Origin of the sequence: Bacteroides muris (ex Fokt et al. 2023) (genome assembly GCF_024704895.1) — a bacterium.
Classification (GTDB): Bacteria; Bacteroidota; Bacteroidia; order Bacteroidales; family Bacteroidaceae; genus Bacteroides; species Bacteroides muris.
In genome coordinates, this window is sequence record NZ_JAMZEE010000032.1 from 1 (window position 1) to 47,744 (window position 47,744).

Here is a 47,744-nt window from a genome sequence, read left to right on the forward strand (position 1 = left end):
GTAAAGGAGAAGTATGAGTTGGGTAACAATATACAGTCTCAGATACTTGCCTTCGCTTTTGGTCTGTCAGCTCAGATAGAACGTGATTTGATAAGCCAGCGGACGAGAGAAGGTCTTGCCAGGCGTGTTGCCGAAGGACAGAAATTAGGGCGGCATAAGGGTGGAAAGAATTCGCATTACAAGCTGACAGGTAAAGAAGCTCTTATTCGTACCATGCTCGATTACGGATATTCCAAGGCTGCAATCTGTCGTAAATTGAAATGCAATCCTAAAACATTGGATGACCATTTAAAAAGGATGCAATAAGTAATCGGATTTCAAATATAAATTCCTATATTTGCTTGTAGAAATGCATATAAATACCAAGAGCTTAGTGGCGACTTATGTTGTCATCGAGCTCTTTTTTTATGTCCTTTTTCGAGGCGGTAGATGCTGGTAGCTTTGTCAGTGGAATATTGTGGAACGATGTCATGTTTGATGACGGTTTACTTCTTTGGGTAATTGTTCGACAAAAAAGTGGTTGGTAGTATTAATAATTATATGGTATTTGAAAATGGATAGATTATTGACATTAGACCAAATTCGTGTGATATGCGTGTCGTTATTTAGTTCGACATTAGCATATCTGACACCTACCCAAGGCTTCCTTATAGCTTTGGCGGTGATGTTTGCCTTTAATATCTGGTGCGGTATGCGTGCCGATGGCGTGAGTATTATTCGGTGCAAGAATTTCAAGTGGAGTAAGTTTAAGAATGCATTGGCAGAATTGCTCTTGTACCTGGTTATTATTGAGGTAGTGTTCGTCTTCATGGATTCAATAGGTGACGGTGAAAGTGCTCTCATTGTTATAAAGACTATTACATATGTTTTCTCATACGTGTATTTGCAAAACGCATTCAAGAACCTGATTACAGCATACCCGAAGAATAAGGCTTTCCGGATAATCTACCATTTGATAAGGTTTGAGTTCAAGCGTGCGATGCCCTCGCACGTCCAGGAAGTGATTGGAAGAATTGAAAATGAAATTGATAAGGAGGAAGAAAAATGAAAGTATTGATTGACAACGGACATGGTAGTAATACTCCTGGTAAGCGTTCTCCGGACGGCCGGTTAAGGGAGTATGCCTATACCCGTGAGATAGCTGAACGGCTGGTAATGGAGTTAAGGAAGAATGGCATTGATGCTGAGCGTATCGTCAAGGAAGAGATAGATGTTCCACTGGCAGAGAGATGCCGTAGAGCGAACGAGTATAAGGCTTCTGAGGCTATACTTGTTTCTATCCACTGCAATGCTGCCGGTAATGGAAGTGATTGGATGTCTGCCCGTGGTTGGGAAGCGTGGACTTCTGTTGGCAAAACAAAAGCGGATAAGTTGGCGACTTGTCTGTACGAGAATGCCGAATACTGTCTGCCGGGAATGAAGATACGCAAGGACATGACGGATGGAGACCAGGATAAAGAAAGTGGGTTCTACATACTGAAGCATACCAAATGTCCGGCTGTACTTACAGAAAATCTGTTTCAGGACAATAAAAAGGATGTGGAGTTCTTGTTGTCCGAAGAAGGTAAACTGGCAATTGTGAATATGCACGTATGGGGTATTATGAAATATCTGGGACTATGAAAAAGTTACCGTGGATATTAATTGTATTGCTGGTGATTGCTTGTGTGGCAGCTTGGTTTCGTTCGCATGAGCCTCCGGCAGAAGTTCGTGTAGAGACGAAGATTAAGACGGTTGTCAAGGTAGATACGATGCTTATCTCTGCGCCGATGACTGTGTTCTGGCGTTTCGTGCCGGATGATACGACACGGATAGGTGATACCTTGCTTCATCGTAAGCAAGTGATATATAGAGACAGCTCGTATCGGGCTGTGGTGAGCGGATATGTAGACCCTCGGCTGGATAGTATGGTGGTGTATCCGAAGACGGTTTATCAGACAGTGACGAATGATATATACCATCCGGTGGTTGTTAAGTCGAAGAAAAAGCGGTGGGGATTTGGTTTGCAGGCAGGGTATGGCTATCCGGGTGGTTTTTATGTCGGTGGTGGGGTGAGTTATAATTTGTTTATGTGGTAGGGAAACTATACCTTTGTTGCTGTAGTAGTTTTACTTATCATTTTTTGATAAGTGGCCCCGGCTTCCGTCGGGGCTTTTCATATTTATAAAAGAAACGGTATTTGCTTGTTTCAATGAAAACGGAATTGATAGAGAATATAGGTTTTACAAAGGAGGAATACAATGCCAGGACTTTGGGTGAGGATGTTGCCTCCTTTGATGAATTCATAAATGCGATAGTCGCATTTGTGGAAGAAAGTGGCGGCAGTCTGGAGGATGCCGTTGATATGGCGAACGACGCGTATTTTCAATTATAAATGATTATATAAAGTAGCTATGGCAGAAGAAAGTAAATATGCTTACGACGAGGAATCCGTCAAGGCAATAATCGATTGGGCACAAACAGCCCAATTGCCCAAGGAGGTGACATTAAGTGAGGCAGAACATATTTTTGATACCTCCATGTATGTTAATGCGAATATCTGCGATATTAAGCAGCATTACCCGGATGCATTCTATAACCCGGCTATTGACCGGTTATATAGGTTGAAGGAGCATATGGAAGATAATATGTAGGACTGTAGGAGTGTAGGAGACCAATATTAGCCTCCTACATTATTTATTATCTACATATCGGGAAAATCCTCTTGTATCAAGGAGCTTTTTACCCCGAATCTTTTTTGCAAGTATCTCTCTGTAGTAGTAATTGATTTATGCCTGAAGTGCTTTTGGATTTCCCATGTATTAACTCCTGCATTGACCAGTTTTACTCCACCGGTATGTTTGAAGCTGTAAAGCTTGTATCTTTTGCTTAATCCCAGTTTATCCCTGATTCTGTCAAATCTATATCTGAAGGTGTTTTTTCCAAGCTTGTATTTTCCTGGCTGGCCGTCTCGAGAGAAAAGATACCAGTCTTCCGGATAGTTGCCTATCTTCAGCAGGTCATCAAGAGCTTCATAAAGCTGCCTTGGCATGTTGACTGTTTCTGTCAGTCCGTTCTTGCTGATATCTTGACGGATGGTAATGGATGCTGTCTCCAGATTGATGTCACGTATCTGCAGATACAAGCATTCTTTCGGACGGATTGCACAATAGTATTCAAGCTGACATAATAGCAGGAGTTGCGGGTCGTGCTCTCTCATATAGTCAATCAATATATTTCGGATCTTGTCTGGAATTGGGCTTGCCGCTTCGTCTCTTTTCTCACCAAGATTAGGTATATTGGTGACTGGATTGGCTACAACAAGCTTTTTGTGTAGTAAGTAATCGAAAAAAGTATGCAATAACTGCTTGTATTTCAATACTGTCCTGCGACTGACATGTCCAGTTTCGACTATGTGATAAAAAAACTTGTGTATATGTTCTTCTGATATTACACGCACGTTCTTGTTTGCCAAGCACCCTGCTTCCACCCATTCACAGAAGATCCTCAGTTTGGAACAGTAAGTCTGATAGGAGGAATGCGCAAGTTCGGCTTTTTTCAGTTGGAGGAATTCTGAAATGTGCACTCTGATACTGACGGCACCCCTGCTGTCATTGCCCCATCTGTTGACCATGGCTTGATACATGAGCTCGTCTTGATAGGTAACATGGTTTTCAGCGAACGGATCCTCTCCACTGTTGAGTTTGTTTTTGATTGTAGAAATCACTTTCTCGGCATGGGCACGCCTGGCACTTTCCGTTGCCAGTTCCACAAAGCCTTCATAATGCCGGAACCGCTTCATCTCCCCGGTTTGTGGATCCCTCAAGGAATATTCCACATACCATTTTTTTGTTAGATCTCCGCCACAATCCTTTAGCTTGGGCAGGATAAATACTGATTTCTTTCTTGCCATTTTTGCTGTTTTTTGAATTAAGGGTGATGATTTACTAACTCAATAGACAGTTAAATAGACAGTTATTCTTGTTGGACGCTTCCATATACAAAAATAAGTTGTTGAAAATCAACAACTTATTTATTTAAGTCGGGGTAGCGGGATTCGAACCCACGACCCCCTGCTCCCAAAGCAGGTGCGCTAACCGGACTGCGCTACACCCCGAATGCTTTACTTCTGAAAAGCGAGTGCAAAGGTAAAAACAATTCTGATACCAACCAAACATTTAGGCAAGTTTTATGCAATTAAAATTACATTTTCAGATAGAAATCTTTCGTTAAAGCTACATATTCAGGAGTAAACTCATTGTGATTCATCTCAATACAGAGTTTCTCTTCTCTATACTTTTTTGCTTCAAAACCAAAGTTCAGCAATACCCGTCTGCACGGTTTTTCGGGTTTGGTGAAGACTTGCACACGATGCAATGGAAACAACTTATGGTTCCAAGCTGTATCCACAACCGTTTTTTCAGCTTCCGCCGGAATAATAATGCTTACGACTCCTTGCTCTTTAAGCAGAGATGCCGAACGACGGAACAGCAGGTCGTAATTCAAATTGCCCGCATGCCGTGCTGTGCACCTTTGTTCATCAGGACATTTTAGGGCATCTATAAAATAGGGAGGGTTGGAAACGATGAGGTCAAATCTGTTTTCAGGCTGATAATCTCGGAAATCACGACATACGACTTCTACCCTATCAGTCCACGGAGAGCGTGATACATTTTCGGCAGCTTGTCCGGCTGCCGTTGCATCTATCTCGATTGCGGTAATCCGGGCATGCGGATTTCTTTGCGCTAACTGTAAGGCTATTAATCCGGTACCAGTCCCCACATCCAGTATGCGCTCAGCTCCATCTGCCGGTGCCCATGCTCCGAGGAGTACGCCATCCGTGCCTACCTTCATGGCGCATTTGTCATGAAATATGGTAAATTGTTTGAACTTGAAAGATGATTTCGTCATGTTTATCTTCTTTAATTGGGATCAAAAATAATCAAAGCCTGCATATTTGTCACAAAATTGGCACTGTTTTTGTCTTTTTAAAGGATGAGAACGTCTATTTATGAAGAAATAGCTTAACTTTGCGGGCGCTTTATTGGCCTGCCAATATGACATAAACTAAAAAGAAAGAAATGAAAAAAAGAAATTACCTGAGTGATGTCGAAGATAGAAACGGAAACGCTTTCTCTGTAATTGCTGATTTTGAGGGGAATGAGGAACAATTGATGGACATTGAGGTAGAAGAGGTCTTACCAATATTGCCTCTTCGAAATATGGTATTGTTCCCTGGGGTGTTTATGCCGGTATCTGTAGGAAGAACATCTTCCCTTAAATTGGTGCGTGAAGCAGAAAAGAAAAAATCTTATATAGCTGTTGTATGCCAAAAGGTGGCTGAAACAGAAACACCTATGCTTGATGATTTGCATACTATCGGTACGGTTGCCAAGATAGTACGCGTGCTTGAAATGCCAGACCAGACGACTACTGTCATCCTGCAAGGCTCCAAACGTATGGAACTGAAGGAGATTACGGATACGACTCCTTATCTGAGGGGACGGATAGCTACGCTGAATGAAGAACTTCCGGACAAGAATGATAAGGAGTTTCATGCATTGGTAGAGGCATGCAAGGACTTGACCGTACGCTACATCAAGTCCTCCGATATGTTTCCTCAAGATTCGGCATTTGCCATCAAGAACATCACCAATCCCATGTTTTTGGTAGACTTTATCTGTACGAACCTCCCGCTCAAGAAAGACGAAAAGATAGAATTGCTCCGTATCGACTCTTTGCGGGCGCGTACCTATCGCCTGCTCGAGATTCTGAATCGTGAAGTTCAGCTTGCCGAAATCAAAGAGTCTATCCAGATGCGTGCACGCGAGGATATAGACCAACAACAGCGTGAGTATTTCCTGCAGCAGCAGATTAAAACCATTCAAGACGAACTGGGTGGTGGCGGTCAGGAGCAGGAGATAGAGGAAATGCGCAAGAAAGCGGAGACAGTCAAATGGAATGAAGAGGTGAAGGCCTCTTTCTTAAAAGAGGTGGACAAGTTAGAACGCACCCATCCCCAGTCTCCCGACTACAGCGTGCAGCTGAATTATCTGCAGACGATGCTTAGCTTGCCATGGGGTATTTATACAGCTGATAATCTGAGTCTTGCCAATGCGGAAAAGACACTGAATAAAGACCATTATGGTTTGGAGAAAGTGAAAGAACGCATTCTGGAACACCTGGCCGTATTGAAGTTGAAGGGCGATATGAAATCTCCCATCATCTGCCTATATGGCCCTCCGGGTGTAGGAAAAACCTCTTTGGGTCGTTCCATTGCTGCTGCTTTGAAGCGTAAGTACATCCGTATGTCGTTGGGTGGCGTGCATGATGAAGCCGAGATTCGCGGTCATCGCAAAACTTATATCGGTGCCATGCCAGGACAGATTATCAAAAATCTGATAAAGGCAGGCTCCTCCAATCCGGTATTTATCCTGGACGAAATAGACAAGGTGAGTGCCGACCGCCAGGGAGACCCCTCCTCTGCCCTCCTCGAAGTCCTTGACCCAGAACAGAATACTACATTCCATGATAACTTTTTGGACGTGGACTATGATTTGTCCAAAGTGATGTTCGTCGCTACTGCCAACAATCTGAATACCATCCCCGGACCGTTGTTGGACCGTATGGAGCTGATTGAAGTAAGCGGCTATATCACGGAAGAAAAGATTGAGATTGCCCGCCGTCATCTGGTTCCGAAGGAACTGGAGGCAAACGGTATGAAAAAGAATGATATCAAGATTCCGAAGAACACGCTGGAAGCCATTATAGAGAATTATACTCGTGAGAGCGGTGTGCGCGAACTGGAAAAGAAAATCGGAAAGATACTCCGTAAATCTGCACGCCAATATGCTACGGACGGTTATTTTGCGAAGACCGAAATCAAACCGGGAGACTTGTATGAATTTCTGGGGGCACCCGAATATACCCGTGATAAGTATCAGGGTAATGAGTACGCAGGAGTAGTGACCGGTCTGGCGTGGACTGCCGTAGGTGGTGAAATACTTTTCGTGGAAACTAGCCTGAGCCGTGGTAAGGGCGGACGTTTGACATTGACCGGCAATTTGGGTGATGTAATGAAAGAGTCGGCCATGCTGGCATTGGAATATATCAAGGCGCATGCCTCCCTGCTGAATCTTGACGAAGAGATTTTTGATAACTGGAACATCCATGTCCATGTGCCCGAAGGCGCCATTCCAAAGGACGGTCCGTCTGCCGGTATCACGATGGCGACTTCCCTCGCTTCTGCCCTCACCCAGAAAAAGGTAAAGGCCAATCTTGCTATGACGGGAGAGATAACCCTTCGCGGTAAGGTACTTCCGGTAGGAGGCATCAAGGAGAAGATACTGGCAGCCAAGCGTGCAGGCATCAAGGAGATTATCTTGAGCGACGAAAACCGCAAGAATATAGAAGAGATACAGGATATATATCTGAAAGGACTGACTTTCCATTATGTGAAAGATATTAAGGAAGTGTTTGCCATTGCGCTGACTGATGAAAAAGTAGCCGATGCCATCGACTTGTCCGTAAAGAAAGAAAAGACTGAAAAGAAAGAGGAATGACATTCGAGTTACAATATACAGACAGCAAGACCAATGCACGTGCCGGACTGATTACTACTGGCCACGGGCAGATTGAGACACCTATCTTTATGCCGGTAGGTACAGTGGGAACAGTGAAAGGCGTGCATCTGCCTGAACTGAAAGGGGACATAAAGGCGCAGATAATATTGGGTAATACCTATCATCTTTATCTGCGTCCGGGACTGGAAGTGATAGAGAAAGCCGGTGGACTGCATAAGTTCAACGGCTTTGACCGTCCTATGTTGACAGACAGTGGCGGCTTCCAGGTATTTTCGTTGTCCGGTATCCGCAAGTTGCGTGAAGAAGGTGCGGAATTCCGTTCGCACATCGACGGTAGCAAGCACATCTTTACCCCGGAGAAAGTGATGGATATAGAACGTACTATCGGTGCAGACATCATGATGGCCTTTGACGAATGTCCTCCGGGGGATTCGGACTACGAATATGCCAAAAAATCACTGGGATTGACGCATCGCTGGCTAGACCGCTGTATCAAGCGTTTCAACGAAACAGAACCGAAGTACGGTTATCAGCAATCCTTATTTCCCATTGTGCAGGGTTGCGTTTATCGCGACCTCCGTGAGCAGTCGGCAGAGTTTGTTGCCTCCAAAGGTGCTGACGGCAATGCCATTGGTGGTCTGGCTGTGGGCGAGCCTGTAGACAAGATGTACGAGATGATTGAGTTGGTGAACGGGATTCTTCCCAAGGACAAACCTCGCTATCTAATGGGAGTCGGGACTCCGGTAAACATCCTGGAAGGCATTGAACGCGGTGTCGACATGTTCGACTGTGTGATGCCTACTCGAAACGGACGCAACGGCATGTTATTTACCAAAGACGGCATCATGAACATGCGCAACAAAAAATGGGAAATGGATTTCTCTCCCATTGAAGCAGACGGTGCCTCCTATGTAGATACCATGTACAGCAAGGCGTACTTGCGCCATCTGTTCCATGCACAGGAGTTGCTTGCCATGCAGATAGCATCCATCCACAACTTGGCCTTCTACCTATGGCTGGCGGGCGAAGCACGCAAGCATATCATTGCAGGCGACTTTGCTACCTGGAAACCAATGATGGTGAAACGCGTATCGACAAGATTATGAGAAGAAAGAACTGGAGGATATGGAAGAATGTAAAGCTGCTGAGAGGTAAATTCCTGAAGCGGCTGGACTGGTACATCATAAAGAAGTTCCTGGGTACATATGTCTTTGCCATTGCATTGATTATCTCCATTGCTGTGGTGTTCGACTTCAACGATAAGATGGACCGTTTTATGTCTCATGAAGCACCGTGGAACGCGATTGTCTTTGATTATTACTTGAACTTCATCCCCTACTTTGCCAATCTGTTCAGTCCGCTGTTTGTGTTTATTGCCGTAATCTTCTTTACTTCCAAACTGGCGGAGAACTCAGAAATCATCGCCATGTTCTCTACGGGAATGAGTTTCAAGCGTATGCTGCGTCCTTACATGGTGTCTGCAGCAATCATTGCGGTAGTGACATTCTGCCTCGGGTCCTATGTCATTCCCAAAGGCAGTGTGACACGTATTAATTTTGAGGACAAGTACTACAAACCCCGCAAGGCGAATACGGCACGGAATATCCAGCTGGAAGTGGATTCGGGAGTAATTGCCTATATCGAACGTTTTGAAGACTACAGCAAGACCGGCTATCGTTTTTCTTTGGACAAGTTCAACGACAAGCAACTGGTCTCCCACCTGACGGCCCGTTCCATTACTTACGACACGACGGCCGTACATAAGTGGAAAATCAAGGATTATATGATTCGCCAGATGGATGGCATGAAAGAGAGTATCATAAAAGGAGACCGCATAGATACCACTCTGTTCATGGAGCCTGCCGACTTCCTGATTATGAAGAACCAGCAGGAAATGTTGACCAGCCCTCAGCTGAGCGAGTACATCAGCAGGCAGCGGCAACGTGGCTTTGCCAATATTAAGGAATTTGAGATAGAGTATCACAAACGCATTGCCATGTCGTTTGCCTCCTTTATCCTGACCTTGATCGGAGTGTCTTTGTCTTCCAAGAAAACGAAAGGCGGAATGGGATTGCATTTGGGCATCGGTCTGGCATTGAGTTTCTCTTATATTCTGTTTCAGACCATTGCTTCCACATTTGCCGTGAACGGCAATATGCCTCCGGTCATCGCAGTGTGGATACCGAACGTAATGTATGCCTTCATTGCATTCTATCTATATAGGAAAGCACCGAAATAAGTATTCCAAACCTCTGCTTTAGCCTGCTCAAGTTAAGGTTTAGCATACTAAAGTAGAGGTTTAGGATGCTTGCCTTCGGAAAGCCATAAAAATAAGAATCCCCTCCCACTCTTGCGTTGTGCAAGTGCGGGAGGGGCTTTTTGTTGTATTCATTTCCTCTTTTGTTCTGTTCCCCTTTTTGCCGGAAAGAGATGCCGGGTTTCGGGGAACAACCCTCACTTTCATCTTACAGGTTCTTTAAGTCGCTGTCGTATGCACCGAGCATCGACAAGCTTAATTCAAGTAAGCGGAAAGTTCTGCAGCAGAGATGTTTTTGGCAATAATTACACCATTATCATCCAGTAAATAGTTAGTAAATCCGCGGCCCAAGCGATACTTCTTGAAGAGGCCGGAATATTCGCCTTTAGTTTCCACGAAACAAGTGGGCGTAACTATTTGGTCCTTACGGATGGTTTCCTCAAAGATTGACTGATACTCATCGAATGAAACTGAAACCATCTTCACATTCTTGTGGGTAGTAGAGCGAAGCGCATTGCTCAAACTTGCGTTCTGCATCCGGGATTGCGCGTCGTAACTTGCCCAAAAGCTGAGCAACACATACTTTCCTTTCAAATCGGAAAGGTCGGTTTGGGATTGCTCTGCCGACATGGATTGGATTTTAAAATCCGGGGCCATGTCACCCACATTCAAACCTCCGGTAGGTTTGTCTTTTTCTACAAAAGAAGTCAAGGAACTTATTAGTAATACAACAAAAATCCATTTTGCATATTTCATGCGGCACGGTTTTGGTTAATACTATCCGGGACTGTCCTTCAACAGTGATTTCTTCCCGGAACATCGTCTTCTCAAAGCTTGAAATGGGAAGGAACCCATTGATATTCAAAACTTTTAATTCTGAAATCGGTTGCAAAGGTAAGTAATTCTTAAACAAACTTCCAAATAAACAAGCATTTTTCTCACTTTTTAGGGGTACATTTTTATGTTATTTAGCATAAATAGCGGGAATTTTCCTTACTTTTGTAGCCTATTATTCTATCAAAAAGATGACTTATGCAACCATTGAACACTGAACTTATCCTGATACGTATTACGGGTGAAGACCGTCCAGGACTGACAGCTTCCGTGACAGAAATTCTGGCTAAATATGACGCTACCATTCTGGATATCGGCCAGGCAGACATTCACAATACCCTTTCATTGGGCATTTTGTGCAAGACGGAAGAACAACACTCTGGGTTTATTATGAAAGAACTGCTTTTCAAGGCTTCCTCCTTGGGAGTGACTGTCCGTTTCTACCCCATTACTGCCAAAGAGTACGAGAATTGGGTGAATATGCAGGGAAAGAACCGCTATATTCTTACTTTATTGGGGCGTAAGTTGTCTGCCCGTCAAATATCCTCCGTTACCCGTATTCTTGCAGAGCAAGGCATGAATATCGATGCCATCAAGCGCCTTACAGGACGTATCCCGCTGGACGAGTGCGAATCACATACGCGTGCCTGCATCGAGTTTTCCGTTCGCGGCACTCCGAAAGACCGTATTGCCATGCAAGAGCAGTTGATGAAACTGGCAACAGAGCTGGAAATGGATTTCTCTTTCCAGTTGGACAACATGTACCGCCGAATGCGCCGCCTCATTTGCTTCGATATGGACTCTACGCTGATTGAAACCGAAGTGATTGACGAACTGGCCATACGTGCAGGTGTGGGTGACCAGGTAAAGGCTATTACCGAACGTGCCATGCGTGGTGAGATAGATTTCATTGAGAGTTTTCGCGAACGAGTGGCTTTGTTGAAAGGATTGGATGAATCTGTGATGCAGGAGATTGCAGAGAACCTTCCCATTACGGAAGGTGTGGATCGCCTGATGTATGTTTTGAAAAAATACGGCTATAAGATAGCTATTCTTTCTGGAGGTTTTACCTACTTCGGGCAATACCTCCAGAAGAAGTACAGTATAGACTATGTGTATGCCAACGAGCTGGAAATAGAAGATGGTAAACTGACCGGTCGCTATCTCGGTGATGTAGTAGACGGTAAGCGTAAGGCGGAATTACTGCGTTTGATAGCCCAGGTGGAGAAAGTGGATATTGCACAGACTATTGCTGTGGGCGACGGTGCCAACGACCTGCCCATGCTGGGAATTGCCGGCCTTGGAATTGCTTTCCATGCAAAGCCCAAAGTAGTTGCCAATGCCAAGCAATCCATCAACACCATCGGCTTAGATGGTGTACTTTACTTTCTGGGATTCAAGGATTCATACATTGATATTCCCCGTTGAAGGCAGATGTTTGAAATAAATTTGCAGGCCCTTTAGACAATTATTGTCCCAAGGGCTCATTTTTTCACTGTAAGAATCTATTTTATAAGTCTTTTTCCTATCTTTGTACTCAAATTTAAAAGAGATACATGAAGTTTTCAGAACTACATTTGAATGGCAATGTGCTAGAGGCACTGGATGCCATGCGCTTTGAAGAGTGCACCCCTATACAAGAAAAATCAATACCCGTCATACTCGAAGGTCGAGATTTAATAGCAGTGGCACAAACCGGAACAGGAAAAACGGCTGCATATTTGTTGCCTATATTGAACAAGCTTTCAGAGGGTGGACATCCAGCCGATGCCATCAACTGCATTGTCATGGCTCCTACCCGTGAATTGGCACAACAGATAGACCAACAGATGGAAGGTTTTTCTTATTTCATGCCGGTTTCCAGCGTGGCCGTGTATGGTGGTAATGACGGAATACTGTTTGAGCAGCAGAAAAAAGGGTTGACACTGGGTGCTGATGTCGTTATTGCTACCCCGGGGCGTTTGATAGCCCATCTTAGCCTTGGCTATGTAGACCTTTCCCGTGTCTCTTATTTTATTCTGGACGAAGCAGACCGGATGCTGGACATGGGATTTTATGACGATATTATGCAGATTGTCAAATTCCTCCCTAAAGAGCGGCAGACAATCATGTTCTCTGCCACCATGCCTGCTAAGATACAACAGTTGGCTGGTAACATTCTGAACAACCCTGCCGAAGTGAAACTGGCAGTTTCTAAGCCGGCGGAAAAGATTGTGCAGGCTGCATACATTTGCTATGAGAACCAGAAACTGGGGATTATCCGCAGTCTGTTTGCAGAGGGGACGCCGGAACGTGTTATCATCTTTGCTTCTTCCAAACTGAAGGTGAAGGAAATGACCAAAGCCTTGAAGCAGATGAAACTGAACGTTGGGGAAATGCATTCCGATTTGGAGCAGGCACAGCGCGAAGAAGTAATGTACGAGTTCAAGGCAGGACGTATCAATATCCTGGTAGCTACGGATATTGTTGCGAGAGGTATTGATATCGATGACATCCGTCTGGTGATAAACTATGACGTTCCCCACGACAGTGAAGATTATGTACACCGTATCGGACGTACGGCGCGTGCCAACAATGATGGCGTAGCCATCACCTTCGTTTCCGAGAAGGAGCAAAGTAATTTTAAGAATATTGAAAAGTTTCTGGATAGGGATATCTATAAGATACCGATTCCCGAAGAGCTGGGTGAAGCACCCGAATACAAGCCGAGAGCATCTGGTGGAAGGAAACGAGGTAGCCATGATAGCGGACGTAAGCCAGAAGGAAACAGGAACAGTCGCAATAGTAATAAAGGTGGCAAGCCTAGAAATAAGCGCCCGCAGAACAGCGGCGAGAAGAAATAGAAAAAGCGGATTTATTCTGCTTTTTCTATATTCATAGTATTGTCAAAACCAATAATCATATTTACCAGATTGTATACAGAACTTTCGGGTATGCCGAGAGTTGCCTGGTAATGGTACCCTCTGTCATCCACACCCATGAAATTCATATCGGCAAGAATGGTCTGATTCAGCACCTCGGCAGGGAATATATCCGTAAACATCTTTTTGGTGATATCCTGGCCGTAAAGTATTTTCTTCCCTTCGTATACACAGATATGGATTACATTATCATAATACACATTGTCCACGTTGATACCATTCTCGGAATAAGAAGTCTTGAAAACCTTCATTTTTGAGGGATTGATATACACATATCCCCTATATCTTACATTCTTGTATGTCACAATGCTGTCTTTCTTTATTACTTCCGGAGTAGTAGAGATAACCTCTACTTCGTGGCTGGTGAAAGCCAATGAATCTTCCTCATTTTCTGATTTATGCAGTTTGATTACTTCGCCGGCCAGCGAGCGGAACCAAAAGCTATATTCCGTTTGCCGGTCTATCTTATAGGCCACCGGTTCATTGCTGTATATGTAGATTGTATCGTGAACTACCTTGAAAGGTACGGGAATGCTTTGCGAATTGGCATAATATACAGTATCTCCCTCAATGCGAATTAACGGCATCTCTGTTTCATCGTTCACCCAAATGCCTTGCAACAGCTGTTTTGCAGTGAGGTCTTCCTTTACGAAAACCTCCCCTTTTTGTTTGTTGCTGCATGATGCCAATGAGACAACAAATACAATGAGAATCGCACTTCCTTTTATCGTCATAGCGTCTCTGTTTCTTTCTTTTGTTTTTTCTGCAACTTCATTTTCCGATACAATGATAGGTGAAACCTTGTTCTTCCATATCTTTCTTATCGTAAATATTACGTCCGTCCAATATCAGCGGTCGCTTCATGGTCTTTTTGATGACTGCCCATGAAGGCAAGCGGAATTCTTTCCACTCAGTCACCAGCATCAATGCATCTGCATCCAATGCAGCATCGTACATATCTGTTGCATAATAAATGCTCTCACCTATACGGCATCGGCATTCGTTCATGGCAGCCGGGTCGTAGACACGTACTTTGCAACCTGCTTTCAACAGCTTGTCAATCAATACCAAGGCCGGGGCTTCGCGCATGTCGTCTGTTTCGGGTTTAAAGGCCAATCCCCAAATGGCGATAGTCTTTCCATTCAAATCATCATTGAAATGCTTCTGCAGCTTTTCGAATAAGACACTTTTCTGTTTGTCGTTCACTTCTTCTACAGCATGGAGTACACGCATTTTGTAACCGTTCAGTTCGGCCGTCTTAATCAATGCCTTGACGTCTTTAGGGAAGCACGAGCCACCGTAACCTATTCCCGGATAGAGGAATTTGCGTCCGATGCGGGTATCCGAGCCAATGCCATTGCGCACCATGTTTACATCTGCCCCCACCAATTCGCACAAATTGGCAATATCGTTCATGAAGCTGATACGGGTGGCAAGCATGGAGTTAGCTGCATACTTTGTCATTTCTGCAGAAGGGATGTCCATAAAGATGACGCGGAAATTATTCAGCAGGAACGGTTTGTAGAGTTTGCTCATAACTTTCTTCGCACGGTCGGACTTCACTCCCACCACTACACGGTCGGGACTCATGAAATCGTTGATGGCATTACCTTCTTTCAGAAATTCGGGATTCGAAGCGACATCAAATTCAACATTCACCCCTCTCTTATCAAGCTCTTCTTGAATAATAGCTTGCACTTTCTCGGCGGTACCTACGGGAACGGTACTTTTGGTTACCACCAACACGTATTTCTGCATATTGCGTCCGATGGTGCGGGCAACTTCCAGCACATAACTCAAGTCGGCACTGCCATCTTCATCGGGTGGTGTGCCTACGGCACTGAACACCACTTCCACCTCATTCAGGCAGCTCTCCAGAGACGTGGTGAATCGCAGGCGCCCTGCTTTCACATTCCTGCTAATCATTTCTTCCAGTCCATTTTCATAGATAGGGATAATGCCCTTTTTCAGTGACTCAATCTTTTCACTGTTCGTGTCTACGCAAATAACATTGACACCAATTTCCGCAAAGCAGGTTCCGGTTACCAAACCGACGTATCCTGTACCGACAATGGCTATTTTCATATTTTATTCATAATAGACCGCATCTTTAAACGATACGGCATGTCCGTCTTTATCTGACAATAGAAGCTGTTCCGCAGCAACGGGCCATTCAATGCCGATGCTTTCATCGTCAAAACGGATGGATGCCTCGGATTGCGGTGCATATACGTTGTCTACCTTGTAAGTAAAGACAGCTTCATCACTCAGCACCAGAAAACCGTGGGCAAAGCCACGCGGAATGAAGAACTGTCTCTTATTCTCCTCACTCAGTTCCACACTGACGTGCTTTCCGAAAGTGGGAGAAGATTTTCTTAAATCGACAGCCACATCCAGTACCTTTCCTTTTATGACACGTACCAGTTTAGCCTGGCTGCAATCACCCTTTTGGTAATGCAGACCACGTAATACCCCGAAAGAGGACTTGGACTCATTATCTTGAATGAAGTGAACATCTCCGACATGTGCACGGAACTCTTCTTCCTTAAATGCTTCCATAAAATATCCGCGGGCATCGTGGAATACTTTCGGCTCAATCAGCCATACACCATCAATCTCTGTTTGTATATAGTTCATTTTCTTAAAATGTTTTATGTACTTTCAGTTGGAATCCGAAATTGTCTCCATATATCTCCCCCATATCCAATGCAAGGGATGCGTTGAAGCACCAGCCTTTCCATTTGCGGGGAGTATAGTAAAACGATGCAAAAGTAGAAAAATTTTCTAATATATCAGGTATCGGACGGTGAGGAGTTCCCCAAGTTCTGCTGTGGGACAATTTTGCTATGTATCTCCACTCACTGCCGATGTCACCGCTCCATCCCAGATGCAAGGCCTTAACGCGATTGTATTTGAAACTCATATTGCCATCCTTATTATAGATAGGCGATGCTATCAACGGATTGGCTATCGCCATACCCCAATGTACCCACCCTGGGTAGTAACCGTTGTTGTAATAGTTGTCGGCGCCTCCGGTCTTATTTACTACGGAATTCTGCAAACCGTGCAGAGGACCGCTCATGTTGGTCGTTTGGAGATATTCGATAACGATTCCATTGATAGCCTGGGTATGGTTGGATTTATATTCCACCCCCCATAAGCCATCCCATCCGTTGAGTTTGGCCATAGCGGAAAAGTCGTCGAAGTGATTGTCCAGATAGGCGCTGATGGAGAAATCTTCCTTAGGACGATAAGTCATTTTGACATATTCGCTGCCCAGAAAATTGCCTTGGAAAGCCAGATGTTCACCTACCGGTCCGTCTTCACGCCCGTGGCCGGGGAAGAATACGCGTATGTAATCCTTCCATCCGTTGCCCAAGTCCCCCGGTTCGGCTCCTCCAATCTTATATCCTCCGAATTGGGTGTCGAGAGTCATTCCGAGTTCCAACTGCCATTTTCCTTCGGGTATGCCGATACGCAGAAACCCTTCTTTATGATGATATTTGATGTTCTTGGTATACCAGTATTTCTCTCCGACTTGTTCCCGTTGGTATTTATTGTCTGTAAACCACCCGTACGAGATTTCTCCTTTCAGGCCTAAACGGGGCAGCAACTGTACATACTCGGGTATACCTATCTGTACCTGTGGAATGGGACGTGCATTGCCCGACCAGGTCATGCCGCCACTGCTCAGTTCTTGATTCAGTAATGGGGAATTCCGTTCTTTACTGCCGACAAAGAATCCGAACCATTTATAGCGGATGTCTACATAAGCCTGTTGTACAATGAAGGAAGTAGTGAATCCCGCTACCGCTGCCACATCTAGTGCTTCCTCAAATCTCCATTTTCCAAGTTCGCGTTTATGGGATATACCCCCACGCATGTAAGTGTTGTTGTCAAGCGAAGTGAGTCCTTGCTGGTTGCTGACCTGCCAAAGAGGGGTATTTGCACCAGTATGCAGAGTTACTCCATATTCCAAGAATGAAGACAATTGCTGTGCCAGCATCGTGCTCTTTCCTACAGACAAGAAAACCATCAGACAGAAGATAATACGCATAATAGTTTTAGTTAAATATTTAGGTTTGTATACTCTTACAAGGGCAATTATCCTTCTATTCTTGGCGAGCATAGTAAAACTATACAAAAGTAGAAATTTTTCTGGTAAAAAACCTCTTTCCTTATCGAAATACCTCTTGAAAATGCATTTTCAAGAGGCAGTGTTTATAATTTTTTAGTAAGAAAAAAAGCTCTGAAACTGGCGTATATCCGATATTTCCGCTACTTTTGTAGCATGATTGAATTAGCACAACATATAGAAATATTGTTATTGGAGAACGATTGTGTCATTGTTCCCGGCTTGGGAGGATTTGTAGCCCATTATACGTCGGCAATGAGAGTAGCGGAAGAAAATATTTTTCTGCCTCCTACCCGTATCATCGGCTTTAATCCTCAATTGAAGATGAATGACGGATTACTTGTACAATCTTACATGGCTGTCTATGATACCGACTTTTCCGATGCTACGCGGATTGTAGAAAAAAAAGTGTCGTATATAGTCACTGCTCTTCATGAAGAAGGCAAGGTGGATTTGCCCAACATTGGCGAATTGCGTTACTCCATTCACGGCACTTATGACTTTGCTCCCTATGACCACAAGATAACTACTCCCTACTTATATGGGCTGGATAGTTTTGAAATACAGGAACTGGCAGAACTGAAGAAACCGTACATGGAAAAGACCGTCCGTTATTCTGTTCCAGTTGTGCCGGAAGACAAAAAGCGAAAGTTTGAGATTAAATTTAACCGTTCCTATTTGCTGAATGCAGTTGCCATGGTTGCAGTGGTCGCCTTGTTTTTCTTTTTGTCTACACCGATAGAGAATACAGAAGTGATTGAAGGAAATTATGCGCAACTACTTCCGAATGAACTTTTCGAGATGATAGAAAAGGAATCACTTGCCATTAATCCGATTGTTGTCAGCCAGAAGGCCGACATTCCGAAAGCGTCGGCTCAAACACACACGAGGCTGCAGGCAAAGAAAGAGGTAGTTCCGGTTATTCTCCAACCTAAGCAACAGACGGCAGAAGTGTCCTCTGCATCTGCAACAACAAAAAGTGAAGTTCAAAAGACAACTATAGAGAGTGTAGCTCCGTTACTTGTCTCCGCAAAGAAATACCATGTCATCATTGCCAGTGTAGGTACAGAGAAGGATGCCGAAGCAATGGCAAAGCAACTGATTGAAAAAGGTTATCCTCATGCAAAAGCAATCGTTGGCAATGGTAAAATGCGTGTCAGCATTAAGTCTTGCGATACAGAAACAGAAGCATATCAGGAGTTGAACAGAGTTCGCCAGAATAAAACGTATAAGAACGCTTGGGTATTAAAGAAGTAGAAAGTAATCTACCCTTGCCTTATTTTTTAATTCTTTAATTTTTTAACTATCATGAAGCGTATCCGTTGTCCTAAATGTGAGAATTACCTAACATTCGATGAAACCAAGTATACCGAAGGCCAATCGCTGGTCTTTGTATGCGACCAGTGTAAGAAGCAGTTCAGTATCCGTTTAGGCAAATCAAAGATGAAAGCCCCTCAAAAAGAAGAACGTCCGGATGAAGCAGAGTTTAAAGAAGCCTTTGGCAGCATCACGGTCATTGAGAATGTGTTTGGTTTTAAGCAGGTGCTTCCATTGCAGGAAGGTGACAATATCATAGGCCGGCGTTGCGTGGGGAATGTTATAGAAGTACCGATTGAGACTTCGGATATGAGTATGGATCGGCGTCACTGTATCATTAATGTAAAGAACAATAAGCAGGGAGCGTTGATTTATACCTTACGCGATGCTCCCAGCCTGACGGGAACTTTCCTTAATAATGAAATTTTGGGTGACAAAGACCGCATTCGCATTGACGATGGAGCCATCGTAACCATTGGCGCCACTACTTTTATATTGCGGGCAGCAGAGCAGGAAAATCTTTAGACGAAAAAGAAAACTGTGGCTTAATATTTTCCATCAACTGTGGCATAAACAAGCAGACCGTACAAAAACTCCTTTTGTACGGTCTGCTTGTTTATGCCACAGGAATGAAAGAATACCTTTTATAGTATTCCTGCATACCTCTTTCTTGGATGGATTTTAAGAAGCAAGACTAACACAGCAGTATGAATACAAAGATTCGGATTATTTTGTTTCTCCAAGTAAAATTTCTACTTTTGTGTTCGATAACGGTTAATAAAATTGAAAACAGTTATCAAGTCTATTATATTCACAATCAACACCATATAGATATAATGAATAGAAAGTAATATTTTTAGATACTTAAAGCACAAAAAGATGAAAAACTTTATGGACGAAAACTTCTTGTTGCAAACAGAAACAGCACAGAAGTTGTATCACGAGCATGCGGCTAAGATGCCGATTATCGACTATCATTGTCACCTGATTCCTCAAATGGTGGCGGAAGATTATCAATTTAAGTCACTGACTGAAATCTGGTTGGGAGGTGACCACTACAAGTGGCGTGCTATGCGTACCAATGGTGTGGACGAACGCTTCTGTACCGGTAAGGATACTACAGATTGGGAAAAGTTTGAGAAGTGGGCCGAAACTGTACCTTATACTTTCCGTAATCCGCTGTACCACTGGACTCATCTTGAATTGAAGACTGCTTTTGGAACCGATAAGATTCTGAATCCTCAAACAGCTCGTGAAATTTATGATGAATGTAATGAGAAGCTGAAACTGCCCGAATATTCTGCCCGTGGCATGATGCGCCGCTATCACGTGGAAGTGGTTTGTACTACGGATGACCCTATTGATTCTTTGGAACATCATATTAAAACACGAGAAAGCGGCTTTGAAATCAAAATGCTGCCCACTTGGCGTCCAGACAAGGCAATGGCAGTGGAAGTTCCTGCCGATTTCCGCATATACGTAGAAAAATTGGCCGAAGCGAGCGATGTAGCTATTTCCAGTTTTGACGATATGGTTGTAGCCTTGCGTAAACGTCACGATTTCTTCGCAGAACAAGGTTGTAAACTGTCTGACCACGGAATTGAAGAATTCTATGCCGAAGATTATAGAGAAGCAGAGATTAAGGTTATATTTAATAAAGTATATGGCGGTGCCGAATTGACGAAAGAAGAAATTCTGAAATTCAAATCGGCCATGCTGGTTGTGTTTGGCGAAATGGATTGGGAGAAAGGTTGGACACAACAGTTTCATTATGGTGCTATTCGCAACAATAACAGTAAGATGTTCAAGCTATTAGGACCTGATACCGGTTTTGATTCCATTGGCGAATTTACTACAGCAAAAGCCATGGCAAAATTCCTCGACCGTTTAAACTCCAATGGTAAACTGACCAAAACTATTCTTTATAACTTGAATCCATGCGCTAATGAAGTAATTGCCACTATGCTGGGCAACTTTCAAGATGGGACGATTGCCGGTAAGATTCAATTCGGTTCCGGTTGGTGGTTCCTCGACCAAAAGGACGGTATGGAAAAGCAGATGAATGCCCTTTCTGTATTAGGCTTGTTAAGCCGATTTGTTGGTATGCTGACCGATTCCCGTTCCTTCCTCTCCTATCCGCGTCATGAATATTTCCGCCGTACATTGTGCAATCTTGTAGGCCGTGATGTGGAAAATGGTGAAATTCCTGTCTCCGAGATGGAACGCGTAAACCAGATGATTGAAGATATCAGCTATTATAATGCCAAGAATTTCTTCCAATTCTAACAGCAATAGTAAGCTATAAGTCATGCAGTTTAACTCATAACTTATAGCTTATCTAATATTTCTTTGATACTATCCAATTGTATAAAATTAGGATGTCGTATTTCCCCTTCATGTTGCTCGTATGCCCAAGTCACGTTGTATGGTACATGAGCAGCATACCCCCCAAGTTCCAATACCGGAAGTATGTCTGATTTTACAGAATTACCTATCATCAGGAGTTTTTCAGGCAGACAGCCCAATGTTTCAATCAGCCTCCGGTAATCATCGATTTTCTTGTCACTCATGATTTCGATATGATGGAAATATTCTTGCAGTCCGGAGGCTCCTATTTTCCTTTTCTGGTCGAACAAGTCCCCCTTAGTGGCCAACACCAATTTATACTTCCCATGAAGTGACGATATGGTCTCTTTCACGCCTTCCAGCAGTATGACCGGTTTCTGCAGTAGTTCTTGTCCCCATCCTATTACTTCCTCTATAAGATGTATACTTCCGTTTCCGTCTGTCACTTTGCAGATGGTTTCAGTCATACTGAGCATTATACTCTTCAGTCCGTAGCCATACATGTGCAGATTCTTCATTTCTGTTTCGAAAAAACTTTGTGATATGGATGAAGCGGGCAGATACTGCCTTAAAAGGTTACAGAATTTGTGTTCGAACTCCTGAATATAAAGTTCGCTTTCCCACAGTGTATCATCAGCATCAAAAGCTATGAATTCAATTTTATCTTTCATGAATGGTCGTTTTTATAAAATTGCCCAAAGATACGGAGTATTCCATATAAATGAAAAGATAAATAGCGATAAATAGGAAGTTAATACTTTGTCTGCAGCTTATTAATATCGTGTTTGCAAGAAATTAATATCTTGCAAACACGATATTAATTTTCTATTTTTGCACTTATTTTTTCATTTAATGCATAAATTTTAATCGTTACAAAGGATGATGACATCACCCCACCCCACTTCCAAAGGTTTCAACAGAGCCTTTTGGGTAAGTAGTACAGTAGAACTGTTCGAACGCATGGCATATTATGCCGTATTTATTATTCTTACCATTTATCTTTCCAACATTTTAGGTTTCAATGATTTTGAGTCAAGCATGATTTCCGGCTTGTTTTCGGGAGGACTCTATCTGTTGCCTATCTTTACGGGCGCATATGCCGATAAGATAGGTTTCCGAAAGTCAATGATTATTGCTTTCTCATTACTATCCATCGGATATTTGGGCTTGGGACTGCTTCCTACCCTGCTGGAAGCTGCCGGTCTGGTGAAGTATGGTGAGATAACCCGTTTTTCCGGATTGCCGGACAGTAATGACCGCTGGATGATTGTCCCTGTATTGTTTGTTATCATGGTGGGAGGTTCGTTCATCAAGTCTATTATATCGGGATCGGTGGCTAAGGAAACAACAGAGGCTACCCGTGCACGCGGTTATTCCATCTTCTATATGATGGTGAATATAGGCGCATTTACCGGAAAAACGGTGGTCGATCCTCTACGAAATGTTATCGGTGAGCAAGCTTATATTTATATCAATTACTTCTCGGCTGTCATGACGTTGTTAGCATTATCGGCTGTCATCTTATTGTATAAATCGGCACATACAGCAGGTGAAGGAAAAAGCATGCGTGAAATTGGACAAGGCTTTCTGCGTATTATCACTAATTGGCGTTTGCTGATTCTTATTCTCATCGTAACTGGTTTTTGGATGGTGCAGCAACAACTCTATGCAACTATGCCCAAATATGTCATCCGTATGGCGGGTGAAACGGCCAAACCGGGGTGGATAGCCAATGTAAACCCGTTTGTAGTGGTTTGCTGCGTAAGCTTTATTACTCGATGGATGGCAAAACGCACCGCAATTACTTCCATGAATATAGGCATGTTTCTTATTCCGGTATCGGCATTGCTGATGGCATGCGGTAATTTGTTGGGTAATGACATTATTGCCGGCATGAGTAATATTACTTTAATGATGGTGCTTGGCATTGTAGTACAGGCTCTGGCTGAATGTTTCATTTCACCACGTTATCTGGAATACTTCTCTTTGCAAGCCCCCAAGGGCGAAGAAGGCATGTACCTTGGTTTCAGTCATCTTCATTCATTCCTCTCTTCTATTTTGGGGTTTGGTATTGCGGGGGTACTTCTGACAAAATATTGTCCTGACCCAAGCTTGTTTGAAACCCGCGAAGCGTGGGAAGCAGCCAGTGTCAATGCACATTATATTTGGTATTATTTCGCTGCTATAGGATTGGTTGCAGCAATAGCATTATTCGTTTTTGCCAAAACGACCGAATTCATCGACAAAAAGAAGAAGGCATAAGGGGCATGTATTGCATACTTTTTGTATATTTGCCGTCACTTTTTTTAGAAGTGACGGTTTTTTTGTAATTAAGGAGATTAGGATGAAAGTAAAATTTATAAGCCTTGCCAGTGGAAGCAGTGGCAACTGCTATTATATAGGTACAGAAAAATATGGAATACTCATCGACGCCGGCATTGCAGTACGGACGATAAAAAAAGGACTCAAGGAAGCAGGTATCAGCATGGAAATGATACGTGCGGTATTTGTTACGCACGACCATGCAGATCATATTAAAGCGGTAGGCGGACTGGGTGAAAAGCAGAATATTCCTATTTATACAACTGCCCAGATTCATAAGGGTATCAACCGGAGCTATTGCATGACGGAAAAGTTATATTCGTCTGTCCGTTATCTGGAAAAGCAGCAACCCATGCAGTTGGAAGACTTTCATATCGAATCTTTCGAAGTACCTCATGACGGCACGGACAATGTGGGCTATTGTATTGAGATAGACGGAAAGGTCTTTGCTTTTCTTACAGATCTTGGTGAAATCACTCCTACAGCTGCAGAATATATCAAAAAGGCCAATTATCTGATATTGGAAGCCAACTACGATGAGGAGATGTTACGTATGGGTACCTATCCCCAATACCTGAAAGAACGTATTACCAGCCGTACCGGGCACATGAGCAATATTGCTACTGCCGAATTCCTTTCGGAAAATATGACGGAGCATTTACAGTATATTTGGCTTTGCCATTTGAGCAAGGACAATAACCATCCAGAATTGGCCTATAAGACAGTGGAATGGAAGTTAAGGGAAAAAGGAATTATCGTAGGAAAGGATGTGCAGTTATGCGCTTTGAAGCGTACAACTCCTTCTGATTTATATGAGTTTGAATAAAAAATCTCATTTCATCGCAAAAAATACTTCAATTTATTTGCATGAATAAAATGAAAGGATTACTTTTGCACCCGCAAATAAGAAATGCACTCTTAGCTCAGTTGGTAGAGCAACTGACTCTTAATCAGTGGGTCCAGGGTTCGAATCCCTGAGGGTGTACATAACAAAAAAAGGAACAACATTAGTTGTTCCTTTTTTTGTTATGTATCCATATTTCTTTATATTTGCGTACTCATTTATATTTCTAAGACTAAAAGAAACACAATATGGGAAAAGATTCAAAGCAGATAGTGGTTCTCCTGGCGCATCCTAATATCAAAGAATCGCAGGCAAACAAGGCGTTGATAGAGGCTGTACATGAAAGAAGTGGCCATATACAAATTGCATGAAATGCGTAATGAAGATATCCGCTGTCCATATAATTAAAACACTTATACAAAACTATCATGTTACGTAAAATCAGACTGGCCTTTGCAACGCTTTGTTTTGCACTCATTACCTTGTTGTTCCTTGATTTCACGGGAATGCTGCACGGATGGTTCGGATGGCTAGCCAAAATCCAGTTCTTACCGGCAGTATTGGCGTTGAACGTAGGAGTAGTATTATTTCTTGTAATTCTTACATTGATATGTGGGCGTGTCTATTGTTCCGTTATCTGCCCGTTGGGGGTACTTCAAGATGTAATGGCTTGGATAGGCAGGAAGTTTAAGAAACGTAAAAAACTCCCCTACTCCTATTCTCCGGCAATATCATGGTTACGTTATGGAATGCTGGTAATATTCATTATTGCCTTGGTTGCCGGATTCAGTTCTTTGGCGGCTTTGCTGGCACCTTACAGTTCATATGGGCGCATAGCCAACAATTTTTTCCAGCCGTTGTGGCAATGGAGCAACAACCTGCTCGCCTATTTTGCAGAACGTGCCGGCAGTTATGCCTTTTATGAGACAGATGTGTGGTTGAAAAGCTGGTCTACCTTTATTATTGCTGTTGCCACTTTCGTAGTGCTTGCCGTTGTGGCAGGACGAAACGGACGTACTTACTGCAATACGATTTGTCCTGTAGGAACTGTGCTAGGCTTCCTTTCACGTTATTCTTTTTTCCGTATTATGATAGAGCCGGATAAATGCAATGAATGCAGTTTGTGTGCCCGTAATTGCAAAGCGGCTTGTATTGATATTAAGGAGCATAAGGTTGATGCCAGCCGTTGCGTAACTTGCATGAACTGTATAGACAAGTGCAGCCATGGAGCTATCTCCTATACGACCCCGAAGAAAGTTCCGAAACAAATGAACGAGACTCGTCGTCGTTTCTTTACAGTCACTGCTCTGGTAGCGGTCAACTCTGTTTTGAAAGCACAAAAAAAGAAAGGGGACGGTGGATTGGCAACCATTGAAGATAAGAAAATTCCGGAGCGTAGCACTCCTATCGTCCCTCCAGGTTCATTGGGCATATGCCATTTGACACAACATTGTACAGCTTGCCAACTCTGTGTATCGGTTTGTCCCAATCAAGTGCTTCGGCCATCTGCAGACTTAATGAAACTAATGCAGCCGGAAATGGCCTACGAGCGCGGCTATTGCAGACCGGAGTGTACAAAGTGTTCCGAAGTGTGTCCCGCAGGTGCCATTCGTCCAATAACCAAAGCTGATAAATCTTCCATTCAGATAGGACATGCCGTGTGGGTGAAAAAGAACTGTATACCATTGACCGACGGAATGGAATGTGGCAATTGTGCCCGCCATTGTCCGGTAGCTGCCATACAAATGGTACCGAGCAGTCCGGAAGATGAGAATTCTCCGAAAATCCCGGTTGTCAATGTAGAGCGCTGCATCGGCTGTGGTGCGTGCGAAAATCTTTGCCCTGCCCGTCCCTTCAGTGCCATCTATGTGGAAGGGCATGAAAGACACAGGATTGTATAAATATCTGTAATATTGGTGAATATGGAAGAACGTCATAAAAACATGAGTCGCCGTGATTTTTTGAAGATTGTAGGTATCACGGCTACAACATCTGCCACCGCCTTGTATGGTTGCAGTTCTAAAGAAGGAAGTGATACAAGTAACAATATCTTGGGACCGGTTCTGACGGATAAGATAACCTATCGTAGTTTTCCCGGTTTAGGAAGTGACAAAGTTTCTATTTTAGGATATGGCTGTATGCGCTGGCCTACCATTCCTGCTCCGGATGGAAAAGGGGAAATGATAGACCAGGATGCCGTAAACGAACTGGTGGATTATGCCATTGCACATGGTGTGAATTATTTCGATACGTCTCCGATGTATGTACAAGGATGGAGTGAGAAGTCTACGGGAATAGCTCTGAAGCGCCACCCGCGCGAATCGTTCTATCTTGCTACTAAACTATCCAATTTTCATCCTGATACTTGGACTCGTGAGGGGTCTATCGCCATGTACCGTAAGTCGTTCGAGGATATGCAAGTAGACTATATAGACTACTATCTGCTACACATGATTGGTGGCGGTGGCATGAAGCAATTCCACAAGCGCTATATAGACAACGGTATGATTGATTTTCTTGTAAAGGAGCGTGAAGCAGGACGCATCCGTCACTTGGGATGGTCGTTCCACGGTGATATCGAAGTCTATGACTATGCCTTGCAGATGCATGACCGTGGTGAAGTACATTGGGACTTTGTACAAATACAATTGAATTATGTAGACTGGAAACATGCTTCGGGCAGCAACTTCAAAGCAGAATATCTGTATGATGAGCTGGCAAAGCGTAATATCCCTGCTGTCATTATGGAACCTCTGCTGGGTGGACGGCTCTCCAACGTCCCTGACCATATTGTGGCACGGCTGAAGCAGCGCGAGCCCGAACGCAGTGTGGCTTCTTGGGCATTCCGCTATGCCGGTTCTCCTCAAGATGTACTGACAGTGCTGAGCGGCATGACTTATATGGAACACTTGCAGGACAACATCCGTACTTACTCTCCATTAGTACCACTCACAGAAGAGGAAATTCAGTATCTGTATGCTACGGCCGATTTGATGATGGAGTACCCCACCATACCTTGCAACAACTGCAAGTACTGCATGCCTTGCCCGTATGGGATTGACATTCCTGCCATCTTGATACATTATAATAAATGTGTCAATGAAGGAAATGTGCCGGAAAGCTGTCAGGATGAGAATTATCGGAAAGCACGCCGTGCTTTTCTCATAGGATATGACAGAAGTGTACCCAAACTGAGGCAGGCCGACCATTGTACCGGGTGCAACCAGTGTTCTCCGCATTGCCCACAAACGATTGATATTCCCAAAGAATTGCATCGTATTGACAAATTTGTAGAACAGTTGAAACAAGAGACTTTATAAAATGGAGGGCATCATTGACATACTGCACAAGGGCGGATACTCTTGTGTTATGAAAAACCGAGAGGAAATTCGTACTTGCACCCAACGTGGAGTGGCGGATTTGTATGATTTGTATCAGGCAGATTCTGCATTTATGAAGGGGGCTGCCATTGCCGATAAAGTTATAGGGAAAGGTGCCGCAGCTTTGATGGTATTGGGAGGGTTTAAAACGGTCTATGCGGATATAATTAGTACTCCTGCGCTGGCATTGCTATGTGAGGCAGGAATTGAAACGAGTTTTGCCCAAGAGGTTCCTCATATCATTAACCGTGACAAGACTGGCTGGTGCCCGTTGGAAGCGGCTTGCATGGAGCTGAGTACGATAGAGGAGATGTATCCGGTGATTCAGAATTTTATGTCAAGAATCAGGGCAAAATAGTAACAGCTTGCTCTTTTTCCCTGACCTTTCTCCTTCGGCATCTTGAGGTCATCCTTGCGCATACCGATACCGTCCAGTGTGCGGTTTTCATTGTGGCCGTTCGGGAAGAGATGCCGGTTGTCATCAAAATATTTTTTCATGACCTGAAGTGTATGTCAGAGCTGAAGTGACATGTTGTTCTTGAAACATATCTATCAGATAGAACAAATGTTCCTGATTGTCAAACCATTTCTTTATGTCTCCAAAAAACTTCATTGATATTAAATCTAAATCCGGTTTGGCGTTTACAATGGCTATTGACTTTTTAGTAATCCATGGTAATGACCCGTTTGCCACGAAAGAGTTGGCTTTCATGTATCTGGTAGTGTGCCGTGTGATGTATATCATAGGTCCGGGCAAGTTTGCCTTTGACCGCTGAATAGGAAAAGTTCTTTCCAAAAGGCTCGTAAATAGACACTTCCGTTTTACTGAAAACAGATTTTAAGCTCAAATAGTATGTATTTTCATAAAAAATCCTATATTTGCGGATGCTTAAAATAACTCGATGAGCTATAAAGCTAATTAAACACAGTAAAATAAAAAGAGTGATTATGAAAAAGTTCAATTTAAAGATGGTTGCGACCGTAATGATTTGCGGCTCGTTTCTTTTCAGTTCTTGTATCGGTTCTTTTGGACTGCACAGTAAACTGGTCAGCTGGAATCAAGGTATTGGTACCAAGTTTGTAAACGAACTGGTTTATCTGGCATTCAATATTATTCCGGTATATGGCGTTTGCTATCTGGCCGATGCATTGGTCATCAACTCCATCGAATTCTGGAGTGGTTCAAATCCTATGGCCAGCATTGGTGATGTAAAGAAAGTGAAAGGCGAAAACGGTGACTATCTGGTAGAAACACTTGAAAACGGCTATTCTATCACCAAGGAAGGTGAAACAGCTTCTATGGAACTCATTTACAACAAAGAGTTGAATACTTGGAATGTTGTTGCCGATGGTGTCAGCACAGAGTTGCTGCAGATGAACAATGACGGCACTGCACAAATGACCCTTCCGAACGGTGAGGAAATGACTGTGACGCTGGATGCTCAAGGTGTAGCAGCAGCACGTCAGGCTACAATGATTGACAACTATTACGCCTTTAAGTAATGGATAAATGACAATGGATAATTAATAATGGGTATAAATATACGCAGTTAACTACCCATTATTAATTATCCATCGTCATTTATATTTAGAATGGATATCCCACAGCAAAGTGGAAAGCAAAATCACGGCTGAATTTAGGATGAATAATGGGATAACGGTCTTTTTTCTTCTCATAGGTCGGATTGATGGCCTTCATACCTCCGTCGAAACGCAATACAAAGAAATCCAAGTCAAGACGCAATCCTAAGCCATATGCCACGGCAATCTGCTTATAGAACTTGCCAAATTTAAATTGACCTCCCGGCTGGTCTTTATAGTCCCTTATTGTCCAGATATTTCCGGCATCTACAAAGAGGGCTCCTCTGAATTTCCAGAACAACCGTGTGCGGTATTCAATGCTGGCATCCAGCTTGATATCTCCCGACTGGTTCATGAAGTTATTATCGCCGGGGAAAGAACCGGGCCCCAAATCACGTACAGACCATCCGCGCACACTGTTGGCGCCGCCGGAGAAGTAGCGCTTCTCAAATGGAAGCATTGTTGCATTGCCGTATGGAATGGCAATACCGGCACCAAAATGAAATGCCAATGAATTGCGGTTGTCAATGACCAGATTCTTGGCAAAGTCAAAATCGCCTTTCAGGTATTGGGCAAAAGGAATGTTCAACAAGGTGTATTCTCCCGATGCATTCTTTTTCATTCCTCCGAGCTTTGCCACAGCATACAACAAGCTACCCGCCGATTCAAAATTGAGACGGATGGTATAGGAATTACCGATACTGGAATTATTCATAAATGCCCTTCCGGCACTGTTGTAGATATAGCTATAACCAGTGCGGACAATAAAACGGTCTTCATAATTATATTTGAGGATGTAGTTCTCGTCTTTCTCCAAATAATCCTCTTTAAATGTCTGATCTATGCTGGGCATATACAGATAATTGATGTCCAACAAATCAATGCGGTGCTGCGAACGTTGTTGTTGTACTCCCCATTTGTAGCTCCATCCGGCAGATGCTACAATGCGCGTGAATTCCGGTCTCATCTGGTAGTTATATTGCAATCCGAATTCTGTAGTAGCCCTTATTCTCCGCTTGAAATCGCTGGATACAAAGGGAAACATGAACCGTGGGAAGTTGATGGTTGCTTCCGCACCTAATTCTATATAGTCTTGATTCAAGGAACTCTGCAAACCGGACACAGCCTCGTATGCCCCACGTAGCTTGAACATGAGTGTTTCGGAACCTTTGAACATATTGCGGTGCTGAAAAGCCACCGAAGCGGCAGCTCCCAAGTCGCCGGCAGAGTTTGTGCCTTCCACTTCAAAGGATACGGACTGATGTTTGCCTCTGGTCAGCATCACATAGGCGTTGAGTTTTGCACTGTCACTCTGCTGCGCTTCGAAAAAACGGATATTGGTATATTTCAGTGCTTGCAGGCGTCCGTAGTTGGAGTAGGTACGCTGTACGTTCTGTTCGTTGTAGAGAGTTCCCGGAGTGATGTGCAGGTTGTTAATCAGCACTTTGGGACGCAGATAAAGTTTGTCTTTGTAGTAGATAGGGAAGCCTTTGTAATGCAACGAATCATTCACCTCGATGCTGTTCCAGGGGGATGCCTGCAACACATTATAGTCGGTAATAAAACTCACTTTATTGATAGTATATTGCCGATGATTCTGCGGTGTGTCCTCGTTGTGCTGCCTATATGGAGCCAAGTGCAGCGTCAAATCTACCAGATAAGAATTACGGACGGTATCCGCGGTATAGGATATATACTCCTTGTTGAACTTGTAATATCCATTCTGAAGCAGTTTGTTCGTGATGCGCTGGCGTTCTGCATCCAGTACATTGACATCAAAATACATGCCTTCGGATAATAGGGTCACTGCGGAATCCTGCTGCATGTATTCCGCTATTTTACTGTCTCGGATATCATATCTCAAGGTACGCACTTTATAGGGTTTACCGGTTGTCACCTTATAGACCAACTTCATCTTTTTCTTCTGGACTTGGCGTACCGGTTCCACCAGAGCGCCCATATAGCCCATATTCTGCACAGCCTTAGTGATTTCTTCCCTAGTCCGGTTGGTTTCCTCCTCACTGTATATGACCGGAGCATCTCCTAGTTTCCTCAATATACGGTTTATCCAGCGTGTAGAGTCCTGTCCGGACCAGTTGTAAACATACAACTGAGTCTTTATCAGACTGAACCACTTCGCATTGGGATTCTGCCGGATGTACATGGAGAGATTGGATGGTTTTACTTCCTTATTGTCGGTATGTATGCGCACTTCATCCAGCAAATACGAGCCGTCCGGCACATATTTGGTAGAAGAACAGGAAGCCAACAAAAGTGCAATAGTAGCAAGTATCGCGTAGCGGAAACTTTTATCCATACCGAGTCATTAATTGCGCATAAACAACTACAAATATACTTGTATTTTTTTGTTCTCGAAATAAAAAACACCGGAAGAGTGCAGAGTTTTTGATTATATTGAAATAATCACGTATTTTTGTCAAATGATAACATGTGTATCCTATGACATTAAGTAAAAAACGCATCAAATATATCCGTTCGTTGGAGCAAAAAAAGAACCGGAAAGCAGACAAGGTATTTCTGGCAGAAGGGCCTAAACTCGTAGGGGATTTGTTGGGACATTTCTCTTGCCAGTTCCTGCTGGCAACCTCGGAATGGCTTTCCCGGAACCAACCTCTTTCTGTAACGGATGTCACGGAAGTGTCTGAAGAGGAACTTTCGCGTGCCAGCCTACTGAAAACGCCCCAACAAGTGCTGGCTGTGTTTCGACAGCCGGATGAAGAGACGGATGTTTCTGTCATCAGCCGCTCCCTTTGTCTAGCTCTGGATGATGTGCAAGATCCCGGCAATCTGGGAACGATTATCCGCCTTGCCGATTGGTTTGGGATAGAGCATATATTCTGTTCACCCAACACAGTGGATATTTATAATCCCAAAACTGTGCAGGCCACAATGGGAGGCATCGCACGTGTCAGGCTGCACTACACTCCCCTGCCCGAGTTGATTCGTTCATTGAAGGACATTCCCGTTTATGGTACTTTTCTGGACGGGGAAAACATGTATGGACAATCTCTTTCAAAAAACGGATTAATTGTGATGGGCAACGAGGGAAATGGCATAGGAAAAGAAGTTAAATCACTCATTAACCGCAAATTATATATTCCGAATTATCCCGCCAGCCGTGAGTCGGCGGAGTCGTTGAACGTAGCTATTGCTACTGCAGTAGTTTGCGCTGAGTTCCGGCGCCAGGCTGCATTGTAGTAAAATCGAAAGGGGAAAATAACCAAGGAACCAAATAAGGCAGTTCCTCCTCGATACCCGGAGGAACTGCCGTCAATATATTGTGGCACTTGTCAAAAGACAGACCAACGGTTTCCTGCCCCAAATGAGCTTCTTCAAAAGGAAGCAAGACTATAACTCCCGGTAGCCATTCCGTATTCTCCACCTCTTCTGTCAATGGGAAGACACGCGATGCACCCTGTCCTTCATCCATCTCCACCACATATTGTTTCAGACAACCATGCCCAGGAAGAAATAGAAAATGAGAAGCGTAGCGTTTCATGCTTGCGGACGGGGGCGTATGGCTCTAGGAGTCGTGACATTTCTCTGCTCCTGAATTTCCAGAGGTTTCAACTTCTCAGGTTCTTCGATACTGTTTTTGCGAAGGGAGTCTATCGCTTGATGAAGGCTGTCATTGGGGGCAATCGCCAAGCTGTCCGTAGCGTGATAGCGCATCAGTGAGATACGGTCTGCCAACAAAGGTTGTGGAGCCTCCTGCTGCGGATAGTAAATGAATCCGCGTATCTCCTTGATTTCTCCTAAGGTATCGGCAAATAAGGTGAGCGTTTCAATCCCTGTGTTCTGTACTTTCCTAATGGTACTGATGACACTGTCATTCTTTTCGTAAAGAATCTGCATTGCCATCAACGGAGCATGTATGCTGTCCGGTGCACCGTTGTGGAAACGGAAGCGTACGCTCCAGCGCAACGTGTCACGGTCGTGGAAATTGGTGTCTGAAGGCAACGTAAACGTTATTTTGTTGTCCATGGGCATACCCGTCAACTGATAGATATGCTGCCATATCCACACGTCGATACTGTCTCCCGGAAGTGATTCTTTCGGCTTGTTGTCACGTAGGGCAATCAAGTGGTTGATACCGTCTCTTTCGGCTTTCAACCGTACATTCACTTTCTCATAAATTTTGGTAAGTACTTCTGGATTACGGGAAAACCAGACCATGGAAGAGTCAAAATCAGCCTGAGTGATACCATATTTCTTAAAAACCGATTCAATGTAGAGCACCCGCTTATAACTTTCATTATACGGCACTTCTTCACCCATAGCTTTGGCTATGTGATAATCATAAAGCACGTTTTCCATCTTGGCATCCGGAAAAACGGTCTCAGGCCTTTTCACCTTACAAGCCGTCAGACTGAATGCCAGAAGGACTACGCTACACCATTGAACTCGATTTATTCTTTTCATGATTTCTTTATGGCAGCATGATAAGCATCATTGAAGTCCTTGCTGTAGAACAACAATAAAGCAATGGTACCGCAACTGATTGCTGCATCCGCAAAATTGAATATCGGGCTGAAGAAAATGAAATGTTCTCCACCGACAAACGGCATCCACATAGGCCAGTTTGTGTCAATGATGGGAAAATAGAACATATCCACTACCTTACCATGGAACCATGAGGCATACCCCCCTCCTTCAGGCATGAAGGAGGCTATCTGCGAATGGGTGCTTTCATTGAACAACACACCATAGAACACACTGTCGACAATGTTTCCCAAGGCTCCCGCCAAGACTAAAGACATACAGATGATAAATCCGGTTTTCATACCTTGCTTCACGAACTTGTGCAGAAACCAGCCAATGACTGTGACCGCAGCAATGCGAAATAAGGTCAGGAATAGTTTGGCAAATATTTCCATCCCGAAAGCCATACCACTATTCTCGGTAAAATATATATAGAACCAATCTGTGACCCGGATACTCTCATGCCAGTACATGTGGGTCTTTATCCAAATCTTGATAATCTGGTCTATAACCAATACCGAAAATATGACAAGGCAGGCTATCCGGCCTTTCGTAAAGAATTTATCCATTTTTATTTCTTGCCGTTGTTTTTAGCTTCGATGCTCAAAGTGGCATGGGGCACTGCACGAAGACGCTCTGCCGGTATCAGCTTGCCAGTTTCGCGACAAATGCCATATGTTTTGTTCTCAATGCGCACCAAAGCAGCCTGCAATCCTTGGATGAACTTCAACTGGCGTTGAGCCAGACGTGTGGTTTCTTCCTTGGACAAAGTGCTTGCTCCTTCTTCCAGCACTTTGTATGTAGGAGATGTATCATCGGTATTGTTACCATCTGCACCTGTCAGGCTGGCTTTCAACAAATCATAGTCACGTTGTGCCAACTCTAATTTTTCCATAATGATAGCGCGGAATTCTTCCAATTCAGCATCCGAGTATCTTGTCTTTTCTATCATAACTTTTACGTATTAATCAGGTTAGTATTTAATTATTCTTTCACTACACTCACGTACAACGAGAAATCGTCAAAGTTCAGTTCCGTACCATTTTCTACGTTGTTTGCCAGTATCAGTGAAGTTCCTAAAACTTGGTTGCGAATATAGTTATTATATTCATTTACCGCATCATCTGTTTGAGGATTTTTTGATAATGTAATCTTTATTTTATCTGTTATCTCAAAACCGCTCGACTTACGGATATTCTGAATGCGGTTTACCAGCTCGCGTGCAATACCCTCACGGCGCAGTTCTTCGGTGACGGTAACTTCCAGAGCTACGGTCAGTCTGCCCTCGTTGGCAACCAGCCATCCTGGAATATCCTCACTGAAGATTTCCACATCTGCCGTTTCAATCACAGCTTCTGCACCATCCAAATTAAATGTATAAGAGCCGTTCTTCTCCAACTCGGCAATGGCATTCTGGGACATTTCTGCCACAGCAGCAGCCACGGCTTTCATCTGCTTACCGAATTTCGGTCCCAGCTTCTTGAAGTCACATTTTACTTTCTTTACCAGCACGCCGGCAGCACCGTCCACAAACTTGATTTCTTTCACGTTCACCTCGTTCATGACAAGCGCTTTCACTGCCTCGATATGTGCACGCTGTTCCTCATCCACTATCGGTAGCATGATGCACTGAAGCGGTTGGCGGACTTTGATGTTCACCTTGCGGCGCAGTGCCAATACCATAGAAGTGATGTCTTGTGCCATTCGCATACGAGCTTCCAATCCCTTGTCTATCATTTCCTCTTTATATCCGGGAAACTTGGCAAGGTGTACCGAAACAACATTGTCACGTCCGGTAGCAGTAACTAAATCTGTATACAGCATATCAGCATAAAACGGGGCGATAGGCGCCATCAGTTTGGCTACGGTTTCCAGACAAGTATAAAGCGTCTGGAATGCGGAAAGCTTGTCCTGCGTCATGCCGCCACCCCAGAAGCGTTTGCGGTTCAAACGAACGTACCAGTTGGAAAGGTTGTCGTTCACGAATTCGGAAATCAGACGTCCTGCCTTCGTGGGCTCGTATTCATTGTAGCAGGCATCTACGTTCTTTACCAGCGTATTCAGTACGGAGAGAATCCATCGGTCTATTTCGGAACGTTCCGTCATGGGTACATCGGCTTCCTTGTATTCAAATTCGTCCACATTGGCGTAGAGGGCAAAGAATGAGTAAGTGTTGTATAGCGTTCCGAAGAACTTGCGGCGTACCTCTTCCACTCCATCTACGTCGAACTTCAGGTTGTCCCACGGAGAAGAGTTGGTAATCATGTACCAGCGCAACGGGTCAGAACCATATTTCTCGATGGTCGAGAAGGGGTCTACGGCATTGCCCAGACGCTTGGACATCTTGTTGCCGTTCTTGTCGAGCACCAGGCCGTTGGAGATGACGGCCTTATAGGAGATGCTGTCGAACACCATCGTGGCAATGGCGTGCAACGTGAAGAACCAGCCGCGTGTCTGGTCCACTCCTTCGGCTATGAAATCGGCTGGATATACCTGATGGCTGTCCAGCAATTCCTTATTTTCAAATGGATAATGTATCTGTGCATAAGGCATGGCACCGGAATCAAACCATACGTCAATCAAGTCCGTTTCGCGCTTCATCGGCTTGCCGTCTTTAGAGACAAGGATGACATCGTCCACGTAAGGACGGTGCAAGTCTATCTTGTCGTAATTCTCTTCGGTATATATGCCCGGCTGGAAGCCCTTCTCCTTGTAAGGGTTAGACTGCATCAGGCCGGCAGCCACAGATTTCTCTATTTCGTTGTAGAGCTCTTCTACAGACTCGATACACTTTTCCTCGCTATTGTCCTCTGTACGCCAGATGGGCAGTGGAGTACCCCAATAGCGTGAACGGCTGAGGTTCCAGTCATTCAGGTTTTCCAGCCACTTGCCGAAACGTCCCGTACCGGTGCTTTCCGGCTTCCAGTTAATGGTCTTGTTCAACTCCATCATACGTTCCTTACAGGCGGTGCTACGGATGAACCAGCTATCCAGCGGATAGTACAATACGGGTTTGTCCGTACGCCAGCAGTGCGGATAGTTGTGTACGTGCTTTTCTATCTTAAATGCCTGACGGGCAGCTTTCATCATCATGCAGAGCTCAACATCCAATGATTCGGCAGCTTGTGCAGCCTGCTCATTATACTTACCGTCTACGGTGAATTGAGGGTCGTATGCATTCTTCACCCACTTGCCCTGATACTCCTTATACAAGTCTACGTTGATACATGCCTCTACGAAATCCTCATCCAATTCATCCATCAGATAGAATTTACCGGTGAGATCCACCATCGGACGGGTCTCACCCTTCTTGTTTATCATGAATAGGGAAGGTATGCCTGCGGCGCGGGCCACAAAGGCATCATCCGCACCAAAGGTCGGGGCTATGTGTACGATACCCGTACCGTCTTCGGTCGTCACATAATCACCCGCAATTACACGGAAACCTTTGTTGCTGGCAGTCCAACTGCCGTCTTCGGCTACGTCTATCGGCTTTACCCACGGGATTAGTTGCTCGTACTCCATGCCTACCAAGTCCGGTCCCTTGTATTCACCTACAACCTTGAAAGGTATCAGCTTATCTCCCGGCTTATAATCCTCTAATGCAATGCCTTCCGCTTTTTTGTTGAAGTGCGCATAGAGCAATGCTTTTGCCAGAACGACGGTTATCTTCTCGCCATTATAGCTGTTGTAGGTCTGCACGGCCACATAGTCAATCTTAGGCCCTACACAGAGCGCGGTATTGCTGGGCAATGTCCACGGAGTGGTAGTCCATGCCAGGAAGTAAGGAGTCCCCCACTCTGCCATTTCCGGCTTTGGGTTCTTTATCTTGAACTGCCCCACTACGGTTGTATCTTTTACGTCACGGTAGCATCCGGGCTGGTTCAGCTCGTGCGAACTGAGTCCTGTACCGGCAGCGGGAGAATACGGCTGTATGGTATATCCTTTATAAAGCAATCCTTTCTTGTAGAGCTGTTTCAGCAGCCACCACAAGGTTTCGATGTAGCGGTTGTCGTAAGTTATATAGGGGTTATTCATGTCCACCCAGTAGCCCATCTTGTGGGTCAGGTCTTCCCACTCTTTGGTGAACTTCATGACGTCCTTGCGGCAGGCAGCATTGTATTCTGCCACGGAAATAGTCTTGCCAATATCCTCTTTGGTTATACCGAGTGCCTTTTCCACACCCAATTCCACAGGCAGTCCGTGAGTATCCCATCCGGCTTTACGCTTTACCTGAAATCCCTTCATCGTCTTGTAACGGCAGAAAATGTCCTTAATGGAGCGAGCCATTACGTGGTGAATGCCCGGCATACCATTGGCCGAGGGGGGGCCTTCGAAAAACACGAAAGAAGGACAACCTTCACGTTCTGTCATACTCTTGGCGAAAACCTGGTTTTCGTCCCATTTCTTCAACACTTTTCCATTCACTTCGGAAAGGTCAAGTTTCGAATATTCGGCAAACTTCTTACCCATCTTGATATTTACTATTTGACAATTTTACGATTTACGATTGAAAATACTCTTAACTGGCATATTTCTTGGTACGTCAAAAGCCATCTTCATTTTAAGGGTGCAAATTTATAAAAAACTTAGATACAAGAGACTTTTTAGGCGGAAAAAGCTGGATAAGTGTAGTAAAATGTTTTATTTAAGGACGAAAAGGAGAATAAAAAATGGCGTGCCTGAACATACTTTTTCATTATGACAAAAGAACAATTTACCTCCTTACAAGAACTGCACTTTAAGCATAAACATTCAGCTAACCCCGCATAAACGTAAGCATTCGAAGAACTAGGTGTCGCCCCTTTCTATACAATAATAGCGACTGTCACTATGAACCTAATAGTTACAGTCGCTATTGTTTTTTTGAGCCTATAATGTTGCAACTGTGGTTAGTTACCTGATTCTGCAGTTTGTCCGGTCTACACACTCTCCGGATGCTTACTAAAAAAGAGCTGCCGACAGATTTCCTGCCAGCAGCTCTTCTCATTTTTTTTATTTATCAAATCCTATCGGACTAAAATATCATTGTCTGTCTGCCAATCACACCTGCCACAGCACTCGCTACGGCAATAATAAGTTTCAAAATCACATTCCACGTTTTCTTCATAAAGATTATCCATTATCCAATTAATAATTCATAGCTACCGCTATCCCAGTGGATTCTCGCCTTGGTCTCCATCCGAATCAGAGCCTCCTCCTTCCGAACCGGAGCCACCATCTGTAGAAGTCTTCCCTTTGAGATAATCATCCAAGCTCACCAAATCCAGCTTTTCTCCAGCACGGGTGGCAGACTTCGATATCTTCAGTTCCCTATTCGCCTGAAAACAGATACAGACGCTCTCCACACTCTTGGCTGTCACGTCATCAGCCTTTTCCTCACCTTTCGATTTGGCTGCCAGTATAAAGACACCCAGCCCGGATATATTAACTGTCTTTCCTTCCAGCAACTGCTCTTTCAGCTTCTCCACAAAGTTCTGCATCGTACTCTTGATGTCACCGATAGACAGAGAAGAGCGGTCCTGCATCTTCTACGCAATAAATGCCAAATCCACGCTTTGCCCCAATGTCACCAACTGCGGATAATACTTCTTGGGAGAGTTTTCAACCCTGGGGTCCGACGGTCTCTCCACCGTCCTGAAAATTACACTCATACTTTTTTTCTTTAGAGATTTAAATTCGTTTTCCTATTCACACGTTTCGTTGATCAACGATGCAAAGGTGAGGATTAAAAACTATGTAGCTAAAGAAAAAAGGCACTTGGGAGCAGTTTTTCTGAGAAAAGTGATAAAGTACTATAAATCAACAGAAAAATATTTCTACTATATACACTTCTTCATTTCATCTACTATGTATCTCACATCCTCATCCGTCACATAAGGACCACTCGGCAAGCAAAGCCCCCGTTTGAATAGACCTTCACTAACACCATTAACATAGGCAGGATTATTAGCATAAACCGGTTGAAGATGCATAGGTTTCCATAAAGGACGGCTCTCGATACCCACCTTATCCAACCATAGGCGCATGGCTTCCACATTACGATTGGGTTCACAAGAAGTATGGGCGCTAACCGACTCATGCGTAACACCTGCAGCACCACCCACAGCACCTTTTACAGTCTCACGGTAGGCATCTTCCTCACCCTTCACATGCAGGTCCTCATCAAGTAGTACCGTATTCAGCCAATAATTACTGTCATAGCGTCCAGAAGAATTCTCATGAAGCGTAATCCCCTCCACATCAGCCAACAGCTCACGATACAGACCACACAGATACTTATGGTGTGCTATGTGCTCATCCACCACTATCATCTGACCGCGGCCGATACCTGCACAGATATTACTCATCCTGTAATTATAGCCTATACATTCATGCTGGTAATAAGGATAAGATTCACGGGCTTGGGTAGCATAAAACATAATCTCACGCTTAGACTCCTCATCAGCACAAATCAAAGCGCCACCACCACTGGTGGTTATCATCTTGTTACCATTGAATGAAAGCACGCCGTATCTACCAAAGGTTCCGAGGACTTGCCCGTCAAATTTGCTTCCAAAACCTTCAGCAGCATCTTCAATAATCGGAATATCATATTTATCTGCCATTTTCTCTAACTCTTTTATCACCAAATCTGAAGAAGAGCAGGTGTTTCCGAATGCATTATGATGATAGTCAAAGTACCCTTCGCCATATTGATATTTCCTATACTTTTCCTCATCAAATTGATAGAATATAATCGGCTTTTTCATATATATCATATCAAAGAAAACACTGGAATAATCTGTTATCATTATTGCTGAACTTTTCAATAGTTCTTGTATGTCATATTTCTCCCAAGAAGCTATCACAACAGAAGTCTTTAGTTATTCAAAAGTTTTTATGTAATTCTGCATATTGCGGTGAGGATAGAAGATAACCTCCAGTTGATACTTATTAATCAGCCGCTCCAATTCCGGACTAACCAGCAACTCTTCCCAACACCGCACATACTCAGAAGTTTCAAAATCATTATCCGTATTCTTATTCTGTTTCGATTTAAGATTAAACCAGTATCTCCATGTAGGCATTATTAAAATCCTATTAGAAATCACTTGAATCTTATGCAAGGCATCAAATCTTGGCATACCTGTTAAACAAATGCTATTTTTAGGATAACCAAACCTCGAGATAATATATTCAGTTTCCGGCAGTGTAGATGTTACAAATTTATCAATTTTAGAACAATCAGAATATAACCATTTTAGATTATTGACAATCACACCATGCTGTAAAAAAATATTGCGCATATGAAAATAATTATTTAACTCCATAAAAGAACAAATTGGCGCATTAGGTTTACCTCCTTTTTGTGAGCTAATATTATATTCACACAAAAAATAGGCTATCCAATGAAGCATACTTCCATATTCAACGACTTCCCCCCCAATTCTGCAACTTTCTTATAATCAACCGATTTCTTTTTAATGGCATATACACACTTTTGTTGTGGCTGATGCAAGCACATATATTTAAAGAAGTGATACCCATTATCTCTAGCCTCCTTTGACTCCTCACATACCAGCCAAACAGTCTGAAATTTCTTTCTATAAAGAGGTTTGGCAATCCAGGCTATCACCATAGGGAAAAAAGATAAATAGTCTCTTAGCTTAACGTCCTGAATTTTATTGAACAAGTACTTAAAACCAATCATATTTTGTCAAATATTAATCATATCCTTTTAACTTCTAGCGAATTTTTGAAAAAACCATCCACGAACCTTATTGGGCAGCAGAAGTTGCACCATAAACCTTACTAAAACATTAACTAAAAAGACCTTGCTATTAATAATGCTATTATCAAGCATATACTTCTGCAATCGCACTTCACTTTTAAAATATCTCATGCCACCTCTTCTAGCATACATATCCTTTCCCACCCGCACGTTTACCAATATATTAGGCAAGTTTGCAAACTTACATTCAGCCAAGAACATACGAATCCACAAGTAATAATCCTCATTCCAAAACCAGTCTTGATAATTTCCTGAATTCATAACACACGAGCGTAAAAATGCCACACTCATATGATTAAACGGACAACGCCACTTTATCACATGAGCAATTTCTTCAGGTGTTTGAGGAACAACTCTATACCCTACCACATTGTCTTCCGTATCAATAAACTCTGAAATCTGACCACCCAAAACAGATACATCAGGATGCATTTCCATATAGCGTATCTGTTTCTCAAATCGATCAGGAACAGATATATCATCACTATCCATACGCATTACTATCTCAAAAGAGCATGCTAGTAACCCTTCATACAAAGCATTTCCCAATCCTTTATTCTCCAACAAGCGTATCGGACGTATATAAGGAATTTCCTCCATCAACATCTTAATGCAATTGTTAAGTTCAACAGATATAGGGCCATCTATAACCAATATGACTTCCGAAGGTTGTAAAGTTTGAAGCAACGTAACACTCTTTATAGCACAATATAAGAACTCAGGTTTGTCGTTTTTATAAACAGACATCAATACTGAAATTTTTTTATATTTATCTATTATTGCAGGCATACAAGACAAATTGTATCATAATTTTTCTATTGCACATTCTTGCATTTTGAAAATAGCATTTAGTTTATGTATCAATCTAATGCTATCCAATTTATAAAACAGAAAACGTAAGCGATAAAGAACTTTGAAGGTAAAACGATATTTTGGATTATATACTATATGCAAATCAACATAAGCTTTACGAAAAGCAAAATATTTTTCTAAATAATCTTGAAAATTCGTCTCATGAAAAACACTCTTTGAACCATCACAAATATAAAAACCAGAACTAAGTAAATCATTACAATCAAGAAGTATTCCATAAATCAATGCCGCATTAACTTGCAATTTTTCAAAAGATGGAATAGTCTTCAAAATAGAAAAATCTATTACTTTTTTTCTTATAAGTAACTAATCAAAATTAAGCAGCATAATGGCTAAAGTTAATATTCAGTCGTGTTCCTATCGCCGCCAAAGCCCTGTTGGTGGCATAAAACAGCGATTCGGTAGTGACATAATCCTGTGGTCGGAGCCATTTCCCTTTCATAATACGCCAAAGGGTCTCCACAATGTTCAAATGAGGAGAGTATGGAGGAATGTAGAAGAGAAAAAGTCCCCGTTTTTCCCATATTGGACGCATTCGCTTTATTTTCTCATTACGATGTACACTTGCATTGTCAAGGACAACAAATGTCTTTCTGTAGAGCTTGAAAGAGAATCTGTCGAGGAAATCAACAACTTTCTCTGCATCGACAGAATCGCAGGTGCAGAATCCTTCAAAGCGGTTATTCCTGTCAATCATGCCAAAGATGTTGAGCCGTTTGGCTTTTTCGACAGGAATGTAAACGTCTTCTCCGGCAAACTGCCACCCATAAGGGACATGGCCTTCCGTGCAGATATGAGATTCGTCACCATAGAAGAGGTCGATGGAGCCTTTTTCAAAAAGTGTTTCAAGTTCTTGCAGCTTCTCGGTCTTATACGCATAGAGCTGCGGCGAGGGCTTACCCTTAGTACGTTTTCTTATACGTCTATATCTTGCGCCAATGCGGATAAAAAACGTTTGAACGTCGATTCGCTCGCTTCCTTGCCCGAAGCATTCTGCCAGGCTTCTTTGGCTGCACGCACACTCTGCCGGTCCGATTCGATGGCTTTGCGCACGGATTCCTCGTCCGAACAGTCCATGATGGCTTTGCGACCTTGTCCCGGACGTGTGTATAATCCTTGGATTCCTTGGCTTTCGAAACGTTTGACCCAACTGCCAACGGTTTGGGCGGTCATTTCCGTTTGTGCTCCCACTTGGGGCGCACTCAAGCCCTCTGCTTTGAGCAGTATGGCGCGGCAACGCATACGAAAACAATGGCTTTCGCCTGTCCGGAAACCGGTGGTAAGTTCCCGACGTTCGGAATCGCTCAGCGTCAATTTCTTGATTTTCATTTATCACGCAGTTTTGTTCGAAGCAAAGATAATGTAATTTCGACATAGGTGAAATAATTATGAATAACTACTTATGAATAAAAGCATAGCCGCAAAGTTTCCCCGTATCGCGATAAAAAGCACCATAAAGTCTGTCTTTTAAAGACGATGAATTCAAAGAGCTAATAAAATTTTCTTTTGATGGATTCACTGGACGATATTTCTTCGGATATGCAGAGAGACTATCACAGACCACAGAATAAAGTTCTTCTTTATAATCTTCAGCATGAATAAGCCTTATTTCAAAGTTTCTCTCTCCTTGAAGCACTACATAACGACGCTTATCTTTAATTTAGAAATATCAAAAGGGGTGTCTTTTATTACATAATACCAGTTTTTACCCCCCCCCTAATACATCGTAATTGGTTGTATATCTGTATATTACAGCTTTTAAACCATAACTATTCCATATCAATCCATTATTTAAACAAGAAAGATTCGGTATCTCATGAGGTTCACAATTAGGAATCAACATATGTTGATAATAAGAAAAACTATCCATAAGATAAGTATTCAAATACAAACTTTTAAATTAAGTAAAAAGGTTAAGTATGAAGAGGAATTTTTACCTTTTTCATACTCGGAACTGTACTACAAAACTTTTTCTTTTTAAGATTTATCCACCATCTTTCTCTTTACAAATTCCAACAAATGCAACCTAACCAGTATGATACGAAGAAAGCTCTTAGATCTAAGAATTAAATGGGCTTTCTTTCTTCGATAAGCATTCTGAATTAACAATAAACGGTAACGCCATTGGTCACTATTCATCGAGCAAAAAGACTCTATAAGCTTAACATCCAATAAATCCTTCTTTTCTCCCTTCTTTTTCTTAAATCGCTTTACAGCATCAAGCGTCAAAAACTTCAAATCATTAAAAACAAAATAATTGCTCGGAATGTATATCATATCCATTATTGGAATGTCATGATAAATAGCATATTTATCATGACATTCCATGCAACTCGGTTGCATGAAATGTAATGATTCCTTCTTATCTTCAGAATCTACAGTATAATAGTCAAGGTCTCCCGCCTCTCGTATTCCATTAATGGCCATTACCATCGAAGAATCAATAATATAGTCATCCAAATTGAACCCATTATCGATTAAAAAGCTTTTATACTTCATACACATATCCCACGATTTCAGAAACTTGTCAGGATAAGCATATTTTACATGGGCAACACTGTTAGGGTTATATATAAGACGAGCAATTTGTTTGGTTTCTTCCATATTATCCGTAATATGAATAGAACCTTTTCCTTGATTAAAAATCATTCTTATCTTCTCTTTCAATTCCAACACAGACTCCAATCCCTTGCCTTGAAATAATATAAATTCAACAGTTGTACAATTTGAAGAAGAACAGATTTCATTGAGTTTATGATAAATTCCCATAAAATGATTGCGGGCATTACCTATCCAAGGCATAAAGCCATAAACCTGTATTAAGAGGTTTCTCAAGCCATTTTTTCCTAAATCAAGCTGTAAGCAAGAAACAATACTGACAGTTCCTTTCAGTATTTTCAAAGCTTGTTTTCGATTTTCCTTTTGTTCATAAGCTCTAGGCCAAAGACAAGCCATATACAAGTCAGAGTGCCAGTTACATGCCTCCAACGAAATTGCTCCCAACACATTCTCAAACAAATGGTTTTTAGCAAACCATTCACTTGTATATGGGAAGCGCCTATAGTTTATAAATTTTATTACTCGAATTTTTTGATTAAAGTAAGCTGCACAACTCACCCTGTGACTTCCATCCATAGGTAAATTATCTGCATCAACAGGTATCAGGGAAAGAGTCGGGTCAAATCCTCTCAATTGGAAAGTCTCAACTAAATGGTCAAAACATTTTATAAACTTATCAAATGAATTTTTATCCGGTTGACCATTTTCAGCAAATGAGTATCCAGTAATTACCTCTATATGTTTTCTGTAGACACTCATCGCATAAGACATATCCACGCCCTTTACTTTATGGTCTATATATAGAAGCTTCGCATAAATATCAAAACGATTGGGTGATAACAACTCACGAGCCTCCATATCTACAATTACATAAGAAGATGTTGATACAGCTTCTTCCACTTGAACTTTACTCAATAAGTTCAAGGGATATTCATTCCAGTCAATCATATTTATTTTATTTGTTTTTTGAGTAGAAGATGTCTTAGCTTGTTCCGTTCCGCATTATTTAAGTAAAAGAAATAATGAATAATGGCAAAAATTGCCAAGTGAGATATTCCTGACAATAGCAACCTTTCCAAGCCATACAAATTACAACAAATTGTCAACGTCACAGCATAAGATATAGTAACCGTAAAAAGAGTACGAAGAATCACCGATTTTAGAAAATCATAAAAAGGAAAGTTAATCTGCCTGCGTACCCAATAAAGCCTGAATAACAGTATACAAGCATAAGTCATTATACGATAATAAAAGATGGATTCTACGCTTGCACCAAAGAACAAAGACAGAAAAGCCACTAAAAAGCCTAAAAATGTAAGAGTAGATAATATTATTTGGTATGCTGTGATATTCCCAGTTGCCAATATTACCATCCACAATGGTGCCGAGAAAGCCTCTATAGACGAACAAATAATTATCAACACACAAAACATTGATGTACAATCCGGTACAGTAGACAACCATATATGTAGGATATAATCTATATTCAGGACTAATGGAATTGCTAAAAAGCAAAATAAAAGAATGGAGTATTTTGCCGTACTTGATACAAAGAGAAATAATTCCTCTTTCTCATCTGAAGCATACAATTTGGTTATCACTGGTTGAAATGCATTCTGAAAACCAGCTAAAAGGCTATTTATAGCAGCATTAACTTGATTGGAGATACCCATTGCTGCATTAACAGTCACACCGTAATAAATATTAACTATCACATTTCCACCTTGCTGCTCCGCAAGTTGAGATGAAGCTCCAAATAGCCGATAAGCGGAGAATTTTATTTGTCCCATATAGTCATCTCTCTTTTTCACAAAATAAAAATGATAATAAGGTTGCTTTCTGCAATAGACATAAAAACAAAGAGTTATCAAAACTGAGAGCAGCATCACCAAACCAGCATATAATATCACCTTATCACCCGGTAAATAAAAGAGTAAAAAAACTAATAACACCCTTAATACAGCTTCAACAACTCCAATATAGGCGTAAAAAGTGAAATCTTCAAAAGCGATGACCCATGAATTGAAAGGGACTCTTACAATGTTAACACAAGCACTTATCACAGATAGTTGATATACCCAGCCTGCCGCTTGTATCCTATCTAAAGGCAAATTTAGATAGGTATTGACAAAGAACAGCCCTATAGTTTCTGCCAATAACAAAAAAAGCAAAGCGATGGATAAATGTAAAACCAAGCTGATATTAAATGTTTTCGTATAAGCACTATAGTCGCTTTTACCTAATTCATAAGCAAGGAAACGCGCTGTGGAACTTGAAAGAGCTGCATTGACAAATGTAAAGATTAAAACGACCCCTCCTATCGTATTATACAATCCAAAATCATCAATACCCAGAAGTTCCAGAACCTTTCGAGACGTATACAAGGTCACAATCATCACAATCCCCATCCTCAGATAAAGCAGCAAACTATTCCTGATTATTCTCTGACTCTTACTCATTAATAGTCCGTTAAAAATTCACCATATCGGCTAAGCGGCTTCTGCCACTATGCCAAAGAGTTCTTTGATAAGTTTAG

At 42.8% G+C, this 47,744-nt stretch carries 45 protein-coding genes, 2 tRNA genes and 3 pseudogenes; 24 read left to right on the forward strand and 26 right to left on the reverse strand.

All coding sequences use genetic code 11. From position 1 onward, the window contains the following. The 6 genes from M1B78_RS12640 to M1B78_RS12665 all read left to right on the forward strand — a co-directional run. Positions 1–306, forward strand: a 306-nt coding sequence (locus M1B78_RS12640; RefSeq protein ID WP_346015118.1) for a recombinase family protein, incomplete at its 5' end; no start/stop codon positions are given. 247 nt (positions 307–553) lie between these two features. Continuing rightward, the gene (locus M1B78_RS12645; protein WP_035457887.1) at positions 554–1,048 is read left to right on the forward strand and encodes a hypothetical protein; all 495 of its coding nucleotides are present in this window, start codon (positions 554–556) and stop codon (positions 1,046–1,048) included. Continuing rightward, complete coding sequence (locus M1B78_RS12650) at positions 1,045–1,623, forward strand: N-acetylmuramoyl-L-alanine amidase (RefSeq protein WP_151853560.1); 579 nt, start codon at positions 1,045–1,047, stop codon at positions 1,621–1,623. Before M1B78_RS12645 ends, M1B78_RS12650 begins: the two co-directional genes overlap by 4 nt. Further along, on the forward strand, positions 1,620–2,078 hold the full coding sequence (locus M1B78_RS12655) for a DUF6808 domain-containing protein (protein WP_257940859.1): 459 nt from the start codon (positions 1,620–1,622) through the stop codon (positions 2,076–2,078). Before M1B78_RS12650 ends, M1B78_RS12655 begins: the two co-directional genes overlap by 4 nt. A 113-nt stretch (positions 2,079–2,191) precedes the next feature. Then, a complete protein-coding gene (locus M1B78_RS12660; RefSeq protein ID WP_035457888.1) occupies positions 2,192–2,374 on the forward strand; it encodes a hypothetical protein in 183 nt (60 codons plus the stop codon). A 19-nt stretch (positions 2,375–2,393) separates the two neighbouring features. Continuing rightward, positions 2,394–2,633 carry a DUF6965 family protein gene (locus M1B78_RS12665; protein ID WP_257940860.1) on the forward strand — a complete coding sequence of 80 codons (240 nt, stop codon included), beginning with the start codon at positions 2,394–2,396 and terminating at the stop codon, positions 2,631–2,633. A gap of 50 nt (positions 2,634–2,683) precedes the next feature. Here the strand turns inward: M1B78_RS12665 and M1B78_RS12670 are convergent, their stop codons facing one another. The 3 genes from M1B78_RS12670 to M1B78_RS12680 all read right to left on the reverse strand — a co-directional run bounded on the left by M1B78_RS12670 (position 2,684) and on the right by M1B78_RS12680 (position 4,890). Beyond that, the gene (locus M1B78_RS12670; protein ID WP_257940861.1) at positions 2,684–3,892 is read right to left on the reverse strand and encodes a tyrosine-type recombinase/integrase; all 1,209 of its coding nucleotides are present in this window, start codon (positions 3,890–3,892) and stop codon (positions 2,684–2,686) included. Positions 3,893–4,021: 129 nt separating this feature from the next. After that, a tRNA-Pro gene (locus M1B78_RS12675) sits at positions 4,022–4,096 on the reverse strand. An 86-nt stretch (positions 4,097–4,182) separates the two neighbouring features. Next, entirely contained in the window at positions 4,183–4,890 is a 708-nt protein-coding gene (locus tag M1B78_RS12680; protein ID WP_257940862.1) for a tRNA1(Val) (adenine(37)-N6)-methyltransferase, read from the reverse strand. Positions 4,891–5,060: 170 nt separating this feature from the next. Between M1B78_RS12680 and lon the strand changes: the two genes are divergently transcribed. The 3 genes from lon to M1B78_RS12695 are packed head-to-tail and all read left to right on the forward strand — an operon-like array spanning position 5,061 to position 9,801. Continuing rightward, positions 5,061–7,541, forward strand: coding sequence for an endopeptidase La (gene lon / locus M1B78_RS12685; protein WP_257940863.1), 2,481 nt, complete (start codon positions 5,061–5,063; stop codon positions 7,539–7,541). Next, complete coding sequence (gene tgt / locus M1B78_RS12690) at positions 7,538–8,668, forward strand: tRNA guanosine(34) transglycosylase Tgt (protein ID WP_257940864.1); 1,131 nt, start codon at positions 7,538–7,540, stop codon at positions 8,666–8,668. The genes lon and tgt overlap by 4 nt, the downstream gene beginning before the upstream one ends. Continuing rightward, positions 8,665–9,801 (forward strand): LptF/LptG family permease, encoded by a 1,137-nt coding sequence (locus tag M1B78_RS12695; protein WP_016273760.1) that lies wholly within the window; start codon positions 8,665–8,667, stop codon positions 9,799–9,801. Before tgt ends, M1B78_RS12695 begins: the two co-directional genes overlap by 4 nt. Before the next feature lie 273 nt (positions 9,802–10,074). Here the strand turns inward: M1B78_RS12695 and M1B78_RS12700 are convergent, their stop codons facing one another. Then, positions 10,075–10,575: a TlpA family protein disulfide reductase gene (locus M1B78_RS12700; RefSeq protein ID WP_136010137.1), complete on the reverse strand. Its 501-nt coding sequence runs from the start codon at positions 10,573–10,575 to the stop codon at positions 10,075–10,077. A gap of 276 nt (positions 10,576–10,851) precedes the next feature. On the opposite strand from M1B78_RS12700, the gene serB reads away from it, so the two are divergent. Together serB and M1B78_RS12710 are read left to right on the forward strand one after the other, a co-directional pair. Next, positions 10,852–12,081 (forward strand): phosphoserine phosphatase SerB, encoded by a 1,230-nt coding sequence (serB, locus tag M1B78_RS12705; protein WP_136010139.1) that lies wholly within the window; start codon positions 10,852–10,854, stop codon positions 12,079–12,081. Positions 12,082–12,209: 128 nt separating this feature from the next. After that, positions 12,210–13,496: a DEAD/DEAH box helicase gene (locus M1B78_RS12710; protein WP_136010140.1), complete on the forward strand. Its 1,287-nt coding sequence runs from the start codon at positions 12,210–12,212 to the stop codon at positions 13,494–13,496. 11 nt (positions 13,497–13,507) lie between these two features. On the opposite strand, the gene M1B78_RS12715 is transcribed toward M1B78_RS12710, so the two are convergent. Genes M1B78_RS12715 through M1B78_RS12730 form a run of 4 tightly spaced genes read right to left on the reverse strand, consistent with a single transcriptional unit; the run spans position 13,508 to position 17,631 of the window. Further along, on the reverse strand, positions 13,508–14,308 hold the full coding sequence (locus tag M1B78_RS12715) for a DUF4738 domain-containing protein (RefSeq protein ID WP_257940865.1): 801 nt from the start codon (positions 14,306–14,308) through the stop codon (positions 13,508–13,510). Positions 14,309–14,345: 37 nt separating this feature from the next. Continuing rightward, positions 14,346–15,659, reverse strand: coding sequence for a UDP-glucose dehydrogenase family protein (locus tag M1B78_RS12720; protein WP_176469126.1), 1,314 nt, complete (start codon positions 15,657–15,659; stop codon positions 14,346–14,348). Positions 15,660–15,662: 3 nt separating this feature from the next. Next, positions 15,663–16,211 (reverse strand): dTDP-4-dehydrorhamnose 3,5-epimerase, encoded by a 549-nt coding sequence (gene rfbC, locus M1B78_RS12725; protein WP_136010143.1) that lies wholly within the window; start codon positions 16,209–16,211, stop codon positions 15,663–15,665. Positions 16,212–16,215: 4 nt separating this feature from the next. After that, a complete protein-coding gene (locus M1B78_RS12730) occupies positions 16,216–17,631 on the reverse strand; it encodes a capsule assembly Wzi family protein (RefSeq protein ID WP_257940866.1) in 1,416 nt (471 codons plus the stop codon). 234 nt (positions 17,632–17,865) lie between these two features. On the opposite strand from M1B78_RS12730, the gene M1B78_RS12735 reads away from it, so the two are divergent. From M1B78_RS12735 to uxaC, 3 genes are all read left to right on the forward strand, one after another. Next, on the forward strand, positions 17,866–18,966 hold the full coding sequence (locus tag M1B78_RS12735; protein ID WP_257940867.1) for an SPOR domain-containing protein: 1,101 nt from the start codon (positions 17,866–17,868) through the stop codon (positions 18,964–18,966). A 51-nt stretch (positions 18,967–19,017) separates the two neighbouring features. Next, the gene (locus M1B78_RS12740) at positions 19,018–19,551 is read left to right on the forward strand and encodes an FHA domain-containing protein (RefSeq protein WP_257940868.1); all 534 of its coding nucleotides are present in this window, start codon (positions 19,018–19,020) and stop codon (positions 19,549–19,551) included. Positions 19,552–19,905: 354 nt separating this feature from the next. After that, positions 19,906–21,312 (forward strand): glucuronate isomerase, encoded by a 1,407-nt coding sequence (gene uxaC / locus M1B78_RS12745; RefSeq protein WP_176469686.1) that lies wholly within the window; start codon positions 19,906–19,908, stop codon positions 21,310–21,312. A 41-nt stretch (positions 21,313–21,353) separates the two neighbouring features. Here uxaC and M1B78_RS12750 read toward each other — a convergent pair whose 3' ends face one another. Beyond that, the gene (locus M1B78_RS12750; protein WP_257940869.1) at positions 21,354–22,043 is read right to left on the reverse strand and encodes an HAD family hydrolase; all 690 of its coding nucleotides are present in this window, start codon (positions 22,041–22,043) and stop codon (positions 21,354–21,356) included. 208 nt (positions 22,044–22,251) lie between these two features. Here M1B78_RS12750 and M1B78_RS12755 point away from each other — a divergent pair, with 208 nt between their 5' ends. The 7 genes and pseudogenes from M1B78_RS12755 (at position 22,252) to M1B78_RS12785 (ending at position 28,276) form a co-directional block, all read left to right on the forward strand. Further along, entirely contained in the window at positions 22,252–23,634 is a 1,383-nt protein-coding gene (locus M1B78_RS12755; protein ID WP_257940870.1) for a peptide MFS transporter, read from the forward strand. Positions 23,635–23,716: 82 nt separating this feature from the next. Then, on the forward strand, positions 23,717–24,520 hold the full coding sequence (locus tag M1B78_RS12760; protein ID WP_136010150.1) for an MBL fold metallo-hydrolase: 804 nt from the start codon (positions 23,717–23,719) through the stop codon (positions 24,518–24,520). An 86-nt stretch (positions 24,521–24,606) separates the two neighbouring features. Next, positions 24,607–24,679, forward strand: a tRNA-Lys gene (locus tag M1B78_RS12765). Between the two features lie 107 nt (positions 24,680–24,786). Next, a pseudogene (locus M1B78_RS12770) lies at positions 24,787–24,925 on the forward strand (NAD(P)H-dependent oxidoreductase); the annotation flags it as partial. Positions 24,926–24,966: 41 nt separating this feature from the next. Next, positions 24,967–26,439 carry a 4Fe-4S binding protein gene (locus M1B78_RS12775; protein ID WP_257940871.1) on the forward strand — a complete coding sequence of 491 codons (1,473 nt, stop codon included), beginning with the start codon at positions 24,967–24,969 and terminating at the stop codon, positions 26,437–26,439. Positions 26,440–26,460: 21 nt separating this feature from the next. Then, the gene (locus tag M1B78_RS12780) at positions 26,461–27,858 is read left to right on the forward strand and encodes an aldo/keto reductase (protein ID WP_257940872.1); all 1,398 of its coding nucleotides are present in this window, start codon (positions 26,461–26,463) and stop codon (positions 27,856–27,858) included. A gap of 1 nt (position 27,859) precedes the next feature. After that, positions 27,860–28,276 (forward strand): DUF1893 domain-containing protein, encoded by a 417-nt coding sequence (locus tag M1B78_RS12785; RefSeq protein ID WP_257940873.1) that lies wholly within the window; start codon positions 27,860–27,862, stop codon positions 28,274–28,276. Here M1B78_RS12785 and M1B78_RS12790 read toward each other — a convergent pair. Further along, the gene (locus M1B78_RS12790; protein ID WP_257940874.1) at positions 28,243–28,416 is read right to left on the reverse strand and encodes a hypothetical protein; all 174 of its coding nucleotides are present in this window, start codon (positions 28,414–28,416) and stop codon (positions 28,243–28,245) included. The two genes, M1B78_RS12785 and M1B78_RS12790, sit on opposite strands and share 34 nt — an antisense overlap. 137 nt (positions 28,417–28,553) lie before the next feature. On the opposite strand from M1B78_RS12790, the pseudogene M1B78_RS12795 reads away from it, so the two are divergent. Further along, positions 28,554–28,729: pseudogene (locus M1B78_RS12795) on the forward strand (DoxX family protein); the annotation flags it as partial. A 137-nt stretch (positions 28,730–28,866) separates the two neighbouring features. Then, positions 28,867–29,421 (forward strand): DUF3332 domain-containing protein, encoded by a 555-nt coding sequence (locus tag M1B78_RS12800; RefSeq protein WP_136010154.1) that lies wholly within the window; start codon positions 28,867–28,869, stop codon positions 29,419–29,421. 85 nt (positions 29,422–29,506) lie between these two features. On the opposite strand, the gene M1B78_RS12805 is transcribed toward M1B78_RS12800, so the two are convergent. Beyond that, positions 29,507–31,816, reverse strand: a complete 2,310-nt coding sequence (locus M1B78_RS12805) for a BamA/TamA family outer membrane protein (RefSeq protein WP_257940875.1) — start codon at positions 31,814–31,816, stop codon at positions 29,507–29,509. A gap of 143 nt (positions 31,817–31,959) precedes the next feature. Here M1B78_RS12805 and M1B78_RS12810 point away from each other — a divergent pair, with 143 nt between their 5' ends. Beyond that, positions 31,960–32,718: an RNA methyltransferase gene (locus M1B78_RS12810; RefSeq protein WP_257940876.1), complete on the forward strand. Its 759-nt coding sequence runs from the start codon at positions 31,960–31,962 to the stop codon at positions 32,716–32,718. Here the strand turns inward: M1B78_RS12810 and M1B78_RS12815 are convergent. The 15 genes and pseudogenes from M1B78_RS12815 to M1B78_RS12885 all read right to left on the reverse strand — a co-directional run bounded on the left by M1B78_RS12815 (position 32,672) and on the right by M1B78_RS12885 (position 47,667). After that, entirely contained in the window at positions 32,672–33,019 is a 348-nt protein-coding gene (locus M1B78_RS12815) for a hypothetical protein (RefSeq protein WP_136010158.1), read from the reverse strand. The genes M1B78_RS12810 and M1B78_RS12815 overlap by 47 nt on opposite strands. Beyond that, on the reverse strand, positions 33,016–33,942 hold the full coding sequence (locus tag M1B78_RS12820; RefSeq protein WP_257940877.1) for a DUF4296 domain-containing protein: 927 nt from the start codon (positions 33,940–33,942) through the stop codon (positions 33,016–33,018). Before M1B78_RS12820 ends, M1B78_RS12815 begins: the two co-directional genes overlap by 4 nt. Further along, positions 33,939–34,571, reverse strand: a complete 633-nt coding sequence (locus tag M1B78_RS12825) for a lipoprotein signal peptidase (protein ID WP_257932490.1) — start codon at positions 34,569–34,571, stop codon at positions 33,939–33,941. The genes M1B78_RS12820 and M1B78_RS12825 overlap by 4 nt, the downstream gene beginning before the upstream one ends. Before the next feature lie 2 nt (positions 34,572–34,573). Then, positions 34,574–34,954, reverse strand: a complete 381-nt coding sequence (locus M1B78_RS12830; protein WP_136010161.1) for a TraR/DksA family transcriptional regulator — start codon at positions 34,952–34,954, stop codon at positions 34,574–34,576. 32 nt (positions 34,955–34,986) lie between these two features. After that, positions 34,987–38,475, reverse strand: coding sequence for an isoleucine--tRNA ligase (gene ileS, locus M1B78_RS12835; protein WP_257940878.1), 3,489 nt, complete (start codon positions 38,473–38,475; stop codon positions 34,987–34,989). Positions 38,476–39,019: 544 nt separating this feature from the next. Further along, positions 39,020–39,112, reverse strand: coding sequence for a smalltalk protein (locus tag M1B78_RS12840; RefSeq protein WP_168354289.1), 93 nt, complete (start codon positions 39,110–39,112; stop codon positions 39,020–39,022). A 40-nt stretch (positions 39,113–39,152) separates the two neighbouring features. Beyond that, a pseudogene (locus M1B78_RS12845) lies at positions 39,153–39,656 on the reverse strand (HU family DNA-binding protein). Positions 39,657–39,824: 168 nt separating this feature from the next. After that, a complete protein-coding gene (locus M1B78_RS12850) occupies positions 39,825–40,853 on the reverse strand; it encodes a DegT/DnrJ/EryC1/StrS family aminotransferase (RefSeq protein ID WP_257940879.1) in 1,029 nt (342 codons plus the stop codon). Positions 40,854–40,868: 15 nt separating this feature from the next. Further along, positions 40,869–41,402: a hypothetical protein gene (locus M1B78_RS12855; RefSeq protein WP_346015119.1), complete on the reverse strand. Its 534-nt coding sequence runs from the start codon at positions 41,400–41,402 to the stop codon at positions 40,869–40,871. A gap of 320 nt (positions 41,403–41,722) precedes the next feature. Beyond that, positions 41,723–42,565, reverse strand: a complete 843-nt coding sequence (locus M1B78_RS12860; RefSeq protein ID WP_257940880.1) for a glycosyltransferase — start codon at positions 42,563–42,565, stop codon at positions 41,723–41,725. A gap of 15 nt (positions 42,566–42,580) precedes the next feature. Continuing rightward, positions 42,581–42,919, reverse strand: a complete 339-nt coding sequence (locus M1B78_RS12865; RefSeq protein WP_257940881.1) for a hypothetical protein — start codon at positions 42,917–42,919, stop codon at positions 42,581–42,583. Positions 42,920–42,965: 46 nt separating this feature from the next. After that, entirely contained in the window at positions 42,966–43,649 is a 684-nt protein-coding gene (locus tag M1B78_RS12870) for an IS630 family transposase (RefSeq protein WP_257940885.1), read from the reverse strand. Beyond that, a complete protein-coding gene (locus M1B78_RS12875) occupies positions 43,565–43,978 on the reverse strand; it encodes a helix-turn-helix domain-containing protein (RefSeq protein ID WP_016272127.1) in 414 nt (137 codons plus the stop codon). The genes M1B78_RS12870 and M1B78_RS12875 overlap by 85 nt, the downstream gene beginning before the upstream one ends. Before the next feature lie 648 nt (positions 43,979–44,626). Further along, positions 44,627–46,156 (reverse strand): hypothetical protein, encoded by a 1,530-nt coding sequence (locus M1B78_RS12880; protein WP_257940882.1) that lies wholly within the window; start codon positions 46,154–46,156, stop codon positions 44,627–44,629. Positions 46,157–46,158: 2 nt separating this feature from the next. Then, positions 46,159–47,667, reverse strand: coding sequence for a lipopolysaccharide biosynthesis protein (locus M1B78_RS12885; protein ID WP_257940883.1), 1,509 nt, complete (start codon positions 47,665–47,667; stop codon positions 46,159–46,161). Positions 47,668–47,744 lie beyond the last annotated feature (77 nt).

Bases quoted from the DNA above. Each gene is read 5' to 3' on its own strand.
- M1B78_RS12645 (WP_035457887.1), top strand. From the start codon at position 554: ATGGATAGATTATTGACATTAGACCAAATTCGTGTGATATGCGTGTCG.
- M1B78_RS12650 (WP_151853560.1), top strand. From the start codon at position 1,045: ATGAAAGTATTGATTGACAACGGACATGGTAGTAATACTCCTGGTAAG.
- M1B78_RS12655 (WP_257940859.1), top strand. From the start codon at position 1,620: ATGAAAAAGTTACCGTGGATATTAATTGTATTGCTGGTGATTGCTTGT.
- M1B78_RS12660 (WP_035457888.1), top strand. From the start codon at position 2,192: ATGAAAACGGAATTGATAGAGAATATAGGTTTTACAAAGGAGGAATAC.
- M1B78_RS12665 (WP_257940860.1), top strand. From the start codon at position 2,394: ATGGCAGAAGAAAGTAAATATGCTTACGACGAGGAATCCGTCAAGGCA.
- M1B78_RS12670 (WP_257940861.1), bottom strand. From the start codon at position 3,892: ATGGCAAGAAAGAAATCAGTATTTATCCTGCCCAAGCTAAAGGATTGT.
- M1B78_RS12680 (WP_257940862.1), bottom strand. From the start codon at position 4,890: ATGACGAAATCATCTTTCAAGTTCAAACAATTTACCATATTTCATGAC.
- lon (WP_257940863.1), top strand. From the start codon at position 5,061: ATGAAAAAAAGAAATTACCTGAGTGATGTCGAAGATAGAAACGGAAAC.
- tgt (WP_257940864.1), top strand. From the start codon at position 7,538: ATGACATTCGAGTTACAATATACAGACAGCAAGACCAATGCACGTGCC.
- M1B78_RS12695 (WP_016273760.1), top strand. From the start codon at position 8,665: ATGAGAAGAAAGAACTGGAGGATATGGAAGAATGTAAAGCTGCTGAGA.
- M1B78_RS12700 (WP_136010137.1), bottom strand. From the start codon at position 10,575: ATGAAATATGCAAAATGGATTTTTGTTGTATTACTAATAAGTTCCTTG.
- serB (WP_136010139.1), top strand. From the start codon at position 10,852: ATGCAACCATTGAACACTGAACTTATCCTGATACGTATTACGGGTGAA.
- M1B78_RS12710 (WP_136010140.1), top strand. From the start codon at position 12,210: ATGAAGTTTTCAGAACTACATTTGAATGGCAATGTGCTAGAGGCACTG.
- M1B78_RS12715 (WP_257940865.1), bottom strand. From the start codon at position 14,308: ATGACGATAAAAGGAAGTGCGATTCTCATTGTATTTGTTGTCTCATTG.
- M1B78_RS12720 (WP_176469126.1), bottom strand. From the start codon at position 15,659: ATGAAAATAGCCATTGTCGGTACAGGATACGTCGGTTTGGTAACCGGA.
- rfbC (WP_136010143.1), bottom strand. From the start codon at position 16,211: ATGAACTATATACAAACAGAGATTGATGGTGTATGGCTGATTGAGCCG.
- M1B78_RS12730 (WP_257940866.1), bottom strand. From the start codon at position 17,631: ATGCGTATTATCTTCTGTCTGATGGTTTTCTTGTCTGTAGGAAAGAGC.
- M1B78_RS12735 (WP_257940867.1), top strand. From the start codon at position 17,866: ATGATTGAATTAGCACAACATATAGAAATATTGTTATTGGAGAACGAT.
- M1B78_RS12740 (WP_257940868.1), top strand. From the start codon at position 19,018: ATGAAGCGTATCCGTTGTCCTAAATGTGAGAATTACCTAACATTCGAT.
- uxaC (WP_176469686.1), top strand. From the start codon at position 19,906: ATGAAAAACTTTATGGACGAAAACTTCTTGTTGCAAACAGAAACAGCA.
- M1B78_RS12750 (WP_257940869.1), bottom strand. From the start codon at position 22,043: ATGAAAGATAAAATTGAATTCATAGCTTTTGATGCTGATGATACACTG.
- M1B78_RS12755 (WP_257940870.1), top strand. From the start codon at position 22,252: ATGATGACATCACCCCACCCCACTTCCAAAGGTTTCAACAGAGCCTTT.
- M1B78_RS12760 (WP_136010150.1), top strand. From the start codon at position 23,717: ATGAAAGTAAAATTTATAAGCCTTGCCAGTGGAAGCAGTGGCAACTGC.
- M1B78_RS12775 (WP_257940871.1), top strand. From the start codon at position 24,967: ATGTTACGTAAAATCAGACTGGCCTTTGCAACGCTTTGTTTTGCACTC.
- M1B78_RS12780 (WP_257940872.1), top strand. From the start codon at position 26,461: ATGGAAGAACGTCATAAAAACATGAGTCGCCGTGATTTTTTGAAGATT.
- M1B78_RS12785 (WP_257940873.1), top strand. From the start codon at position 27,860: ATGGAGGGCATCATTGACATACTGCACAAGGGCGGATACTCTTGTGTT.
- M1B78_RS12790 (WP_257940874.1), bottom strand. From the start codon at position 28,416: ATGAAAAAATATTTTGATGACAACCGGCATCTCTTCCCGAACGGCCAC.
- M1B78_RS12800 (WP_136010154.1), top strand. From the start codon at position 28,867: ATGAAAAAGTTCAATTTAAAGATGGTTGCGACCGTAATGATTTGCGGC.
- M1B78_RS12805 (WP_257940875.1), bottom strand. From the start codon at position 31,816: ATGGATAAAAGTTTCCGCTACGCGATACTTGCTACTATTGCACTTTTG.
- M1B78_RS12810 (WP_257940876.1), top strand. From the start codon at position 31,960: ATGACATTAAGTAAAAAACGCATCAAATATATCCGTTCGTTGGAGCAA.
- M1B78_RS12815 (WP_136010158.1), bottom strand. From the start codon at position 33,019: ATGAAACGCTACGCTTCTCATTTTCTATTTCTTCCTGGGCATGGTTGT.
- M1B78_RS12820 (WP_257940877.1), bottom strand. From the start codon at position 33,942: ATGAAAAGAATAAATCGAGTTCAATGGTGTAGCGTAGTCCTTCTGGCA.
- M1B78_RS12825 (WP_257932490.1), bottom strand. From the start codon at position 34,571: ATGGATAAATTCTTTACGAAAGGCCGGATAGCCTGCCTTGTCATATTT.
- M1B78_RS12830 (WP_136010161.1), bottom strand. From the start codon at position 34,954: ATGATAGAAAAGACAAGATACTCGGATGCTGAATTGGAAGAATTCCGC.
- ileS (WP_257940878.1), bottom strand. From the start codon at position 38,475: ATGGGTAAGAAGTTTGCCGAATATTCGAAACTTGACCTTTCCGAAGTG.
- M1B78_RS12840 (WP_168354289.1), bottom strand. From the start codon at position 39,112: ATGAAGAAAACGTGGAATGTGATTTTGAAACTTATTATTGCCGTAGCG.
- M1B78_RS12855 (WP_346015119.1), bottom strand. From the start codon at position 41,402: ATGCTTCATTGGATAGCCTATTTTTTGTGTGAATATAATATTAGCTCA.
- M1B78_RS12860 (WP_257940880.1), bottom strand. From the start codon at position 42,565: ATGCCTGCAATAATAGATAAATATAAAAAAATTTCAGTATTGATGTCT.
- M1B78_RS12875 (WP_016272127.1), bottom strand. From the start codon at position 43,978: ATGAAAATCAAGAAATTGACGCTGAGCGATTCCGAACGTCGGGAACTT.
- M1B78_RS12880 (WP_257940882.1), bottom strand. From the start codon at position 46,156: ATGATTGACTGGAATGAATATCCCTTGAACTTATTGAGTAAAGTTCAA.
- M1B78_RS12885 (WP_257940883.1), bottom strand. From the start codon at position 47,667: ATGAGTAAGAGTCAGAGAATAATCAGGAATAGTTTGCTGCTTTATCTG.